This is a genomic window from Nitrospirillum amazonense, assembly GCF_029594735.1.
GTDB classification, from domain to species: Bacteria; Pseudomonadota; Alphaproteobacteria; order Azospirillales; family Azospirillaceae; genus Nitrospirillum; species Nitrospirillum amazonense.
This window is the reverse complement of sequence record NZ_JARPAF010000002.1, coordinates 1,128,119-1,185,789: the sequence shown is the minus strand read 5'-3', so window position 1 is coordinate 1,185,789 and position 57,671 is coordinate 1,128,119. Positions and strand designations below refer to the sequence as shown.

Genomic DNA, 57,671 nt, shown 5'->3' with positions numbered 1-57,671 from the left:
TGACCGACCTGCCCATCAGCACCGGCGGTCCCGCCCGCTATGCCCGGGTGGCGGAAACCGGCGGCCGCGTCGGCTTCATCACCCCCATGACCCATAATTTCTGCGAAAGCTGCAACCGGGTGCGGCTGACCTGCACCGGCATGCTGTACATGTGCCTGGGCCAGGACGACGCCGCCGACCTGCGCGCTGTGATGCGTGGCGCGCCCGGTGACGACGACGCCCTGCTGGCCGCCATCAAGGAGGCCATCGCCCGCAAGCCCAAGGGCCATGACTTCATTATCGACCGCCGCCAGAAGGCGCCGGCCGTCTCCCGGCACATGAGCGTCACGGGCGGCTGAGGCCGGCACCACCTTCGCGATCCATTCTCAAAGACACCGGTTTCCGGGGCAGCTGGGCATTTCCTTTGCCCGGAGCAATCCGTTAAGGTGTGCGTCCGTTTCGGTCAAAAGGCCCGCCCTTCCCTCCCTCCCCCGAGTCCTGGACCCAGGCGAAAGCGCCATGCTCGACGAACCCACACGCCCCGCCGCCTCCCCGCCGGGCCCAGCCGGCCAGGCGCCCGTCCCGGCAGCGGCGGAGGCAACCGCGCAATGCGCCCCGGTGCCCCTACCCGCCAAGCCGGGCTTCTGCATCGTGGCGGCGGAGACGCCGGAGGCGGAGGCCGCGCGCGCCACATTGTCGGAGCGCTATCGCACCGTGCGGGCGGAGGACGCGGACGTCATCATCGCACTGGGCGGCGACGGTTTCCTGCTGGAAACGCTGCACCGCCATCTGCCCTTGTGCAAACCCGTCTACGGCATGAACCGGGGCTCAGTCGGCTTCCTGCTCAACAACTTCAGCCCCCGGGGCCTGACCGACCGCGTGCGCCGGGCGCAGCGCGTGGCGCTGAACCCGCTGCGCATGGTCGCCGTCAACGCCCAGGGCCGGCATGAGGCGCTGGCCTTCAACGAGGTGTCGCTGCTGCGTGAGACGCGCCAAGCCGCCAAGCTGCGCATCAGCGTCGATGGGGTGGAGCGCCTGCCGGAACTGGCCTGCGACGGCGCCCTGGTGTCCACCCCCGCCGGCAGCACGGCCTACAACCTGTCGGCCCATGGCCCCATCGTGCCCCTGGGCGCCGGCATCCTGGCGCTGACCCCCATCAGCGCCTTCCGCCCCCGCCGCTGGCGCGGCGCTCTGCTGCCCCACACCGCCAAGCTGCAGTTCGACATCCTGGAAGGCGCCAAACGCCCCGTCAGCGCCGTGGCCGACTTCACCGAAATCCGCGACGTGGCCCGCGTGGAGGTCTGCGAGGACCGCAGCGTGGCGTCCATCCTGCTGTTCGATCCGGAGATGAACCTGGAGGAACGGATTTTGAAGGAGCAGTTCACACCTTAGCTGGACCTGGGCCCTCTCATGACATCCATGGCCGGCACCGTGATCCGGATGAGGCGCTCGCTTGATGGGCCATTGCCCGCCCCGGCTTGGCCGGAGGGTGTACGGCTTACTTCCTTCTCCCCCATGGATGCCCCGGAGGCACACGCCCTCTTCACCATCGGCTACGCCAACGGCGGAGGCGGCGTGGGCGGCTTCGACGATTGGTGGACCAACCTTTCCACGGACGGCGAGTACGATCCCACGCTGTTTTTCCTGGTGAGGGATTCAGAGGATCGGTTGGTCGGAGCCGCGCAATGCTGGACCAGCGCCTTTGTGAAGGATCTGGTGGTCCATCCCCTATGGCGCCGTCGCGGTATCGGCCTCGCGCTGCTGTTCCATGTCTTCGCCTCTTCCGCGAACGGGGAGCGACTGCGGTGGAGTTGAAGGTGCTGCGCGACAACCCACGCGCCCTCGGCCTTTATGGCCGCGCCGGAATGACCGTAAGGGACTGACAGTCCGGCTTTCCGCATGGCGGCCCTGCTACTCCGCCGCCATACGCCGGTCGCCCACGCGGGCCAGGGCGAAGGCGTGGATGGCGCGCATCAGGTCTTCCAGGTCGTGGGACAGGCGCCAGTAACCGTCGTGCCGCTCCAGCGTCTCCTCATCCATGTACAGGCGCCGATCGATCTCCAGCTGCAGGCTGTTGCGGCCGCGGGTGGGGATGCCGTAGCGGCGCACCAGCTCAACCCCCTTGTAGGGATCGTTGTGGCGCACCCGGTAACCCATGCCGCGCAGGGTGGCGGCCACGAAGCGGGTGAAGGATGGGTCGCAGCAGGCGCCGTCCCGGTCGCCCAGCACAAAATCGGCGCCGGCGTCGCCGGTACCCAGGGTCGGCATGGAGTGGCAGTTGATGTGCCAGACCTGGCCGAAGCGGGCGTGCAAGCCGTCCAGCGCCGCCTTCAATTGGGCGTGATAGGGCCGCCAGTAGCGCTCAATGCGGGCCTGCACCTCCCTCACCGTCAGCTTGGCGGCGTACAGCGCCTCCCCCGGGCGGCTGACGGTGCGTATCAGACCCATGCCGTGGCGGCTTTTCTCCGATGGGTTCAGCGGGCCCGGCCAGGAGTCCGCCAGGCAGGCCGGGTCGATGTCGTCCTCCGCCCGATTGACGTCGATGTAGCTGCGCGGGAACAGGGCCTGCAGCAACGTTGCGCCCAGGACCGGGGCACGGGCGAACAGCTCGTCCACATGCGCGTCTTCCGACTGGCGCAACAGCATGAGCGGGCAGCGGGGGCTGAAGCCCAGGGGATAGGCGGACCCGCTGTGGGGCGAGTCATAGACGACGGGAACGGGCGTGCCTTCCGGGTCATGGCGCACCAGCACATCATCTATGATGAATTTCATGCCAACCTCACAACCGCCGATGACGGCGGCAACAAAGCCAGCCGTCATAAGCTTTTACCATAGCGCAGGCTGGGGCATCCCGTCCCTTTCCTTGACGCGTCGGACCCGTCACTATTGCTCAACCAGCCCAATACGGAAAAGGCGGCCATGGTTCCAAGGGGTTCGGACCCGACAGTCAGGGATGGATGCTCGTGATGTGGGACCGGTTCAGCCAGCCCCCCGGCCCCGCCGCGCCCGAGCCGCCGCTGGCCATGCCGGACCTGCGCGCCCACCGTACGGGCAACACCGGCGTTCCCTATGTCTGGCGGTTCGAAGCCAAGGGCGAGGGCCCCCACGTCGCCGTCGTCGCCCTGATGCATGGCAACGAGCCTTGCGGCGCCGTGGCCCTGGATCGGCTGTTGCGCCGGGGGTTGCGGCCGGCGCGCGGCACCTGGACCCTGGCCTTCGCCAACACGGATGCCGCAGCGGGCGGCCGCCTGTTCGGGCCGGCGGGGACGCCGGCGCGCTATCTGGACCGCGACATGAACCGCCTGTGGGCCGGCGTCAGGGCGGAGGTGCCCGCCCGGGGCCCGCCGCCGGTCTACCCACAGGGCCGGGAACAGGCGCGGGTGGCGGCCATCGCCCCTTGGATCCTAACGGCGGACCTATTGCTGGACCTGCATTCCATGCAGGTGCCGTCGCCCGCGCTGACCCTATGCGGCCGCTCCCCCCGCGCCCGCGCCCTGGCGGTGGCGCTGGCCGATCCCGGCTGGGTGGTGGCGGACGATGGGCATGCCGACGGCATGCGCCTGATCGACCATCCCCGCTTCTCCGCCCCGGGCAGCAGCGCCGCCGCCATCCTGATGGAATGCGGCCAGCACTCGGCCCCGGCCGCCGGCGTCCAGGCCTGGCGCGGCCTGATCCGCTTCCTGGCGCAGTCGGAAACCCTGGACGCCGCCACCGCCCGCACCCTGCTGGCGGAGGCGAACGCCCCCGCCACGCCCGCCAAGCCCACCGTGGTGGACGTGACCCACGTCATCCAGGCGGAAACCGATGAGTTCGCCTTCGTGAAGCAATTCCAGGGGCTGGAGCGCATCGCCGTTGGCGGCACCCTGCTGGCCCTGGACGGCAAGCGCGCCCTGCACACGCCCTACGACGACTGCGTCCTGGTCATGCCCACGCGCACCCCGCGCCGGGGACAAACCACGGTGCGGCTGGGGCGGATTGTGTGACGCGGTCGCAGATCACATGAACTGGGCACGGTTCAGCAGGTCGTAGAAATTGCGCAGCACGGCGGCCTTCTCGGCCTCGGTGGTTAGCCCTTCGACGAATTTTGTGTCGAAGTTGGGCTGGCGCAAATGGCTGATGATCTGGTCGCGCACGATGCGCCGCGCCTTCGGGCTGGCCAGCACCTCCGCCCCAGCGAACTGCACCAGGCGTGTGGCACGCACCCGCAGGCTGGCGGACGGGTCGTCCAACCGCTCGATCACCCGCCCGTCGACGATATAGGTTGCTACCAGGTCATCCAGGCGCGCGCCCAGCTTTTCGCCCATGTCGCCCGGCAGGGCGTCGCCCTCCGTCACCAGGCGATAGAGCGCGGCGCTGGCCTCCATCTTCGGCTTCAGCGGCAGGGTGCGATCCACCAGGTCGTTCAGTCCGCCCACGCGGTTGGCGATCTCCAGCGCCTGGGCGGCGATGGCGGCACCGTCCTTGGCGCCCACGTCCGACCGCGCCAGACAGGCCAGGTAGACCAGCCGCTCCGCCCCCGTGGGCAGCAGCTGCAGCACCGATTCCAGTGCCAGCCGGCGCCCCTCGGCCCCGCCTTGCTCGATGAAACGGTGATAGCCCATCAGCACCGCCTCGGCCATCGCCGGGCCGCCCAGCAGACCGTCGGGCCGCATCAGCCGGTTGACCAGGTTGCGATACTTGGCGATCTGGTGCAGCGGCTCGCCATGCGACAGGCGCTGGGTGCCCCGCACCTGGCGGCGCAGGAAATCCAGCAGTACCGCGCGGGTCTCGTTGCCATGGGGCCCCGCCGCCCAGCGGCTGATGGCCGCCGTGCAGGGCGGCGACATCTCGACCCCCTGGGGCTCGAACGTGCCGCCGATCAGGTCGATCATGCGGTTCAGGGCCGTCATCAGGTCCGGCTGGCGGCCCAGCATGTCGCGCACCATGTCGGGCGCGACCAGCACATCGGCCAGCAGCTGGTCCAGCAGGGCCGCGTCGTCGGCCGGCAGGCTGTCGTCCGACGCCAGGTCGATCAGCAGTTCTGCCTTGCCCAGCAGGCCGCGGATGTTCACCAGGTCGCGGCAGACGATGACCTTGCCGAGATAGGCAGCCTCTTCCGCCGCCGCGTCGGGGCTGGCGGCCGTGGCCGTGCCCAGGATCTCGTCCACCTGGCGCATGGTGGCGGCGAAGCCGATTTCCTTCGGGTAGGGCAAGGCGCGGTTGGCCACCGCCTTCTCCGCCCGCTGTCGCAATTCCTCCAGCACGCCCAGGATGACGTCGCGGCGGGCGCGGCTATCCTCTCCCGTCTCCTTGCTTTGCAGGGTGGCGATGCGGCTGACGGCGTTGGGGACCAACGCCTCGAAGTTCAGGACGCGCTTGGCCTCACCGGCGTTGTGCAACAACTCGGACGCGGTGACGCCTTTCTCATCCAGATACTGGCGCAGCACGCGGGAGATCAGCACCCGGCTGTCGAAGGCCAGGTACTCCTGCGGCATCTTGCAATAGTGCGCCTCCTCCACCGGGACCGGAGCAATGGGACGCTTGGGTTCCTGCCGGTATTCCGTATGGATGATGGTATCGACGGTCTCCCCGCCACGGCCGGGGCGCACGAATTCGCGGATGATGCGCACGCCGGTGCGGTTGGGTAGGATACGCGCGGCCAGTGCCCGCGCATCCTCCTCCTTGCGGCAGATCTGCTCGGTGATCCAATGGTCGTCCTTCAGGTATTGCACCTCGAAGGAAACGCCACGCGGCTCGCTCAACGGCGGCGGTCTGTCCGCCTTGTCCTGCAGCAATCCCAAGACCATCGCCCGCCCCGATCGGCAATAGCGCCCATGGGACGGGAAGCCCCTCCCCGTCCTCGCCAGGCCATCTTCCGGCCCATTGGCAGCCCCGCCCCTAAGCCGAACGCACCACCGATGTATGGATGCTGCCTAAAGGGTGACGCCGCCCAAGTGGGTAGTCAACCGAATGATGTATGCCGGCCGGGGGAGAGGTGCGCTTTTTTACCTCGATTGAACAGGGCGTTAACGCTCCGGCTTGCCCTTCGTCCAAGTGGGGTTGGCGTTGAACAGCGGCACCGTTGAAATGGCCATCTTGGCCGACGCGTCCTTCACCTGGCGGCTGTAGACGACGTAGATCAGGGTGTCGTTGGCCCGGTCATAGATTCGCCGGACGGCGATGGACTTGAAGATCAGGCTCTTGCGCTCGGAAAACACCTCCTCGCCATGCTTGGAGGTGTCGATCTTGCCGATGACGATGGGGCCCGTCTGGCGGCAGGAGATGGAGGTGTTGGACGGGTCTTCGAACCAGTTGCCCTTGCGCAGCCGGTCGATGACACTGCGCGAGAAGCTGACGATGTGGCAGGTCACGCCCTGAATGTCCGGGTCGGGCACCGCCTCCACCGTCAGTTCATTGCCCGTCCAGTCGTTGCTGAACGACCCCACCTCGTCGGCGCGGGAGGCACCCGCCGCCAAGCCGGCAAGCGTCAGGGCGGCGGCAAGCAGCAGGCGCCTCAATTGGTCAACTCTTCCATGGTCTGGCGGACGATCTGCACGATCTGACCGCCGCGGCCGGCCACGTCGAAACCCGCGGCGCTGCTGATGACCGACAACTCGATCTCCGTCGTAGGAGCATAACGGGCAATCTCCGCCACCACGACGTTGGACAGGACCTCTTCCTTGTCCACGCCCAGCGACTTGGCAACCTCGGTCCGCCAGCTGTTGATGGCAGAGATGATGGCCGATTCGATCTGGGCGGTTTCCTCCTTGCGGCGCAGGTCCCGGTACTGGACCAGCACGCGCCAAGCCCCATCGGCATAGGCGGTGTCGATGCGCGAAACCTCCACCGTACGCAGGAACGAGGCCAGGCGGGTCTCGTCCTCGTCATGCGCGGCGTCACGGATGGAGAAGGTGCGGATTTCCAAGGTCATGCGCTGTCCCGGTCAGAGGGCCCGGAGGGGGTCCGCCCGGCACCGGGCCGGCGGGCCACATCCATGGATATCCGGCAATATAACCGAGGCAGGGGCGCTTGACAGGGGGCTGAGGCATCGCCACGAAGGTTTTTCGGGGTGGGCTTGCGGATTTTCGCCTCGCGTGCGCCTGCGGATTTCACTATCACCAGCCCGATCGTTCGCCGGCCGACGGGTCCCACAGGCCCCGGCATCCCGGCGGATGGTCCTGTTCCGCCGCCGCAGCCCAAGGAAAACGACCCATGCCTACGATCCACGTTATCGATGCCGATGGCGCGGAGCACGTCATCGAGGGGGATATGAAGGCCTCCGTGATGGAAAACCTGTGCGATCACGACTTGCCGCTGGACGCCGACTGCGGCGGTTCCTGCGCCTGCGCCACCTGCCATGTCCTGGTGGACGCCGGCTGGACCGCCCGCCTGCCCCCACCCAGCCTGGATGAACAGGCCTTGCTGGAGGAGGAGCCGACCTACCAGCCCGGCCGCTCTCGCCTGTCCTGCCAGATCGACTTCAAGCCCGAACTGGACGGCTTGCGCCTGACATTGCTGCCGCGCCGCTGAGGTCGGTGACCCGTGTAAAGTCGGTGACCCGTGTAAAGACGAAGGGCGCCGGTGATCCCTCACCGGCGCCCTTCGCGTTCATGGGGTCTATCGACCTCAGGCCTTCTTGGCCAGTATCCGCTCGGACGCCAGTTCCGCCAGGATGCTCCAGCGGGACAGCGAGATGAAGTGGGAATAGACCAGGCCCAGGTAGCCGCGCTTGCGCCAGTCCAGGAACACATCGTCCGGCAGCTCGTTGAACTTCTTCTCATCGATGATGGTGAAGCCCGTGAGGGTCATGCGGCTGTTGTCGTGCGACAGCGTGAGATCCAGGCGCTGTTCCACCAGCAGGCCGCGGTCGTGCAGTTCCTTGCAGAACGCGCTGGTGGCGACGGCGGACTGGTTGAAGGTGGCGCAGAAGTTCAGGGCGTCGTTGCCCGCGGCGCCGGCCTTGTCACCTTCGAACAGGGGGACGTCACCGTCCGGACCCACCAGGTTGGCATCCTCTTCCAGGCACAGCACCAGGCGCTCCCGGTCCGGGGTCTCCATCATCAGGAAGGGGTAGCGGCGGACATAGGCCGGGATCGGCGTGTTCTTGCGCCAGTTGCCCTCACCGTCGACGAACAGGTTCTCGTCCGGGCGCACGCCGGTCAGAACCACCGCGGCCGGGTTGTTGCCCAGGGTGAAGACGATGGGGTAGTGGCCGTTGAGGGAGATGAACTCCTCGCCCACGATCGGAATGGCGTTGGCGTTGGCAGCGTAAGAGAACGTCCGCTGCTGCTTCAGCTTCCAGTCCCCGTGACGGCTGATGTCGACGGGAACGGGCTCCCGATAGAACGGAGGCATCTGGCCGGCTTCGGAATTGGCGGCGGCGGCGTCGGTCATGGCAAAAGGTCCTGGTTTACCGGTTAAATTCAAACTGACCGGGAATTGGACCCTGATGTGCGCGCCCTCTCCCCGACAGGATGGGCTCTGGAGTGCCGGAATTGTATGCGTGAGTCAACAGTCCCGCGACCCAGCCATGACTTGAACGCGTGACGAACTGTGACATGTCCGGCTTTGCGCCGCGCATGTCAGCGGTTGCGCAGCGTGGCCTTCTTCCGCTGCGCGCCCACCTCCTGCTCGCCCAGCCAGATGACCAGCGTGGCCGCGCCGGAGATGATCTGCAGCACCTTTTCAGCCTTGGCCGGCATGCGGATCTTGCGCGTCATGCAGTAGTTCACCAGCGCCGCGGCCACCTCCATCTCGGCGAAGGTCGCCTCATGCATCTTGCCGTAGTCGTCCTCGATGGGAAGCTGCACAGTGATGGGCGGCCCCTCGACGATGACGGGATCCTTCACCATGCCCACGGGCAGCTTGCGATTGAGGCGCCCGGTGAATTCCACGATCGCCGTCATCAGCTCCCGTTCGGTGAAGCTGATCGCGCGCAGTTCCTGCATGCCCCGTCCCCTCGAATACCCCTGCCCCTGATTGGGGCAGGCGGCATCATATAGGCGGCCCGACACCCAAGTCACCCCCGCCGTAAGGATCATAATCACCCTGATTCACAACGAAAAAGGCCGGCCGCCCACCGGGGCGCCGACCTCTTCCGTCATGGTCTTCAAGACCTCAGGCGACCTTGGCCATGCCCTGGGCGCGGCCGGCGGCCAGGCGTTCGCGCGCCATCTGGTCCGCCACCTCGTTGGTGGGGCGGTCGTCGGCGTCGGCGCGGCGGAAGATGTCCGCCAGCGTGCCGTGGATGGCCTCCACCTTCGCCAAGATGGCGTCCTTGCTGTAGGTGCCGCCGACCTCGCCCGCGACGTTGATGATGCCGCCGCCGTTGATGACGTAATCGGGGGCGTAGAGCACGCCCAGGGTCCGCAGCTGCCGGCCGATGGCGTCCACCGACAGCTGGTTGTTGGCGCCGCCGGCAACCACCTTGGCCTTCAGCTGCGGCAGCGACTGCTCGTTCAGCACACCGCCCAGGGCGCAAGGGGCGAAGACATCAACGTCCTGGGCATGGATGACGGAGGGGTCCACGGCCGTGGCGCCGTGGCGATCGACCACCCGCTTCACCTGGTCGGCGAAGATATCGCTGACCACCAGGACGGCGCCGTCATCGGCCAGGCGCTGGCACAGGTGGCTGCCCACATTGCCCAGGCCCTGCACGGCGACGCGCACACCCTTCAGGCTGTCGGTACCCAGGCGGTGCTTCACGGCAGCCTTGATGCCCAGATACACGCCATAGGCGGTGAAGGGCGACGGATCGCCGCTGGCGGCGGCGCCGTGGTTCAGGCCGGCCACATGCTTGGTCTCGCGGCCCATGAGCTGCACGTCGGCCACGGTGATGCCCACGTCCTCCGCCGCGATGTAGCGGCCGCCCAGGCTTTCCACCATACGGCCGAAGGCGCGGAACAGGGCGTCGGACTTGGCGGTCTTGGGGTCGCCGATCAGCACCGACTTGCCGCCGCCCAGGGGCAGACCCGCCATGACGTTCTTGTAGCTCATGCCGCGCGACAGGCGCAGGACGTCCTTCACGGCGTCGGCCTCGGTCGCGTAAGGCCACATGCGGCAGCCGCCGCAGGCGGGCCCCATGGTGGTGTCGTGGACGGCGATGATGGCCTTGAGGCCACTCTCCGGGTCACGGCCGAACAGGACCAGCTCGTGATTGTCGAAATCCGGAGCGTCGAACAGCATGGGGGCACTCTCCTGCCTGGGGCCCGGAACCATGGCGCCGGGCCGGTGATCCGGCCCATTCGCATGCGGCGGGGGCGGAACTGTCTGCAGGACGAAGCTTAGGGGCGGGACCTGGGCCGGTCGATTTCGTTGTTTTATTGCGCGGCGCAGCTTTGGCGAACACTCGGGCCTCTGCCGTGCAATGTCCTGTCGCGCCGCTGGTGCCGCGACTGAATTCCCCGGAATCGAGGCGCGGTGGGCTGGAATTTGCCGGCTCAGCGGCCGACGCGCAGGCCAGGCGGGCCGCTGGGGCGGGCCGGTGTCTCGCCCAGGCGGGGCATGACACGGCCATCGGGCAGGCGGGTATTCTCCCCACCCAGCGAGGGCTCACGCCGGACGTCGCCCGGCCGGCCGCGCTTGGGCGCCTTGCGGCTGGGGCGGCGGCCGCTCCACCACCAGATGCCGGCCATCAGGGCCAGCAGGGCACCGACGAAGCCCAGCAGGGCGTTGCGCGCCCAGTCCGGCGCGGTGATCTCGGTCGGCGCCTGCTCCGGCGTGTCGCCGGTGGACTGTGTCTCCACCGCGATGCGGCCGGCGCCGGTGGTGCTGGTGGCGTCCTGGCCCGGGGCCGGCTGGGCAGTCGACGTCCCGCCCGGGCGCTGGGTGACGGACGGCGGGGGTAGATTGGCCGGCATCCCCGATGATGCCGAAGGGCCCGGGTTGCGCGAAACGCTCAGCACCGTGCTTTCCTGGGCCTGGCCGCCTTTCTCCACCCCCACGGCGGAGCGGGCGGCCTTGGGCTGCACGTCCTCCTCCTTCAGGCGAGGCTGCGAGGCCTTGGCACGGCTGGTGGGATCGGCCAGATTGCCCACCGTCTTGTCCACCGGACGGCCTTCCATCATGCGGGCGATGGTGTCCTGGTCCAGCTTGCCGGTGACCTTCAGTCCCTCGGCCTTCTGATATTGCCGCAGCGCAGCGACGGTCGGCGGGTCCATGCGCGAGGAAGCGCGGCCCTCGTACAGCTCCTTCTCTTTCAGGATGTTCTGGGCCCATTGGATGGTGGCGCTATTGGGCTCGCCACTATTGGTGTCGCTGGGGGCGGCCAGCGCCAGGCCGGCACCCGCCGTGGTCAGCATCACTGCCGCGATGGCAGAGGCGAACAAGGGCCGGCGGGCATTGAACATCGTGAAACTATCCTCTTCCAGGTCACGTCGCGGGAGGGAAACCCGGGATCAGCGTGTTACAATTCACGCCACTTTGCCATGCGCATTTTAGCCGCCGGCCCCCCTAAATGCTGCATTGCGTCCAGACCAAGTGGGTATCTCTGACGGCGACATCGGGTCCGCGCGGGCGACAACCCCGTCAAAATCTCGCGTCATTGTGTGAAAATAATGGCGCCGGGTGTTGTAACGTTCCCCGGTGGAAGGCCAAACAAGACAACAAACCAAGACTGCAACGGAAAACGCCGATGACCGCGCACACTGAGGCCGAAAGCTGGCCACTTGAAGACACGCCCACCCTGGACCGTGGCGTGCTGACCGCCCACATCAACGACTTGGGGGCGGACCTGGTGCGCCAGATCGCGGAGAAATACCTGGACGACGCGCCGGCCAGCGTGGCGGCGGTGCGCGCGGCCCTGGAGGCGCAGGACCTGCCCCTGCTGCAGAAGCTGATCCACCGCCTGGGCGGCGGCGCGCAGACCGTGGGGCTGGCCGCCCTGTCGGCCCAGGCGCGCAAGGCGGAGCATGCGCTGCGCCAGGGCCACAACGACGAAGGCATCCGAGAGGCCACCCGCCTGCTGGCCCGGGTGGGCAGCGACCTGGCCGTGCTGGACGAATTTCGTGCCAACCTGAAGGACTGACGCCCATCCGGCTCAGACGAAACGGGCCCGATCCAGCCGGATCGGGCCCGCAGCGTTTCGGACGTTACCCCGGGATTACGCTGGGCCGGTCACGTCGGCGCCCAGGCGGTAGCCCAGGCCCTTTTCCGTCAGGATCAGGCGCGGCTGGACCCCGCCATCGTTCATCTTTCGGCGCAGGCGGCTGACCAGCACGTCGATGGTGCGGTCGCTGGGGTTGCGGTCGGTACCGCTGACGGCGTCGATCAGTTGGTCGCGCGTCACCACCCGGCCGCCGGACCGGACCAGCAGGGCCAGCAGCTCGAACTCGCCGCGCGTCACCCGCACCTCGACACCCTGGGTATCGATCAGGCGGCGACGGGCCAGGTCGATGGTCCAGCCGCCGAAGCGGCGCACGGTGCCCTCGGCCCGGCGCATCTTGCTGGGATGGGTCCGGCGCAGCAGGTTGCGCGCCCGGGCCAGCAGCTCACGCGGGTTGGGCGGCTTGGTCACATAGTCATCGCCACCGGTTTCCAAACCGAAGACACGGTCGTCCTCGTTGGCGCGCCGGGTGACGATGATGATGCCGACGTTGGAAATCTCGCGTATGTCGCGGGCGATGGAAAAACCATCCTCGTCCGGCAGCTCGATGTCCAGCAGCACCAGATCCGGGGGTTGCCGGATGATGGCCTCCCGCGTCTGCTTGCCGTTGGCCGCCTCGGCGATCATGAAACCGGCCTGATGAAAGTATCCCGCCAGCAAGGCCCTGGTCGCCGGCTCGTCCTCAACGATCAGGACCAGCGGCGCTTCCACACTCTCCGTCATGACTCTTCCAACCCCCCTGCCGGCCATTGCCCCAAATGCACCGCCGGACGTTGGCGACAGAATGTCCCTCGCGGGCCGTCAACGCAAGTCCCTGGCGAACCAAGGCTGTGCGGCGTTCCTATAGGGAAAAAGGCCAGGGCTGAACCGCGAAAAGCTCCCCCAAAAGGAAGAGGCGGGCACCCATGGCCAATCGCCACAAGTGCCCGCCCCCATCCGGACCCTACTGCCCAGGGTGTTCCAAGCCCGAGTCTTTGCCCGAGTCTTGGGGTACGATGCGCCGTTGCTGGTCAGCCGCCGAGGCCAAGCAGGTCGGCGTTGCCGCCAAAGGCGGTGATGTTCACGGTCAGCGTCTTCTCGGTGGCGAAGCGCAGCAGATAATGCGGACCGCCAGCCTTGGGACCCGTGCCCGACAGGCCGTGGCCGCCGAAGGGCTGAACGCCGACGACGGCCCCCACCATATTGCGGTTGATGTAGGTGTTGCCGCAGTTCAGGCGCCGGAAAATCTCCTGCGCCCGGCCTTCCAGGCGGCTGTGCACGCCCAGGGTCAGGCCGTAGCCGGTGGCATCGATGTCGGCCAGCACCTGGTCCAGGCTGTCGGCCTTCCACCGCACCAGGTGGAGGATGGGGCCGAACACTTCGCGCGGCAGCCGCTTCAGGCTGTCGATCTCATAAAGGCGCGGCCCGAAGAACGTGCCGTTGGCGAGATCCGCGCCCGGGTCGCACGCATGGATCAGCTTGGCCTCGCGGTCCATGCGCGCGGCATGGGCCACCAGGATCTGCCTCGCATCCTCATCGATGATGGGGCCGACGTCGGTGGCCAGGTCCATCGGGTCGCCCAGGGTGACCAACTGCATGGCGCCCTTCAGCAGGTGCGCCATCTGGTCGGCCACATCGTCCTGCACGAACAGGACGCGCATGGCGGAGCAGCGCTGGCCCGCCGACTGGAAGGCGGAGGTGATGCAGTCGTCCACCACCTGCTCCAGCAGGGCGGTGCTGTCGACGATCATGGCGTTCTGGCCGCCGGTCTCGGCAATCAGGGGAACGATGGCGCCGTCGCGGGCGGCCAGCGCCCGGTTGATCAGGCGCGCGGTTTCGGTGGAGCCGGTGAAGGCCACGCCGCCGATGCGGGCGTCGGCCACCAGGGCCGCGCCCACCGTCTCGCCATCGCCCGGCAGCAGGTGCAGGATATCACCCGGCACGCCGGCCTTGTGGAACAGGCGCACGGCGCGGGCGCCGACCAGGGTGGTCTGCTCCGCCGGCTTGGCCACCACGGCGTTGCCGGCGGCCAAGGCGGCCGCCACCTGGCCGGTGAAGATGGCCAGCGGGAAGTTCCACGGGCTGATGCAGACGAAGGTGCCGCGGCCGTGCAGCGACAGCTCGTTGCTTTCGCCCGTCGGGCCCGGCAGGCGGGTGGGCGCGCCGAACTGCTTGCGGGCGAGGTCGGCGTAATACCGGCAGAAGTCCACCGCCTCGCGCACCTCGGCGACGGCGTCGCCCCAGGTCTTGCCCGCCTCGCGGATCAGAATGCCCAGCAGGGCCGGGGCGTCGGCCTCCAGCGCGTCGCCCATGGCGTCCAGGATTCGGGCGCGCCCCTCGCCGCCCAGCGCGTCCCAGCCGGGCTGGGCCTGGGCGGACAGCGCCAGGGCGCGGTCGATATGCTCCGCCGTGGCGTCGGCGGTGGTGCCCACGGTGCGGGTGCGGTCGGACGGATCCAGCACCGGGCGGCCCTTCTGACCGGCCAGGTCCTGACCGCCGACGATGGGGCCGGCCGTCCAGGCCTGGGCCAGCGCGGCGTCGATTCCGGCGCGCAAGCTGCGCACCGTGGCCTCATCCGCCAGGTCGACACCGCGGGAGTTGGCGCGGTCGTCACCATAGAGCTTGTCGGGGGTCGGGATACCGGCATGGCGCAGCACGGGCAAAGCCTCCAAAAGGGCGATGGGGTCGGCAACCACCTGGCTCACCGGGATGGCCGGGTCCATGTAGGCGTTGACGAAGTTGCTGTTGGCGCCGTTCTCCAGGAGACGGCGAACGAGATAGGGCAGCAGGTCCTCATGCGTGCCGACAGGCGCGTAGATGCGCACGCGCGGCACGTTCTTCAGACGGTCGCGCGCGGCGGCGTACAGCAGGTCGCCCATGCCGTGCAGGCGCTGAAACTCCAGGTCGCGGTTGTCGCCCGCCAGGTGCAGGATGGCGGCGATGGTGTAGGCGTTGTGGGTGGCGAACTGCGGATAGATCGCGTCCTTGGCCGCCAGCATCCGCCGCGCGCACACCAGGTAGCTGAGGTCCGTCGCCGCCTTCTTGGTATAGACGGGATAGTCGGCGTGGCCCTGGGTCTGGGAGAACTTGATCTCCGTATCCCAATAGGCGCCCTTGACCAGGCGCACCATCAGCCGGCGCCCGGCGGAGCGGGCCAGCGCCGCCAGCCAGTCCACCAGATGGGCGGTGCGCTTCTGATAGGCTTGGATGGCCAGGCCCAGGCCGTTCCAGCCGGCGAGGTCGCCATCGCGCGCCAGGGACTCCAGCAGGTCCAGCGAGATGTCCAGGCGGTCCGCCTCTTCCGCGTCGATGGTCAGGTTGATGTCCCAGCGCTTGGCCGCCAGGCACAGATCCTTCACGCGCGGCAGCAGCTGGGCCATGACATCGGCGCGCTTGGCGAAGACATAGCGCGGGTGCAGGGCCGACAGCTTGATGGAGACGCCGGGGGCGGCGTAAGGGCCGCGGCCGGCCGCCGCCTTGCCCACCGTGTCGATGGCGTTGAGGTAGGACGCCTGGTAGCGGTCCGCCTGCTCCCAAGTGCGCGCGCCCTCGCCCAGCATGTCATAGGAATGGACGGTGCCTTCGGGCTTCGCCTTCTTCGCTTCCGCCACCGCCTCGGCGATAGTGCGGCCCATGACGAAGTGTTCGCCCATGACCCGCATGGCCTTCATCATGGCGGCGCGGATGACCGGCTCGCCCGAGCGCTGGACCAGGCGGCGCAGCAGGCCGGGGGCGTCGCCCTGCTTTTTGGTGTCGACCTCCACCACCCGGCCGGTCAGCATCAGGCCCCAGGCGGCGGCGTTGACGAAGGCGCTGTCCGACTGCCCAAGATGCTGGTCCCACTGCCCCTTCGTGATCTTCTCGGCGATCAGCCGATCGGCCGTGGCCGGATCGGCGATACGCAGCAAGCATTCGGCGATGCACATGAGGGCGATGCCCTCCTGATTGGACAGGCCGAACTCCTGCATGAAGGCATCCAGGGGACCCAGTTCCGACCGGCGGGCGCGGGCGGCGTTCACCACGTCCACCGCCTGGGCGTCGATGGCCCGGCGCTCTTCCGCCGTCAGGCCGTGCGCCGCCAGCAGGGCGCGCACCGCCGTCTCCTCATTCACATGCTTGGCCCGGCGCAGGGCGGCGCGGGGGCCGTCAAGGTCGGGCGTGGAGGGGGAGGGAGGGCTGGACGGGGCGGTCGCCTGGTACATGACACTGCCTGGGGCTTGGGTGGGGCGATAATGTCGCGGATTATGGCGAGATCACCGGCATATTTCCCGCCAATTTGCGCAATTTTTCAGTATATCCTCCGGCGAAGACGCCCTTCGGACGATGAAAATATGACCCGCCAAACCGCTGACCAGCTGGACCGCATCGACCTGAACATCCTGCGCATCCTGCAGGAGGATGGGCGCCTGTCGAACGTGGAGCTGTCGCGCCGCGTGAACCTGTCCCCCACCCCATGCCTGGAGCGGGTGCGGCGCCTGGAACGCGACGGCTATATCCAGGGCTACGCGGCGCGGCTGGACCCGGAACGGCTGGGCCGCAGCCTGATGGCCTTCATCGAGGTGCGGCTGGACCGTACCAGCCCCGACGTCTTCAAAATCTTCGCCGACGCCATCTCCCCCATGGACGAGATCCAGGAATGCCACATGGTGGCCGGCGGCTTCGACTACCTGATCAAGGTGCGGGTGGCCGACATGGCGGCGTACCGCGCCTTCCTGGGCGACAAGCTGTCCAGCATCCCGGGCGTGGCCCAGACCCACACCTATATGGTGATGGAGGAGGTGAAGTCGACGGCGGCCATTCCGGTGCCGGTGCGGTGAACCAGCGGCTGGGCTCTTATTCAAGCAGCGGCGCCACAATGGCAGCGCATTCCAAGACAAAATTGCCAAGGTCGCAATTATTTAATCAACTTTAAATAATATCTATCGCGAGGGCTGTTATCAGGTCGCCCGCATCGGCCCCTCCTCGCCATAGGATAGACCTACCATGTTCCGGAGCATGTTGCTGCGCCGCACCGCCGTGCCGCTGATCCTTTGCCTCGCCCCGCTTGCTGCCCACGCCGACGAAGCGCCGCCGGCGGATCAGATTCAGGAGGTGGTCGTCACCGGGTATGGCCACAGCCTGCAGACGGCCAGCGACGTGAAGCGGCAGGCGGACCAGGTGGTCGACTCCGTCTCGGCCGAGGACATCGGCAAGTTTCCGAACCAGAACGTGGCGGAAGCGCTGCAGCTGGTCACCGGCATCACCATGACCCGCAGCCGCAGCGAAGGCCTGGACATCGCCGTCCGGGGCTTCGCGTCCAACTTCCAGACCACGCAGCTGAACGGCCGCAGCATCGCGGTGAATGAAAACGTGGAAAACGGCGGCGTGAACGGCCGCCAGTTCCGCTACGACGTGCTGCCGTCCGAACTAGTATCGCGCATCGATGTCCAGAAGTCACCCACCGCCGACATGAACGAGGGCGCCATCGGCGGCAACATCAACATCCTGACCTTCCATCCCTTCGACCTGGGCACCACCGCCAGCGTCAACGCCCAGGGCAGCTATTCCGATCTACGCGACCGGGTGGACCCGTCCGTGTCCGGCATCGCGTCCTGGGTGAACGCCAACCGGGACCTGGGCGTGCTGATTGCCGCCTCCTACATGGAACGCTCGGTGCGGCAGGACCGCGAATACAGCACGGGCTGGCAGATCACCAAGGCCTGGGACCCGTACTTCGGTGGCGACACCTGGACCCCCACCCGCATCCGTCCGACCATCGAGCAGGAGGATCGCCGCCGTTACACGGTGGACGGCGCCCTGCAGTGGCAGCCCAATGAGCATTGGGAAACCAATGTCGACGTGCTGTTCTCCCGCCTGAAGGACAATTACGACGAATACGGCATCGACTTCTATCCGGGCGACAGCGCGGTGAAGCCGGCGGCGGGCACCTTCACCGTCACGGACGGCACCATGGTGCGCGGCACTTTCAACAACGTCTTCACCATGGCGTCCCGCGAAACCTCCGGCCAGCGCCACGACCTGTTCGTCGCCGGCCTGAACCAGAAATGGACCGACGGTCCCTGGACCGTGGACGGCGATTTCTCCTATTCCTCGGCGCACAGCGTCACCGATGACCCCATTCACCGCAGCCGGCTGCAGGTCTACCTGCCGCTGACCATGGATTTCACCCGGGGGTATGAGGCCGCCTATGACCTGATCACGCCGGTCAACCTCAACAGCCCCGGCAGCTACGTCGGCCGCCGCCTGGAATACCGCGATGAGGACAGCAAGGATTACGATTGGGGTGGCCGCCTGGACGTCACCCGCGACCTGAACGTCGGCCCCCTGTCCAGCCTGGTGCTGGGCGGCGAGTACCGGGAGCGGGAGCGCGACTATTTCCGCCGCGACCTGGTGAGCGAGGCGGGGGTCAAGGGTGTTCCCGGCGGGGCCTTCCCCTCCTCCCTGTTCGAAGCCTTCCCCTATTCCGACTTCATGAGCGGGTTCAGCGGCAACTTCCCGCGCACCTGGCTGGTACCCAACGGCCGCGCCTTCTTCGCCAACTACTTCGACAATTCGCTGCTGAACACGCCGCTGACAGCCGCCGACCTGGCCAACGGCTTCAAGGTGACGGAAGAGACCGCGGCCGGCTATGGCCGGCTGAACATGAAGACAGCCCTGGCGGGCATTCCGCTGACCGGCAACGCCGGCCTGCGCGTGGTGGACACCAGGCAGGTCTCCAGCGGCTACGCCACCAACGGCGTCACCGCCACGCCGGTGCGCTATGAAAAGAACTACACCGACCTGCTGCCCGGCCTGAACGTGAAGGCCGACCTGACCGACTACCTGGTCTCGCGCTTCAGCGTGGCCCGGGTGCTGACCCGGCCGAACCTGGGTGACATCGCGCCGCGTCTCAGCATTTCCAACGACGCGCCGACCGGCAGCGGGGGCAACCCCAACCTGTCCCCCTACATGGCGACCCAGTATGACGCCACGCTGGAATGGTATTTCCGCAAGGACGCGTCGCTGACCGGCGGTGTGTTCTACAAGCAGCTGGACAGCTACATCACCGCCAAGAACACAGAGATCAATATTCCCGGCCGCGGCGACATCCGCGTCACCACCCTGGCCAACGGCGGCAACGCCGAGGTCCGGGGGTTCGAGCTGGCCTATCAACAGGTCATGACCTTCCTGCCCGCCCCCTTCGACGGCCTGGGGCTGCAGGCGAACTTCACCCACGCCGATGTCACGACCCTGTTCGTCACCGGCACCCGTACCGTCCGGGACCAGCTGCCCGGCCTGTCCAACAACAGCTACAACCTGGTGGGTTTCTACGACTACGGTCCCTTCGGCGCCCGCCTCAGCTATTCCTGGCGCAGCGCGTACATGAGCGGGTTCGGCAACGAGGTCAGCTCGGATACCAATGTCGATGCCTACGGCACCCTGGACGCCAGCCTCAGCTACGCCGTCACGGACAACATCACGCTGACCCTGGAAGGAACCAACCTGACAGGCGCCGCCCTGTACAACTACGGCAACACCACCACCCAGGCGCGGGAAATCTACTACTACGGTCGCCGCTACACCGCCGGGGTGCGGGCGAAGTTCTAATCACTGGCATCGGGCCGGCCCACGTGCCGTGACCGGCCCGAGTCCCGCTCCAGAAACGCGGCGATACCCTCCGCCGCCTCCAGCGCCCCGCTGAAACAAGCCTGCAGCAGATAGCCACCGGTGGGCGCCTCCCAGTCCAGCATCTCGCCCACAGCGAAGACGCCCGGCAAGCGGCGCAGCATCAGGCGCTCGTCCAACTCAGCCAGCGTGATGCCACCGGCGGTGGAGATTGCGCGGTCCATGGGGCGGATAGCCACCACGGTGATGGGCAGGGCCTTGAGACGCCGGGCCAGCGCCGTGGGCGTGGCGAGATCGGCAGGCGTGGCGCCCTCACGCAGCAGGGCGGGGATGATGCCCTCCAGCCCCAGGGCCTTGCGCAGGCGGTTCTTCAGGCTTTCCGACGGCGGCGCCTTGGCCAGGCGGGTTGTGATGGCGGCCAGGTCCAGGTCGGGCTTGAGATCGATGTGCAGCACCGCCTGGCCGTCGCGGGCGATGGCCTCCCGCAGCGGCGCGCCCAGGGCGTAGAGGGCGCCGCCCTCCAGGCCCGTCCGGGTCACCACCGCCTCTCCCCGGCTGGTCTCGCCGGCGAAGGACAGCGAGATGCGCTTCAGGGGCTGGCCCTCCGCCCGCTCGACGAAGGCGGGGGACCAGGCGACGTCGAAGCCGGCGTTGGCGGCACGGAAGGGGACGAGGTCAACGCCCCTCGCCGCCAGCAGGGCCGCCCAGCCGCCATCGGAGCCCAGGCGCGGCCAGCTGGCGCCCCCCAGGGCCAGCAGGATGGCGTCTGCCGCCACCGCCAGCGGGCCTTCCGGCGTGTCGAAGGTCAGGGCGCCGTGGGCGTCCCAACCCGTCCAGCGGTGACGGGCCTTCAGCGTCACGCCCAGCCCGTCCAATCGGCGCAGCCAGGCGCGCAGCAGGGGAGAGGCCTTGAGACCCACGGGAAAGACGCGGCCGCTGCTGCCGACGAAAGTTTCGACACCCAGGCCGTGCACCCAGGCGCGCAGGTCGTCCGGCGTGAAGCGCCTGATCCACGGCGCCACCACCGGCGCCGCCGCGCCATAGCGGGTGAGGAAACGGTCCAGCGGTTCGGAATGGGTGATGTTCAGGCCACCGCGCCCGGCCATCAGGAACTTGCGCGCCGGCGAGGGCATGGCATCGAACACCGTGGCGGCGATGCCCTTCCCGGCCAGCGCCTCCGCCGCCATGAGGCCGGCAGGCCCCGCCCCGATGATGGCGACCGGTGGGCGTCCCCGTCCCGCTTTTTCCGCCGTTTGCGGCACCGCTCAACCCTTTCTCAACACTCTCGGCCGCTTCTAGGCATGGCGACCCGTCGCCGTCAATGCGCGCCGGGGCGGCGTCCGCGCAAAAGCGCGGGGCGCCTGCGCCCGACGCATCACATAAAGACATCTTTATGTTTGCATCTGTATCCCCACATCACTAGGGTGACGAACATTGTTACCTGAGAACCGGCTGCTTCGATGCCCGAAGGTCCGCCGGCGGAGTACGCGATCATGGCCCTGACCCGTTCCGAACGCCTGGCCCGCCTGCCGGACCTGCTGAAGCAACGCATCCTGGTGCTGGACGGCGCCATGGGCACCATGATCCAGGGCTATAAGCTGGATGAGGCCGGCTATCGCGGGGAGCGGTTCAAGGACTGGCACCGCGACGTGCGCGGCAACAACGACCTGCTGAACCTGACGCAGCCGCAGATCGTGCGCGAAATCCACCAGCAGTATTTCGACGCCGGCGCCGACATCGTCGAGACCAACACCTTCAACTCCACCAGCATCAGCCTGGCCGACTACGGCATGGAGGATCTGGCGTACGAGTTCAACAGGGCCGGCGCTGCCCTGGCCCGCGCCGCCGGCGACGCGCTGGAGGATGCGGACACCCATGACGGTGTGGTGGACCGCCCGCGCTACGTCGCCGGTGCCATCGGCCCCACCAACCGCACCGCCTCCATCAGCCCGGTGGTGACCGACCCCGGCTTCCGCAACGTGGATTTCGACGAGCTACGCGCCGCCTACCGCACCCAGGTGGAGGGCCTGATCGACGGCGGCGTCGACATGCTGCTGGTCGAGACCATCTTCGACACCCTCAACGCCAAGGCCGCCCTGTTCGCGGTGGACGAGGTGCTGGAGGAAAAGGGCCTGGAACTGCCGGTCATGATCTCTGGCACCATCACCGACCGCTCCGGCCGCACCCTGTCCGGCCAGACGACGGAGGCCTTCTGGAACAGCCTGCGCCACGTGAAGCCGCTGAGCATCGGCCTGAACTGTGCCCTGGGCGCCGACCTGATGCGCCCCTACGTCCAGGAACTGAGCCGCGTCGCGGACACCTATGTCAGCGCCCATCCCAACGCCGGCCTGCCCAACGAGTTCGGCGGCTATGACGAGACGCCGGAACAGATGGCCGACGCCCTGCGCCACTGGGCCGGCGACGGGCTGGTGAACATCGTCGGCGGCTGCTGCGGCACCTCCCCCGTCCATATCCGCGCCATCGCCGAGGCCGTGAAGGGCATCATCCCGCGCCCGCCCGCCGACCGCCCGGCGCGCATGCGCCTGGCCGGGCTGGAGCCGTTCGAGATGCCGGCCTTCTAATCCACCCCGTCCAGACCCAGGCGCCCCGCCCCTCGTTTCGCTTCCGGAATCAGCCGCCATGACCCAGCCCCGCACCGCCATCTTCATCAATGTGGGTGAGCGCACCAACGTCACCGGATCGGCCAGGTTCAAGAAGCTGATCCTGAACGGCGACTATGAGGCGGCGCTCGCCGTCGCCCGCCAGCAGGTGGAGGGCGGCGCCCAGATCATCGACGTCAACATGGACGAGGCCATGCTGGACAGCGAGGCCGCCATGGTCCGCTTCCTGCGCCTGATCGCCTCGGAACCGGATATCGCCCGCGTGCCGGTCATGATCGACAGTTCCAAGTGGAGCGTGATCGAGGCGGGGCTGAAGAACGTCCAGGGCAAGGCCATCGTCAATTCCATCAGCCTGAAGGAGGGCGAGGACGCCTTCATCGCCCAGGCCAAGAAGGTGCGCCGCTATGGCGCCGCCGTGGTGGTCATGGCCTTCGACGAGAAGGGCCAGGCCGACACGGAAACGCGCAAGGTGGAGATCTGCCGCCGCAGCTATGACGTGCTGGTCAACAAGGTGGGCTTCCCGCCGGAAGACATCATCTTCGACCCCAACATCTTCGCGGTCGCCACGGGTATCGAGGAACACAACAACTACGCCGTCGACTTCATCAACGCCACGCGCCGCATCCGTAGCGAGCTGCCGGGGGCCCACGTCTCCGGCGGCCTGTCCAACGTCTCGTTCAGCTTCCGCGGCAACGAGACGGTGCGCCAGGCGATGCATGCCGTGTTCCTGTACCACGCCATCGCCGCCGGCATGGATATGGGCATCGTCAACGCCGGCGAGCTGCCGGTGTACGAGGACATCCCGGCCGAGCTGCGCGAGCGGGTGGAGGATGTGATCCTCAACCGCCGCGAGGACGCCACCGACCGCCTGCTGGAAGTGGCGGAGAAGTACAAGGGCGGCGGCGCCAAGAAGGAGGCGGACCTCAGCTGGCGCCAGGCGCCGGTGAATCAGCGCCTGACCCACGCCCTGGTCCACGGCCTGACCGACTGGATCGACGAGGATGTGGAGGAGGCGCGCCAGGCCGCCGATCGCCCGCTGTCGGTCATCGAGGGCCCGCTGATGGACGGCATGAACGTGGTGGGCGACCTGTTCGGCGCCGGCAAGATGTTCCTGCCCCAGGTGGTGAAGTCGGCCCGCGTCATGAAGAAGGCCGTGGCCTACCTGCTGCCCTTCATCGAGGCGGAGAAGGACGGGGCCGCCAGCCGCAGCAACGGCAAGGTGCTGCTGGCCACGGTCAAGGGCGACGTGCACGACATCGGCAAGAACATCGTCGGCGTCGTCCTGCAATGTAACAACTACGAGGTCGTGGACCTGGGCGTCATGGTGCCCTGCGCCCAGATCCTGGAGACGGCGCGCAAGGAAAAGGCCGACATCATCGGCCTGTCCGGCCTGATCACCCCGTCCTTGGACGAGATGGTGTTCGTGGCCAAGGAGATGCAGCGCGAGGGCTTCGACCTGCCGCTGCTGATCGGTGGCGCCACCACCAGCAAGGTGCACACGGCGGTGAAGATCGACCCGGCCTACCAGGGCCCCGTCGTCCATGTCATCGATGCCAGCCGCGCGGTGGGCGTGGCCGGCAACCTGATCAGCCTGGCGGCCAGGGGCGACTACACCCAGGGTGTGAAGGGCGACTACGCCCGCATGCGCGAGGCCCACGCCCGCGCTCAGGCCGGCCGCGCCCGGTTGCCCATCGCCGACGCCCGCGCCAACCGCGCCAAGCTGGACTGGGCCGCGTACGAGGCGCCGCAGCCACTGAAGCCCGGCCTGACGGTGTTCGAGGATTATGACTTGGCGGAACTGGTGTCGCGCATCGACTGGCGCCCCTTCTTCCAGGCCTGGGAACTGGCCGGCACCTTCCCCGCCATCCTGGAGGACGCCGTGGTGGGCGAGGCGGCGCGCAACCTCTACGCCGACGCCCAGGCCATGCTGCAGCGGATCGTCGGCGAGAAGTGGCTGACGGCCCGCGCCGTGGTCGGCCTGTGGCCCGCCAACACCGTGGGCGACGACATCGAGGTCTATGCCGACGCCAGCCGCACCACGGTGACGGCCACGCTGCACACCTTGCGCCAGCAGATGGCGCGCGAGCCCGGCCGCGACCGCCCGCACCTGGCCCTGGCCGACTTCGTGGCGCCCAAGGAGACGGGTGTGCCCGACTGGGTGGGCGGCTTCGCCGTCACCGCCGGCATCGGGCTGGAGGAGCGCGCCAAGGCCTTCGAGGCGGCGCACGACGACTACAGTGCCATCCTGCTGAAGGCCTTGGGCGACCGCCTGGCCGAAGCCCTGTCGGAACGCATGCATGAGCGCGTGCGCACCGAGCTGTGGGGCTACGCCGCCGGCGAAGCATTGAGCAATGAGGACCTGATCGCGGAGAAGTACCGCGGCATCCGCCCGGCCCCAGGCTACCCCGCCTGCCCCGACCATACGGAGAAGGGCATCCTATGGCAGCTGCTGGACGCGGAGAAGAACGCTGGCGTCACGCTGACCGAAAGCTACGCCATGACCCCCACCGCCGCCGTCAGCGGCCTGTACTTCGCCCACCCCGACGCCAAGTACTTCGGCCTGGGCAAGGTGGAGCGTGACCAAGTGGCGGACTATGCCGCGCGCAAGGGCATGGACATAGCCACCATGGAACGCTGGCTGGCCCCCAACCTGAACTATGAGCCCACCGCCGCCGGGGACGCGGCGGCGGCGTGAGGCTGCGGCGGGCGGTCGCAGTCACGTCGCGTTCATCATCCTGTGGCCTGGTGGCGCTATGGTTTCCTCTTGGTTGAGAAACCCGCCACAGGCCACCCATGCCGCTTCATCGCCTTGTCCTTTTCTTCTTGATGGTTGTGATCTGCCTGCCCGCAATCGCGGGGGTGCGCAGCGACTATCCCCCCAAACCCACCACCGTGCAGGGCTGGCGCAAGGCAGCGGCGGAAGATTTGGCCGCCATCCACACCCTGCTGAAAGAAAACCATCCCGCCATGGTTGTCGATAAGGGGGGCGAAAGCTTCAAGGCCTGGATCGACAAAGGCTATGAGCAAGCCAAGCGCCAAATCCCCGACATCCGGGGGGAGTGGGACTATTATTTCCTGATCACCCATTATGTCGGCGGGTTCCGCGACGCCCACATCGGCATCAACCGCCATAGTGACCTCCCGGAGCCTGAGATCCAGCGCTGGCCCGGCATCGTCCTCGCCTACGCCAACGGACGATATGTCGTGCACAGCACCGCCCCCTGGCTCGCTGACCGGGCTCCGCCTTTAGGGGCAGAGTTGGTCACCTGCGACGGGCATTCCGTGGATGCGTTGGCCCGGGCGCGGCTGGATCTTTATTGGGAGAACATGGATCTGGAACGGGGCGCCTATCAGGGCGCGTGGCAGCTTCTCATGGATGTCGGCAACGGCTTCGCGCCCCAACCACGGACCTGCCTGTTCCGGACGCCCGCTGGCATCAGGTCATATCCGTTGGAGTATCGCAAACCGGTGACCGAAGATGACTTGTCAAACCGCGTGAGCGCGACGGCACCGGCAACATCGTCCCCCCTGGGGGTGACCAACCCGCTACCAGGCGTTTGGTGGATCGCCCTGCCTTCCATGCGACCGGCCAAAGCGGACTGGGATGCATTGATCACGGATGTGGAAAGCCACTTAGCCGATATCCGCGCTGCCCATCAGGTGGTGATTGATCTGCGAGGGAATTTGGGTGGCAACGATATGATCCCGTTCCACTTGGCCTCCCTGCTGTGGGGAAGGGATTTCCTCCTCAGCCACGAACACAAAACCCCACGTGTAATCTATCGAGCCACGCCTTTAATCATTAGAAAATATAAAAAACTGGAAGAAAAAAGCTTGCTCCTTGATTCCACTATAGCACGCATCACGCCACCGCTTCAGCGGGCTCTGAATGAGGGAAAATCCAAACTTATTTTCAACTCATCGCAGAGTAACCTGGACGATGCGCGCCCGGACAACCGCATGAACGGTCAGGTCGTTCTGTTAACCGACCACAATTGCGTCTCTGCTTGCCTGGACGGCATGGACATGATGCTTCCGCTGCCCAATACTGTACAGGCCGGCTGGGAAACATGGGCTGACACCATATTCGGCGCGGTCATACACAAATCTTTGCCCTCACGACGATGGTCGCTCTATTTCTCCGTCAACGCCGCAGTCGACCGCTGCCGGGGAAACAACATCCCGTACCGGCCATTGCCAGGCTTCCGCTTTTCCGGGGACATCATGGATACCGCCGCCATCCAGGCGTGGGTCCAGCATCTGCCGGCGACACCGGCGGACTGGGGGGCGACCGGTCCTGGCTGCCCCCGCTCCCAACCACAGCCGGTCCATCCGCCGCCCATGGCCATCATGGATTGAGGACCATGGATTGAAGGACAATGTGGCCAAGCGACACGCCGAAATTACCCCCGCCTAATCCTCCGGCCAAATGTCGGTTTGGCGGTAGGCGCAGTTATAGCCCCACACCTTGCCGTCCCAGGTCAGTCGCCCCTCGCTTGGGCCACCGTCGAAATCGCCCTCACCCGAGGAGCCGAAGCGTTGGGCGAAGGCCGCCCGGATATCGGGTCGGCAGTCGCCCGCGCTGGTGAGGGACCATAGGGTCGCCGGCCTCCGGGTGTTCCACACGATGGGGGAACCGGTACCGGTGGTCGCCGCCGGTGCCGGCGCCGGCCGGTCGACCCGGCGTACGGACGAAATGGCCTGGTCCAGGCCGATGCGGGACAGGTCATTGATGACATCCCAGGCCCTGACCGTCTCGCAGTCACGATAGCCCGCATGGCGGCACACCTCCCACGTTCCCCCTGTGACCGTCAGGGATCGCGCCCGGTCGTTCCAACCGCTGTCGGCCAGGTTCTCGACATCATCCTCAACATCGAGGGTGCTTCCGCCCCGGTCCTGTCCCGAATACAGGGTGACCATGGCGTCGTACGCCCATGCGGTCCCGGGCAGGGCGGCAGCCAACATCAGGCCCGTGGACATCAGCAGCCGCGCGGTGACACCTGCCATTCCCATCCCCCATCACTGCCAGATGTTGATCTGCTCCGGCGTGCAGCGGTAGTGCCAGCGCTCACCGTTCCAATGGATGCGGCCTTCCCATTCCTCGCCCCGGAAATCGAAGTCGTGCGGCCGGCCGAAGCGCTGGACGAAGGCGTCGAAGATCCGGTGGCGGCAGTCGCCCATAGGCGGCGGGCCGTCGCGGCGATCGTCGTCCCAGGTGATGCCGCCCTGCGGCGGCGGCGGCGGCGGCTGGTCATAGGCGCCGGGCGCGTTGTTCCAGGTGATGCCCCCGCCATAGCTGGGCGGCGGGCCATAGACCGGCGGTGGCGGGGGCGGCGGTTCCGGCTGGTAGTAGCGGCCGTCGATCTGGCGGGCGGACGAGATGCTGGCGAACAGGCCGATCTCGCCCAAGTCGCCGATGCGGGTGCCACGACCCACGCGTTTGCAGTCGCGGAAGCCCGCGTTCTTGCACACCTCCCACTCGCCCGAGCGCACGATCATGGACTTGGCGCGGTCGTTCCAGCGGCCCATGTCGGCCAAATTCTCCACACCGTCGCGAACGGTCAGCGCGTCACCCCGGAAAAAGGGTTCGGAGAAAAGGGTGATTTCACCCGCCAGCGCGCCGCCAGCGGTCATCAGGGTGCCGGCCAGGACGGCCGCGCCCATCAATCGGTGCATCAATCGTGTCATGACGGTCCACCCTGTCATCGGCCGGCGCTGGGCTTTCCCCGCACCGGCCATTCCATTGGGGGCATTGCTTGCAAGAATGCCTTCCCGGCGGATGTAACCTAAACCGCCGAGAATGGCGAGCCCATGGCAGGGCGATGGCATCATTCGGATTTCGCGGCCGGCATGCCCTCAGCTTCCGGTCCGCATACGCTCCCCGAAAGCCTCCGGTGCCCGCCGTTGCCTATCAGGCGGCCTTGGGCGCCCGTACGCCCAGCATATGACAGATGGCGACCGTCAGGTCGGCGCGGTTGAGGGTATAGAAATGGAAATCCCGCACCCCTTCCCGCTCCAGCCGCAGGCATTGCTGCACGGCCACGGTGGCGGCCACCAGCTGCCGGGTCTCCGGTTCCGCGTCCAGGCCGCCGAACAGCTCATCCATCCAGGCGGGCACGGCGCAATTGCATTTGGCGCCCAGTTCCACCGCGCGGGCAAAGTTGGTGATGGGCAGGATGCCGGGCACGATGGGGATGGCGATGCCGGCGGCCGCGACCGTGTCGCGGAAGCGCAAGAACCGGTCGGTATCGAAAAAGAACTGGCTGATGGCGCGGGTGGCGCCGGCGTCCACCTTGCGCCGCAGATTGTCGATGTCGGCGGCGGCGCTGGCGGCCTCCGGATGGGTTTCCGGAAAGCAGGCCACGGAGATTTCGAAGTCCGCCACGCGCTTCAGCCCGGCCACCAGGTCGGTGGCGTAGGCATAGCCGCCGGGATGGGGCTGGTACCCGCTGCCGCCCAGGCCGCCGCTGCCATCCGCCGCCTGGGGCGGGTCACCACGCAGCGCCACGATGTGGCGGATGCCGGCGTCCCAATAGGCGCGTGCGATGGTGTCGATCTCTTCCTTGGTGGCCGCGACGCAGGTCAAATGGGCAGCGGCCGGAATGCCCGTCTGCTGCTGGATGGCGGTGACGGTGGCGTGCGTGCGTTCACGCGTGGAGCCGCCGGCACCGTAGGTGACCGAGACGAAGGCCGGCGACAGCGGTGCCAGGCGACGGATGGCCTGCCACAGCGTCTGTTCCATCTTTTCCGTCTTGGGCGGGAAGAATTCGAAGCTGACGCGCAGGTCGCGCGGCACGGTCACCAGCGGCTCCCCCCCACCCAGGGCACGGTCGGTGGCGGCGGTCTCGTTCACGGCGATCTCGTTCACGGCGGTTTCATTCGCGGTGGTCATGGCTTTTCTCAGCGTCTTCGGGACAATCAGGCGGGCCGCTGGCCGGACCACAGGGTCACGGTCAAGGGAGTGCCGGGCAGGTGCACGGGTTGGGCCGGCGTCAGGCCGGCATGGCCGAACCACTGCGCCATTTCGGCATCCGTGAAGCCCAGACGGCGGTGGGCATGGTCTGTCCGCAGGTTTTCCAGGTCATGGCTGGCGAAGTCGACCACCACCACACGGCCGCCGGCGCGCAGCACGCGCGCGGCCTCCACCAGCACCTCCTGCGGGTCCTCGGCATAGTGCAGCACCTGGTGGATGATCACCATGTCTTGGCTGCCGCTGGGGACAGGCACCTGGTACATGTCGGCCAAGCGCACCTGCACGTGGCGCAGGCCCGCCTTTTCCAGGTTGGCCCGCGCCACCGCCAGCATCTCGCGCGAGGCGTCGATGCCCAGGGCACGGGTGACGTGGGGGGCGAACAGCTCCAGCATGCGGCCGGTGCCGGTGCCGATGTCCAGCAGATCGCCGATGCCACCGCCCGGCACGAGGGCCAGCAGCGCCTGTTCCACCTCGCGCTCGGGCACGTGCAGGCTGCGCACCTCATGCCAGCGGGCGGCGTTGTCGCGGAAATACTGGGCCGCCGTCTCCTGCCGCGCGCGCTTGATCTGATCCAGCCGCTCCAGGTCCAGCGCCAGGCCGGGGTCGTCCGCCGGGATGGCATCCACCAGGGTCCGCGCCAATTCCGCCACCGCCCCCCGCTCCGCCAGGCGATAGTAGGCCCAGATACCTTCGCGGAAACGGTCCAGCAGCCCCGCGTCGCACAGCAGCTTCAGGTGCCGCGACACGCGCGGCTGGCTCTGCCCCAGGATCTGCGTCAGCTCGCTGACCGTCAGTTCGCCATGGGCGCACAGGGCCAGCAGGCGCAGGCGCGTCGGCTCAGCCGCCGCCTTCAGGGCCCCCAGCAGAAAATCCATGGTCCAACGATCCCCATGCCACCGCAGTCTATGGGATCATTTGTACATATAAAGATGTCTTTATGCGAGAGAATAATGACAACAATACGAGACGACAAAGGCGCCATACGGACGATGGGCAAGGCGATATAATGGCCTAGGTCCCGGCGCCGGCCCGGAAGCGCGGTTGCACCCGCCCCACTCGTTCGATGGCCGACCCCTATATCGAAGGTCAGATAGAAAATGGCCCCACCTTGGCCCACCTCTTAGTGGTGCCTGGATTTGGCCACAAAGTATGCCAATCATTCACTAATAACCAATTTAACCGTGGGTTGACGCATGCGCCTGATGTCGCCGATCCCGCAGGGCGGGCCCTTGGTTCCTTTGAAGCCGGCATGGCTCCTGGCGCACCGGCGCCGGCGACTGGCCCCGGCTTTACTTGCGGTGGGGATGCTGCTGGGCGTCTCGGCCTGTGCCCACAATCCGGATGGCACGCCCCAGCACCCGGCCCTCGCGGGCCCCGAGGCCAACGACCCGCTGGAAGGCATGAACCGGGGCATCTTCTGGTTCAACGACCAAGTGGACCAGGCCGTGCTGCGTCCGGTGGCCCAGGCTTACCGCTGGGCCATCCCAGCGGCGCTGCGCGACGCCGTGTCCAACGTGCTGAACAACGTGCGCTCCCCCCTCACCCTGGCCAACAACATTCTGCAAGGCGACTGGGATGGCGCCGGCGTAACCGTGGAACGCTTCGTCATCAACTCCACGGTGGGCATCGGGGGTCTGGTGGACGTGGCCGCGGCCAACGGCATCCCCTACCATTACGAGAGCTTGAGCCAGACCTTCGCCGTCTGGGGCATAGACGAAGGGCCCTATCTGGTGTTGCCCTTCCTGGGCGCCTCATCCGTGCGCGACGCCGTGGGCTTCGGCCTTGAAGCATGGGGTGACCCGGTCACTCGCGTATCCAGCAACACCGACAATGACTGGGCCAACTATACCCGCGTGGGCCTGACGGTGCTGGATGCTCGCTCAACCTATTTCGAAGCGCTGGACGATTTGCGCAAGAACAGCGTCGACTACTACGCCGCCATGCGTGCCGCCTACCGGCAGCAGCGTGATGGCTATGTCTTGAACGGCAAGGCAGATCCGCGCCAATACCCCAGCATTCCAGACTACTCCCAGAACCCTGACCCGTAATAGAAAGGCGCCGGGCCCCGGGGATCACCGGTACCGGTCGGGTGTTGAAACTGTACTGCCCCGCCGTGACACCCATCACTGCATCCACCCCCATCCCCGACAGACTGTCCTGACACACGAAGAGATCAACAAGGCCATGACCAACATGCTGACGCGCCGCACCCTTTTGCTCGGCACCGCCACGATGGGCCTTGCCCTGTCCCTGGGCTTGCCGTTCGCCACCCCCGCCCAGGCCGCCGCGGATGCCGGTGCCGCCGTGAAGTTCGTCCAAGGCCTGGGCGACAAGGCCATCGGCGTCCTGTCCAAGCCTGGCGCCTCGAAGGCGGAGATCCAGTCCACCTTCAACCAGCTGCTGCAGCAGAACTTCGACCTGCAGACCATCGGCCGCTTCGTCCTGGGCCGCTACTGGAACGTCGCCAACGACGCCCAGCGCCAGGAATACATGAAGCTGTTCCAGACCATGATCGTCTCGGTCTATTCCGAGCGCTTCAGCCAGTACGCGGGCGAGACCTTCAAGGTCGGCGCCGCGCAACCGGATGGCGAGAAGGATGCCATCGTCAATAGCCAGGTGGTCCGTTCCAACGGACCGGCGGTGAACGTCGACTGGCGCCTGCGGTCCAAGGACGGCAGCTTCCGCATCATCGACGTGGTGGTGGAAAACGTCAGCATGAGCCTGACCCAGCGGTCGGAGTTCGCGTCGGTGATCGAAAGCCATGGCGGCGACTTCAACGCCCTGCTGGAAGCCCTGCGCGACCGGATTCAGAAGGCCAACGCCGGCGTGGCCCAGTAAAGGCCGGCACCCGAGAGAATTGGCAGTTGGAATGGCGTCCCGGGGGAACGACCCCGGGACGCCATTTTCTTTTGACGCCGGGCGCCGTAGCCTCCCGTCATGCTGAGGGAATGGATCGCCAGCCGGCTGACGCTCTGCCCGCCCGCCGCCCGGCGGCTGGGCTACCATCACGAGTCCGCCGCCATCACGGCGCGGGCCCGGCGCCAGCGCGCCGCGTGGGCATTCCATCTGGCCAACAGCCACCGCACGGTGGCGCAGGCGGCACAGCGCTTCGGCCGGGGCGGCACCCTGCTGGTGCTGGGGTCCGGGCCCTTGCTGGACCTGCCGCTGGACATCCTGACGCCCCGCTTCGGCCACATCGTCCTGGCCGACATCGCCCACGGGCCGGAAGCCCGCTGGCGTGCCTGGCGCGACACCAAAATCACGCTGGACCTGGTGGACCTGACGGGGACGGCGGCCGACATCGTCGCCGGCCGGCCGCTGAAGCCCCATTGCGACGCGTACGTCGATACCGCGCCGGACCTGGTTCTTTCCCTGAACTTGGCCTCGCAGCTGCCGCTGGCGGCGCGCGGCCTGGTGGCGGCGCAGGAAGGGGAAACGGCGGCCGATGCCCTGGCGGCGGACATCGTGCGGGCACACCTGGACCATGTCGCGCGCCTGGCCGCGCCCTGCCTGATCCTGGCGGATATCGAGCGGCGTTGGCTGAACGGCCAAGGCCGCATCCAAAGGGTCGAGGACCCCTTGTTCGGCCTGACACTGCCGGGGGAGCCCCTGGCCACTTGGCCATGGACCGTGGCACCCGCCGGTGAAATCACCCGCGACAAAGGCTTCGAGACCACCGTGGCGGCCCACCTGCTGCCGGCCCCCCCTCCGCCTTAAGGCCGGGTCATGAGAATGTCACGCGCCGGAGGTCGCAAATGGTGGCGGTTGGTGATAGAGGCCGCGCCATCGAGGGCCAAAGGCGCACGCCATGACCGAGGATTCGCTTCCAGAACGCACCAGCCTTTACCGGTTCATCATGCGCCGCGTGGGTGATCCCTGGGTCAGCGAAGACCTGGTGCAGGAAACCTTCATCCGCCTGTTCACCTACCGGCTGAAAAGCACGGTGGGCGACAGCGCCGCCCTATGCTTCCGCATCGCCCAGAATCTGGTGCGCGATCATTTCCGCGCCAGCCGCCGGGCCTCCACCGAGGAGTTGGGCGACGACCTGGCCTGCGACGCGCCCCGGGCGGAAGAGGTGATCATGCATCGTCAGCGCGTCGCCGCCTTTCAACGGGCGCTGGATGCCATGCCGCCCCTGCGCCGCGAGGTCTTCATCCGGCGCCGCCTAAAAGGGGAAAGCCTGCGCGATATCGCCCAGACGCTGGACATCAGCGAGGCGGCGGCTGAAAAACATGTGGTGCGCGCCTTGGAATGGCTGCATCAGGAGATGTCCCGCAGTGAGCGCGCGCGCCCCCGCGCCACGCGGCAGGAGGAATTGCCGTGATGGCCGAGCGTCGCGATGTCTGGAGCCCCAGCCCGGTGGAAGAGGCGGCCCGCTGGGCCCTGCGCCGTGCCGACGCGCCCCTGACGCCGGAGGAGGAAGCCGCCTTCCAGGCCTGGCTGGCGGCCGACCCAGGCCATCGCGACAGCTATCAAGTGCTGCACGCTACCCTGGAGGACCCAGCCCTGACCGAGGCGATGGCCGGCCTGGACGCCGCACGACGCGCGGCCCGCCAACCCAAGTCCAGTGACGACCGTCGGGTGCGGCGCCTGCTGCCCGGCCTGGCTCTGGCGGCCTGCGCCGCGCTGGCGCTGGTTGTTGTCTGGCCCAACATCGACCGCTACATGGCGACACCGCTGCGCTATGAGACGGCCGGTGGCCAAGGCCGCACTGTCACCCTGTCCGATGGCACGGCCCTGAACCTCAACGGGGATACGGTGGTTGAGGCGCGCCTGGGCCACGGCCATCGCTGGCTGACCCTGAGCCGGGGCGAAGCCTATTTCGACGTGGCGCACGACAGCGACCGGCCCTTTGAAATCGAGGCCGGCGGCCGCGCCGCCATCACCGTGCTGGGTACCGCCTTCGACGTCGATCTGACGCGCGACGTGGTTGAATTGTCGGTCTATCGCGGCCGGGTGCGCTTCACCGCCGCCGGCGCCGGCACGGGCCGGGAACTGACGGCCGGCCAGCGCGCCGCCGTGCACAACGGCCAGCTCCAGGCTCTGGCGGACTTCAACCCCGCCGCCGAAGACTGGCGCCAAGGCTGGCTGGAGACGGAAGGCATCACCCTGGGCCGGCTGGCGGAGCGGCTGAGCCGCCGCAGCCCGTTGCCCATCGTGCTGACCGACAGCCGCCTGGCGACGCGTCAGGTTTCCGGCCGCTTCCGCCTGGATGATCCGGCGCGGCTGCTGGGCACGCTGGGCCGGGTGCATGGCTTCACCGTGGATCGGCAGGCCGACCGACTGCTGTTGGTTCCCGCGGCCTGAGTCTCCGAGCCCCGCGTCTTATAAGCTTCATAAAATTCGATGTCCGGTTTCGAGGCCTCCGGTCGTCTTCCGGCCCGAGGTCGCGCCCACGGGGGGACGCGGCCACGGGATTTGGGGACAAGAATGAAGAACCTGGACACGCCGCTCACCGGCACCCTGCGCCGCTTGCGCGCCTCGGCCTCCGCCCTGGCGCTGGCCACGGCCGCCCTGACCGCCACGGCGCCGGCCGCCCCGGCGGCACAAAGCTTGACGCAATTCATCATCGCCGCGGGCGACCTGCGTGGCGCCCTCAACGCCTTTTCCCGCGCCACCGGCATGCAGGTGCTGGCCGACCCGGCGCTGCTGGACGGCAAGCGCACCGGCGGCCTCAACGGCGCCTTCAGCACCTCGGATGCGCTGGGCCGCCTGCTGGCCGGCACTGGGCTGGACTACACGCTGGATGGCGACAGCGTCGTGCTGAAGATGGGGGCCACCAAAGCCGCGACCGCCGCCCCGGCGGCCACCGCGCCCGCCGGCAGCCTGGCGGCCGCCGACGCCAGCCCGTTGGAGGAGATCGTCGTCACCGGCTTCGCCGGCAGCGTCACCCGCGCCTTGGATACCAAGCGCCAGGCGGACAACGTGGTGGACGCCATTTCGGCTGAGGATATCGGCAAGTTCCCCAGCCAGAACGTGGCCGAGGCCATGCAGCACATCCCGGGCGTCACCATCTCCCGCGACCGGGGCGAGGGCCTGTTCGTTCGCATTCGCGGCCTGGGGCCCGATTTCGAGGTCACCACCCTGAACGGCCGCAGCATGGCGGTGAACGAGAACGTGCGCGACAGCGGCCAGTCGGGACGCAACTTCCGCTTCGACACCCTGCCGTCGGAGCTGGTGTCGGGCATCGAGGTGGTGAAAAGCCCCCTTGCCAGCCAGGATGAGGGCGCCATCGGCGGCCTGGTGAACATCCGCACCTTTCGCCCGCTGGAGCTGGGCGACCTGACCTTCACCGGCTCCGCCAGCGGCAGCTACGCCCAGCTGGCCGACGCCGCCGACCCTCACGTCTCCGGCCTGACCAGCTGGAACAACGACGCCAGGACCTTCGGCGTCCTGCTGGCTGCGGTGTATGACGAACGCACGGTGCGCCAGGATCGCGTGCTGGGCAGCAACTGGACCCTTTACCCCAACGGCATCGACACCAACGGCGACGGCAAGGCCGACAGCGGCGCGGTCATCGACGCCAGCGGCGTGCGCCCGACCCTGGAAATGCAGCACAGCCGCCGCGTGGGCATGAACGCGGCGGCGCAGTGGGCGCCGAATGACAATCTGGAAGTCGGGCTGGACGTGCTGTTCACCCGGTTGAACATGCACTACGACGAGAAGACCTACTCCGCCGACTGGACCATATCCAAGGCGGTGCCGGGCAGCGTGTCCATCCGGGATGGCGCTATTGTGGCGGCGACCGCGCCGGTCAGCGTGCAGATCGGGCGCGAGGAGTCCGACCTGCTGCACACCAACTACCAGGTAGGCCTGAACGGCAAATACCGCATCGACGGCTGGACCCTGTCGGCCGACGGCGCCTACAACCGCGCCGACAGCGGCACGCCCACGCCCATCCGCCGGTCCCGCATCCTGGGGTCCGCCGGCCAAGTCAGCTTCAGCATGCCGTCGTCGGACGATGGCGTGCCCAGCCTGAACTATCTGACCGCCGACCTGAACTCCATCACCCTGCTGCCGGGCCGCCGCCTGGAATGGCGCACCGAGAATGCCAAGGACACCGAAGGCGCCATCCAATTCGATGCGGAGCATGACCTGGACTGGGGGCCCTTCTCCAAAATCCAGATGGGCGCCAAGTACCGCGACCGGGGCCGCGACTATGACCGCCGCGACCTGACCATCACCCAGAACATCGCCGGCCAGTACTTCCCCGCCAGCTATTACGACAGCTTCCCGGTCAGCGGCTTCCTGGCCGACGCCTCCGGCACCCTACCCCGCACCTGGCTGGTGCCGGACACCAGCGCCTTCTACAGCCGCATGGATCCCAACCTGGTGAACCAGCCGCTGACCGCCGCCGACCAGCGCAATTCCTACAAGGTGACGGAAACCATCGGCGCCGGCTACGTCATGACCAGCCTGTCCACCACCCTGTTCGGTTTGCCCCTGCGCGGCGACGCCGGCGTGCGCGTCACCAACACCGACCAGACGTCCAGCGGCAGCGCCACCAGCGGCACCAAGGCCATCCCGGTGCGGTACGAGCGCATCTACACCAACGCCCTGCCCTCGGCCAACCTGGTGCTGGAGCTGCAGCCCGACGTGCAGCTGCACCTGGCGGCGTCCAAGGTCATCACCCGGCCGTCGCTGTCCAGCCTGGGCCCGCAGATCACGCTGAACTCCTCCAACACCATCTTCACCGCCACCGGCGGCAACCCGCAGCTGCGCCCGTACGAGGCCTGGCAGTACGACGCCTCGGCCGAGTGGTACTTCACCCGCAGCAGCGCGCTGATCGCCGACTTCTTCTACAAGGACATCAGCACCTTCACCTTCAACCAGGTGACCCCGCTGGTGGTGGACGGGCAGAGCTATCTGCTGACCGCCCCCGTCAACGGCGGCGGCGCCCATGTCATCGGCGGCGAGCTGGCCTATCAGCAGCTGTTCACCTTTCTGCCCGCCCCCTTCGACGGCCTGGGCTTCCTGGCCAACCTCACCATCACCAACTCCGGGGCGACCTACCACGACATCACCACCGGCCGCTTCTTCGAGGCCGACCTGCCCGGTGTGGCCCGTCACAGCTACAACCTGACCGCCTTCTATGAGAAAGGCCCCATCGGCGTGCGCGCCGCCTACAGCTGGACGGGCAACATCCTGAACCAGGTGGGCACCAACGGCCTGTCCTCGGTCAACGATCGGGCCTTCGGCACCCTGGACCTGAACGCCACCTACGCGGTGGACGACCACCTGACCCTGACGGCGGAGGCCATCAACGTCACCGGTGCGGCGCAGAGCCAGTATGTGAACAACGGCATCTTCGCGACATACACCGACTTCGGCCGCACCTTCCGGTTCGGCGTGCGGGCGAAGTATTGATGCGCGGCAAGGCCCTGCTGCGGGGGCTGGCGGCGGCGATGCTGCTGCTGGCCCTGCCCGCCCGGCCGGAGGCGGCCGGGGCGGCAGAAGACCAGTTGGAACGGGTGGTCATCCTGACCCGGCACGGCATTCGCGCCGCCATGTCGACACCAGAGGAACTGGGCCGCTGGACGGCGGAGGCCTGGCCGGCCTTCGCCGTGCCGCCCGGCCACCTGACGGCCCACGGCTTCCAGGCAGCCAGCCTGTTCGGCGCCTATTATCGGGAGCACTACCGGGCGCTAGGCCTGCTGCCGACCGGGGACTGCGCCGCCGCCCAGGTGCACGCCAACCTGCCCCAGCGCACGGTGGAGACGGGGCGGGCGCTGGCCGAACAGCTGTTGCCCGGTTGCCCCGCCCGCGTCGACACCGTGTCGACCAAGGCCGACCCGCTGTTCGATCCCGTGCCGGCGGGGGCCACGCATCTTGATCCCGACCTGGCCCTGGCCGCGGTGCGCGGGCGCATCGGCGACGCCACGGCCTGGACGGCGGCGCATGCCGACACGGTGGAGGCCCTGCAGCGCCTGCTGCTGAACTGCGCCCCGGCGGAATGCCACGCGCAGGCCCAGCCCGGTGGCAGGCTGGCCAGCCACCGGTTGTTGACCGACGTGCCGTCGTCGCTGGATCGGGGCCAGGGCGAGGACTGGCTAAGGTTGCAAAGCCCGCTGGCCACGGCGTCAGGCCTGACGGAAAGCCTGATCATGGCCTATGCCGATGGGGCGCCGCTGACCAGCCTGCTGGGCGGGCGGGTGAACGCCGACGCGCTGAACCGCGCCGGCGCCGCGCATGCCGCCGACCTGGATGCCCGGCTGCGCACGCCCTACATCGCCCGCGTGGGCGCCGGGCCGCTCGCCCGGCATCTGGTGGACCTGCTGGCCGGCGACGGCCCCGCCGTCACCGTGCTGGTGGGCCACGACGGCACCCTCCTGCTGCTGGCCGGCCTGCTGCGCCTGGACTGGGTGCTGCCGGGCTATCAGCCCGACCAGGTGCCCCCGGGAGCAGCGCTGGTGTTGGAACGCTGGCGCCGGGCGGACGGCCAAACCGTCATCCGCACCCGCTTCACGGCGCAAAGCCTGGACCAGCTGCGCGCCCTGGCGCCCCTGACGGAGGCCCAGCCACCCCTGTCGACACCCGTCTTCATCCCCGGGTGCAGCGAGGCCGGCCTAGCGATGGACTGCCCGCTGGAGCAATTACGCCGCCTAGTGGCGGATGCCACGCGAGGCGAATGAGCCACCAACGAAAACGGGGAGCGGCGTGACCGCTCCCCGTTCCCCATTCCACTGACCCTAGCCGCTCAGTTGCGCACCAGCGGGCGGTACTTGATGCGGTGCGGCTGGTCGGCCGCGGCGCCCAGGCGGCGCTTGCGGTCGGCTTCGTAGTCCTGGTAGTTGCCCTCGAACCAGACCACTTGGCTTTCGCCCTCGAAGGCCAGGATGTGGGTGGCGATACGGTCCAGGAACCAGCGATCGTGGCTGATGACCACGGCGCAGCCGGCGAAACTGACCAGCGCCTCTTCCAGGGCGCGCAGGGTTTCCACGTCCAGGTCGTTGGTCGGTTCGTCGAGCAGCAGGACGTTGGCGCCGGACTTCAGCATCATGGCCAAGTGCACGCGGTTGCGCTCACCGCCCGACAGCTGCCCCACCTTCTTCTGCTGGTCGGACCCACGGAAGTTGAAGGCGGAGACATAGGCGCGGCTGGGCATGGACTTCTTGCCCAGCTCGATGATGTCCAGGCCGCCGGAGATTTCTTCCCACACCGTCTTGTTGGGGTTGAGGGCGTCACGGCTCTGGTCGACATAGCCCAGCTTCACCGTCTCACCCACCTTGAAGGTGCCGGCATCCGGCGTGTCCTGGTTGGTGATCATGCGGAACAGGGTGGTCTTGCCGGCGCCGTTGGGGCCGATGATGCCCACGATGCCGCCCGGCGGCAGGCGGAAGGACAGGTCGTCGATCAGCAGGCGGTCGCCGAAGCCCTTCTTCAGGTGATCGGCCTCGATGACCACGTTGCCCAGGCGGGGCGGCACGGGAATGACGATCTGCGTATCGGTGATCGCCTCCTTCGTGCTCTGGGCCAACAATTCCTCGTAGGCCTGGATACGGGCCTTGGACTTGGCCTGGCGGGCGCGCGGGCTCTGCCGCACCCATTCCAGTTCCTGGGCCAGTTGCTTCTGGCGGGCGTCCTCGGTGCGGCCTTCCTGGGCCAGGCGCTTTTCCTTCTGCTCCAGCCAGCTGGAGTAGTTGCCCTCGTAGGGGATGCCCGAGCCGCGGTCCAGTTCCAGGATCCAGCCGGTGACGTTGTCCAGGAAGTAACGGTCGTGGGTGACCATCACCACCGTGCCCTTGTAGTCGGCCAGGAAGCGCTGCAGCCAGGCGACGCTTTCGGCGTCCAGATGGTTGGTCGGTTCGTCCAGCAGCAGCATGTCGGGCTTGGACAGCAGCAGCTTGCACAGCGCCACGCGGCGCTTCTCACCACCCGACAGCTTGGTCACGTCGGCGTCACCCGGGGGGCAGCGCAGCGCGTCCATGGCGATGTCCACGGTGCGCTCGATGTCCCAGGCGTCGGCGGCGTCAATCTTCTCCTGCAGCTCCGCCTGCTCGGCGATCAGCGCGTCGAAGTCGGCGTCCGGGTCCGCCATGGCGTTGCTGACCTCATTGAACCGGTCCAGCAGGCCCTTAGTGGCGCCCAGGGCGTCCATGACGTTTTCCTGGACGTTCTTGTTGGGATCCAGCTGCGGCTCCTGCGGCAGGTAGCCGACAGACACGCCGTCGGCGGCCCAGGCCTCGCCGTTGTAGTCCTTGTCCAGGCCGGCCATGATCTTCAGCAGGGTGGACTTACCCGAGCCGTTCACGCCCAGCACGCCGATCTTGGCGCCGGGGTAGAAGCTCAGCCAGATGTTCTCAAACACCTTGCGGCCGCCGGGGTAGACCTTGGTCACACCCTTCATCACGTATACATATTGGTACGACGCCATGGGCTGTCTCTTCACAAAGGGTGGCAACAAGGGCAGGGTCTGAGCCCAGCCGGCGACGCCTTTTACCCCACCATCCCACCCGCGCGCAACGCAGGCGGCACGCATTCGAAAGCCTTAAACCCTATGCTGGATATCTATGTCGATGCCGACGCCTGCCCCGTGAAGGAAGAGGTGTTCAAGGTGGCGGAGCGGTACCAGCTGAAGACCTATTTGGTCTCCAACGGCCCGCTGCGGGTGCCGCCGGGGGGCCTGGTGCAGCTGGTGGTGGTCAGCGACGGTTTCGACGCCGCCGACGATTGGATCGCCACCCATTGCGGCGTGGGCGACATCGTCATCACCGCCGACATCCCGCTGGCGGATCGCTGCCTGAAGGCCGGCAGCCGGGTGATCGGGCCCACCGGCCGCCCCTTCACCCCGCAATCCATCGGCACCGCCATCGCCACCCGCGCCCTGATGAGCGACCTGCGCGCCATGGGCGTGGTCCAGGGCGGCAACGCCCCCATGGCCAAGCGCGACAAGTCGCAGTTCCTACAGGCCCTGGACCAGGCGGTGAACGCCGTGAAGAAGATGGGCAAATAAGCGCCGCACCTTTCTGACTGCAATAGGATCAGCCGTGATAAGTGAGGGCTAGATAGGTGAGACCACCGGCGCCTGACGTCCCCACCGTTTGGGTGACATGGTTCTGGATGTCAGCCAGGCTGAGCCCCGCCAGGGTGACATAGGTATTGGCGCTCCCACCTGCGCCGCCCAGCGCTGCCTGCAGCGTAGCCCCCTTGAAGCCGTCCGCGCCCTCGTCAGCGCCCCAAGTGGAAGTCGATGTGCTGGAATAACCCCAGATGGTGATGGTGTCGCCCGCATGAAAATTGACGACCGTGCTCCAGCTCGCCAGACCATCCTGGGCATCGATGAAGAACACATCACTCCCTCCATCCTGGCCGGTGGCACCCACCAAGAAATTTGAACCGCCGCCGCCGTCCAGCACATTGCTGCCGGCAGACACCGCCAGGGCGTCCTGGCCAGCCCCACCCCGCAGGTAAACGTTGGGCCCCAAGGCTTTTATCGCCACGTTGTCATTGCTTGACCACAGGAACTGGCTGCGCAGGTAATCCACCGGCCCCTCATAAGGGGAGAAAGCGGCGGAGGTGGAAGATTGGCTCGCCGTGGTGTCGGTCCATAGCACCGCCGGCCGGTTGACCGACAGGACGTCCGCCGTATAGGTCGTGCCATAGCCATGGGAATAAGTGCCAACGATGGGATCATAAAGGTCGGTGTCCGTAAGGTTGGCCGCCCCCGCGTCGATGCCCAGTTGCAAGCTCCCCAAACCGGAAACGGCGCCCACCGTCACAACATAGGACTTGCCTGAACCGTTCACGTTCGTGACCGTCCCGTCCGCCGTCCCTGTCTTCACCAGCATGAAGTCACCAGCGTCCACACCGGTAACATTGTCGTTGAACGTCACTTGATACTGAGCGCCGCCATCAGGGGTGCCGCCCATGGATGTGATGCTGGATACGAAAGCCTCATGCCTGGCCGTAGACAGCACTGCAGTGGCACTCACATCCTGGACCCCATCGGAGACAACTATTTGAACAGTAGCCGTATTATGGCCCGCCGCATCTCCTTGTATGTATAGTTTCAACCAGTCAGCATATGAGACGGTTACGCCATTTGCATTATTGGAGAGGATGGAAACAGAGTTGCCTCCATCCCACCACCGGATCGTGGATTTGAAAGTGACGGTCGTCGGCGTCGCACCAGGTAAGGGCACGATTGAAAAAAGTGACGCCAAGGGTATGTCCGACTCGCCGCTGTTCGGCATGGACCGGGCTATCGGGGTCACTACCGTGCTCAGTTGGACGATGCCGTCGCTGAACTGCGCGTACTGCACACCGGACAGTGTGTCGGTGCCGCCATCCGGCGTGGTGATGGTGACCGTGGCACCCGCCCGGGTGACGGCCGCCTGGCTTTGCTTAACGTCATATAGCGCGGTTGTTACCGACCCGGTACCGGTGATCGTGTCGTCCCCAGCCCCGCCTACCAGCAAACCGGCACCCGTGATGGAATCATCGCCGGCGCCACCGACCAGGATATCCACGCCCCCGCCGCCGGTCAGCGTGTCGTTGCCACCGGCGCCGCTGATATAGTCGGCCATGGCCGTGCCAACCAAGGCGTCATCACCCGACGTGCCGATAATGCGTTTGCCTCCATCCGGCAGCGACACGGTGGTGATCGTCTCAGTCATCCTTTTCTCCTGCCATCGCCGTGAACGATCTGCGCCACCATGGGCTGGACCGGTCTGCTTATCTTTACGTGCAAAACTTACCAGCAATATTGCACAGGGCGACACGATGCGGAACCTCCACCGTCGCTATAGGCAGACGGCCCGCTGCCAAAGACCAGCGGCGCCAGGACGGAAAGAAGCATGTCACGTCGAAATCACAGACTCCGTGCCAGCCGCGCCCCCTTCCCGCCCCAATACGCCGGCAGGCTGAATTGGGCGGCCGCGGTGCCGCGTCACCGCCGTTATGGAGGGTTTGGGCATGCAACATGGTTCCTGGCGCAAATCCGCCGTGCTGGCGGCCACCCTGGTGCCCCTGTGCGCCGCCCTGGCTGACGGGGTGGCCCTGGCCAACACGCAGAAAGGCGTCGGCGCGTTCGAGCGCAAGGATTACCCCACCGCCCTGGCCGAACTCGCGCCCCCCGCCGACAAAGGCGATGCCGAGGCCCAAACTTATCTCGGCTGGATGTATGAGAAGGGGCTGGGCGTACCGGTGGATTACGCCCGCGCCCAGGCCTGGTACCGGAAGGCGGCCGACAAGGGCCACGCCCACGCCCTGAACAACCTGGGCTCTCTCTACTATCTGGGCAACGGTGTCCCGAAGGACGCGGCCAAGGGCATCAGCCTGTTCCGCAAGGCCGCCAAGAAGGGTGACGCCCAGGCCCAGATGAACCTGGCAATGATCTATTATCTCGGTCAGGACGCGCCCAAGGATGACGCGGAAGCCGCCCACTGGGCCCGCGCCGCCGCACGCCAGGGCGACCCGCACGCCCAGACCCTGCTGGCCCGCCTGTACGACACCGGCGCCGGACTGCCGCGCAACCCGGTGCTGGCCTACACCCTGATCGTGCTGTCCGGCGACAACCCCGACGCCCAGGCCCTGCGCACCCGCCTGGACGGCGAACTGACGACCGCCCAGAAAGCGGAGGCGCAAACCCTGGCCAAGACATGGCGCCCCGGCCAGCCGCTGCCGACGGCGACGCGGACGTAATTGCCTGTCACTATCTCGCCTTAGTTGTTGAGCACTCTCCGCCAACACGCTCGGTAACGGGCCGACGCATGGAGGGTGTCAGATGGGGAACAGCAGATTGGAATGGCCGCGCATGTCGCGTGCCTTGATCTTGGCGGCGTGGGCCACCGCCGGATTGACCGTCGCGGTGGCACCAGCCGGTGCTGCGACGATGCAGGCTGACACGCCACCGACATCCACCATTCCAGCCGTACAAACCGCCGCGACATCCACCCTGGACCAGGGTATCGCAGCCTTCGAGGCGGGGAAGGAAACCGAGGCAGTGGCCTTGCTGATGCCGCTGGCGGAAAAGGGCGACGCCGAGGCGCAAACCTATCTCGGATGGATCTATGAAGAACCAACGGTGACGATCGAGCCGGCCTCGGGCCGGGGCGCCTCGCCTCGGTTCGTCCATGACAACGTCAAGGCCCGCGCCTGGTACGAAAAGGCCGCCGCGCAGGGCCACGCCCATGCCATGAACAACCTGGGCTCGCTCTATTTCCTGGGGCGGGGCGTGCCTCAGGACCCCGCTAAGGGCCTCGCTCTGTTCAAACGGGCGGCGATCAACGGCGACCTCCAGGCGCAAAAGAACCTGGCCGGCATCTACAGCCTGGGTATCGGCACGCTGAAGGACCCCGAAGAGGCGGCGAGATGGGGCACGGAGGCCGCGCAACAGGACGACAAGGACGCGCTGTATTGCCTCGGCACCCGATATGAGGTGGGTGACGGGGTGCCCAAGGATGCCGTCGCCGCTTACATTCTGCTGAACCTCAGCCACAGCACAAGCCCGGAAGCCGCCGCCTTGCGCACGCGGTTGGAGCAGCGGCTGTCCGCCGACGAGCGGCAATCGGCTCATGCCATGGCGGCGGATTGGCATGTGGGTACGCCGCTGCCGTTGCCCATGCAGGCCCATGGGCTGTTGCAGCCGGTGGCGCACTGACACTTGCGCGCCACGTTCGTGGCAGCGCGCCGCGCCGGAATGAGAAAAGGGCCGCACCCCGGCAGGGATGCGGCCCTTCGCTTTACTTAGACAGTCGGTCGCCTTAGGCGGCCGGCTGTTCCGTCGAGACGTCCGCCGGCAGGGCCGGATCCTCGCCCGCCTGCAAGGCGGAGAGTTCGCGGTCGCGCTCGGCGGCGATCTGCTTCAGGCGGTTCACGACACTGCCGGTACCCGCCGGGATCAGGCGGCCGACGATGACGTTTTCCTTCAGGCCTTCCAGGTTGTCCGACTTGCCCTGGACGGCGGCTTCCGTCAGGACGCGGGTCGTTTCCTGGAACGAGGCGGCCGAGATGAAGGAACGCGTCTGCAGGCTGGCCTTGGTGATGCCCTGCAGCACCGGACGACCGCGGGCGAACCGCAGACCACCCTCGCCTTCGTCCATGCGGGCCTGGACCTTGCGGTTCTCGGCCTCGAACTCGGCGCGGTCGACCTGTTCGGCGATCAGCAGCGTGGTGTCACCCGGCTCGTCGATCTCGACCTTCTGCAGCATCTGGCGAACGATCACCTCGATGTGCTTGTCGTTGATCTTCACGCCCTGCAGGCGATAGACGTCCTGGATTTCGTTGGTGAGGTAGGAAGCCAGAGCCTCCACGCCCATGACGGCCAGGATGTCGTGCGGGACGGGATTGCCGTCCATCAGCAGGTCGCCCTTCTGGACATAGTCACCCTCCTGCACGGAGATGTGCTTGCCCTTCGGGATCAGGTACTCACGCGGCGTCTCGTTCTCGTCGTTGGGAATGACGACGATGCGGCGCTTCGTCTTGTAGTCCTTGCCGAACTCAACCCGGCCGTCGATGTCCGAGATGATGGCGAAGTCCTTGGGACGACGGGCCTCGAACAGCTCGGCCACGCGCGGCAGACCGCCGGTGATGTCGCGCGTCTTGGAGCTTTCACGCGGGATACGGGCCAGCACGTCGCCGGCCTTCACATGCGCGCCGTTCTCCACCGACAGGATGGCGTCCACGCTCAGGTAGTAGCGGGCCTCCACGCCGTTCGGCAACTTGATGACATCGCCGTTGGCGTCGCGCAGGGTCACGCGGGGGCGGAGATCCGCACCGCGCGGCTGCTGGCGCCAGTCGACCACCACCTTGGACGAGATGCCGGTGGCCTCGTCGACCACCTCGCGCATGGACACGCCCTCGACCAGGTCGACGTAGTTGGCGACACCCTCCCGCTCGGTGATGATCGGCAGGGTGTAGGGGTCCCACTCCGCCAGGCGATCGCCCTTCTTCACCATCACCCCGTCCTCGACCAGCAGCTTGTTCAGCTTGGCGCCATAGGGGACGCGGTGACGGGCGCGCTCGCGGCCCTGGCTGTCGAACAGCGCCAGTTCCACGTTGCGGCCCATGATGACGGGAACGCCCTCGCCGTTCAGAACCATGTTGCGGTTCTTCACGACGACCTTGGCATCAAGGCTGCTGTCCACGGACGACTGCTCGGCACCACGCTGGGCCGCACCGCCGATGTGGAAGGTACGCATCGTCAGCTGCGTGCCGGGTTCACCGATCGACTGGGCGGCGATGACGCCGACGGCCTCACCGATGTTCACGGTGGTGCCGCGAGCCAGGTCGCGGCCGTAGCAGCAACCGCACACGCCTTCGCGGGTCTCGCAGGTCAGCACCGAGCGGATCAGCACGGTGTCGATGCCGGCGCGCTCGATGAGCTCCACGGCCTGCTCGTCGATCAGGCCAGCGGCCGGAACGAGAACCTTGCCGCTCAGCGGATCGACCACGTCAACCGAGGCGCAACGGCCCAGGATGCGCTCCGACAGGGGCGAGATAACCTCGCCGCCGTCGATGACGGCGCGCATGGTCAGGCCCTTGGTGGTGCCGCAATCGTTTTCCACGACGATGGCGTCCTGGGCGACGTCGACCAGACGACGCGTCAGGTAACCGGAGTTCGCCGTCTTCAAGGCGGTGTCGGCCAGACCCTTACGGGCGCCGTGGGTGGAGTTGAAGTACTCCAGCACGGTCAGGCCTTCCTTGAAGTTGGAAATGATGGGCGTCTCGATGATCTCGCCCGAGGGCTTGGCCATCAGGCCGCGCATGCCGGCCAGCTGCTTGATCTGGGCGGCGGAGCCACGGGCACCGGAGTGCGCCATCATGTACACCGAGTTGACGCCCACGCCGGGGCGCGGCTGCTCGATGACCTTCATCATGGCGCCGGCGACCTTTTCGGTCGTTTCCGACCAGACGTCGACCACCTTGTTGTACTTCTCGCCCTGGGTGATCAGGCCGTCCAGGTACTGCTGCTCGTACTCCTTGACGCGCTCCTGCGCCTCATGGATCAGCGTCTCCTTCTCGGCCGGGATGACCATGTCATCCTTGCCGAAGGAGATGCCGGCGCGGCAGGCGTGGCTGAAGCCCAGCTTCATCAGGCGGTCGGCGAAAATCACCGTCTCCTTCTGACCGCAATGGCGGTAGACGGCGTCGATGATGTTGCCCACGTCCTTCTTGGTCAGCAGCCGGTTGATCATCGAGAAGCCGATGGCCGGGTGACGGGGAAGAATTTCCGACAGCAGCATGCGGCCGGGGGTGCTCTCCACGCGGGTCACGATGGGGTTACCATCCTGGTCCACGGTGTGGTAGCGGGCCTTCACCTTGGAGTGCAGGGTGACGACCTTGGCCGCGAGCGCCTGCTCGATCTCGCCGATGTCGGTGAAGGCCATGCCCTCGCCCACGGAGCCCGGCAGTTCCATCGTGATGTAGTACAGGCCCAGGACGATGTCCTGGCTGGGGACGATGATGGGCTTGCCGTTGGCGGGCGACAGGATGTTGTTGGTCGACATCATCAGGACGCGCGCTTCCAGCTGGGCCTCGAGGCTCAGCGGGACGTGCACGGCCATCTGGTCGCCGTCGAAGTCCGCGTTGAAGGCGGTGCAGACCAGCGGGTGCAGCTGGATGGCCTTGCCTTCGATCAGGGTCGGCTCGAAGGCCTGGATGCCCAGACGGTGCAGCGTCGGCGCCCGGTTCAGCATGACCGGATGCTCACGGATGACCTCTTCCAGGATGTCCCAGACCTCGGGCCGCTCCTTCTCCACCATGCGCTTGGCCGCCTTGATGGTGGAGGCCATGCCGTACAGTTCCAGCTTGGCGTAGATGAAGGGCTTGAACAGCTCCAGCGCCATCTTCTTGGGCAGGCCGCACTGGTGCAGCTTCAGCTCCGGGCCGACCACGATGACCGAACGGCCGGAGTAGTCGACGCGCTTGCCCAGCAGGTTCTGACGGAAGCGGCCCTGCTTGCCCTTCAGCATGTCGCTGATGGACTTCAGCGGCCGCTTGTTGGCGCCGGTGATGACGCGGCCGCGGCGGCCGTTGTCGAACAGGGCGTCGACGGCCTCCTGCAGCATGCGCTTCTCGTTGCGCACGATGATGTCCGGTGCGCGCAGCTCGATCAGCCGCTTCAGGCGGTTGTTACGGTTGATGACGCGGCGGTACAGGTCGTTCAGGTCGGACGTGGCGAAGCGGCCGCCGTCCAGGGGGACCAGCGGGCGCAGTTCCGGCGGAATGACCGGGACGACGTCCAGGATCATCCATTCCGGACGCGAGCCGGATTCCAGGAAGGCCTCGATGAGCTTCAGACGCTTGACCAGCTTCTTGCGCTTGGCCTCGCTGGAAGTCTCCTTCAGCTCCTCGCGGACGGTCTTCATCTCCTCTTCCATGTCGATGGCGGAGAGAAGGACCTTGATGGCCTCGGCGCCGATGGACGCGGTGAAGGCGTCCTCGCCGTACTCGTCCTGGGCCTGGATGTACTCCTCCTCCGACAGAAGCTGGTGCAGCTTCAGCGGAGTCAGGCCGGGCTCGGTGACGACGTAGTTTTCAAAGTACAGGACCCGTTCCAGATCCTTCAGCGTCATGTCCATGAGCAGGCCGATGCGGCTCGGCAGGCTCTTCAGGAACCAGATGTGGGCGACGGGCGAGGCCAACTCGATATGGCCCATGCGCTCACGCCGGACCTTGGCCAGCGTCACCTCGACGCCGCACTTCTCGCAGATGATGCCGCGGTACTTCATGCGCTTGTACTTGCCGCACAAGCACTCGTAGTCCTTGATCGGGCCGAAGATGCGGGCGCAGAACAGGCCGTCGCGCTCCGGCTTGAAGGTCCGGTAGTTGATGGTCTCGGGCTTCTTGATCTCGCCGAACGACCACGACCGGATGCGCTCCGGGCTGGCGATCGAGATGCGGATCTGATCGAAGCTCTGCGGCCCCTGCACCTGGCCGATAATGTTCATCAACTCATTCATAAGCCGTCTCCCCTGGGAAGGGCTGGGAATTCAATTGGCTGCGAACCGGGACGGACGAGCGCCCCCGGGGGAATCCCCCGAGGGCGCCGCCCAAGCTCGACCGGTGATCAGTAGGACCGCTCGTTCAGCTCGACGTTCAGGCCCAGGGACCGCAGTTCCTTGACCAGCACGTTGAAGCTTTCCGGAATGCCGGCCTCGAAGTTGTCGTCGCCACGGACGATGGCCTCGTAGACCTTGGTGCGGCCGGACACGTCGTCCGACTTCACCGTCAGCATTTCCTGCAGCGTGTAGGCGGCGCCGTAAGCTTCCAGCGCCCAGACCTCCATTTCACCGAAGCGCTGGCCACCGAACTGGGCCTTGCCGCCCAGCGGCTGCTGGGTGACCAGGCTGTACGGGCCGATGGAGCGCGCGTGGATCTTGTCGTCCACCAGGTGGTGCAGCTTCAGCATGTAGATGTAGCCGACGGTGACCTTGCGATCGAACGCCTCGCCGGTACGGCCGTCGGTCAGCACCATCTGGCCCGAGCTGTCGATGCCGGCTTCCGTCAGCATGCGGACGATGTCGTCCTCCCGCGCGCCGTCGAAGACGGGGGTCGCGAACGGGATGCCGCGGCGCAGGTTGCCCGCCAGTTCCAGAACCTCACCATCGGTCAGGTCGCTCACCTCCTCGGTGTAGGCGGCCTCGCCGTAGATGTGCTTCATGCGGCCCTTGATGTTCTCAAGGACGGGGGCCTTGGCCTCCGGCTCGGCATGGCGCATCTGGTCCAGCATCTGGCCGATCTGCTTGCCGAGGTTGGCCGACGCCCAGCCCAGGTGGGTCTCCAGGATCTGACCGACGTTCATGCGCGAGGGCACGCCCAGCGGGTTCAGAACGATGTCGACCGCCTGGCCGTCGGCCAGGTAGGGCATGTCCTCGATAGGCAGGATGCGGCTGATCACACCCTTGTTGCCGTGACGGCCGGCCATCTTGTCGCCGGGCTGCAGCTTGCGCTTCACCGCCACGAAGACCTTGACCATCTTCATGACGCCGGGCGGCAGCTCATCGCCGCGCTGCAGCTTCTCGACCTTGTTCTCGAACCGCTCCTGCAGCTTCTGGATGCTCTCGTCGAACACCCGGCCGTAGGCCTCCACGTTCTCCATGATCTGGTCGTTGGCGACCGCGATCTGGCGCCACTGGCCGCGCGACAGGCCGGACAGCAGCTCTTCGGTGATGACCTCGCCCGACTTGATGCCGCGCGGGGCGGACAGGACGGACTGGCCGACCAGCGTTTCCTTCAGGCGGGTGTAGAAGCTGCGCTCCAGGATCGCCTTCTCGTCGTCGCGGTCCTTGGCCAGCTTCTCGATCTCGGCCCGCTCGATCGCCAGCGCGCGCTCGTCCTTGTCGACGCCGCGGCGGGAGAAGACGCGGACCTCGACCACCGTGCCGGTGACGCCCGGCGGCAGGCGCATGGACGTGTCGCGCACGTCGCTGGCCTTTTCACCGAAGATGGCGCGCAGCAGCTTCTCTTCCGGGGTCATCGGGCTTTCGCCCTTCGGCGTCACCTTGCCGACCAGGATGTCGCCCGGCTTCACCTCGGCACCGATGTAGACGATGCCCGCCTCGTCGAGGTTCTTCAGAGCCTCTTCGCCGACGTTGGGGATGTCGCGGGTGATTTCTTCCTGGCCCAGCTTGGTGTCGCGGGCCATGACCTCGAACTCCTCGATGTGGATCGAGGTGAAGACGTCATCGCGCACGATGCGCTCGGAGATCAGGATCGAGTCTTCGAAGTTGTAGCCGTTCCAGGGCATGAACGCGACCAGCACGTTGCGGCCCAGGGCCAACTCGCCCAAGTCGGTCGAGGGACCGTCGGCGATGATGTCGCCCTTCTCCACCCGGTCGCCCACCTTCACCAGCGGACGCTGGTTGATGCAGGTGTTCTGGTTGGAGCGCTGGAACTTCAGCAGGTTGTAGATGTCGACGCCGGGGGCCGCCGCGTCGGTGTCGCCGGTGGCGCGCACGACGATGCGGGTGGCGTCGATCTGGTCGATCACGCCGGCGCGGCGCGCGGCGATGGCCACGCCCGAGTCACGGGCGACCGTCGCTTCCATGCCGGTGCCGACCAGGGGCGAGTCCGCCTTGATCAGCGGCACGGCCTGACGCTGCATGTTCGAGCCCATCAGCGCGCGGTTGGCGTCGTCGTTCTCCAGGAACGGGATCAGCGCCGCGGCGACGGACACCAGCTGCTTCGGCGACACGTCGATCAGGTCGATCATGTCCGAGCGGGTCATCATGTACTCGCCGCCCTTGCGGCAGCTGATGAGCTCGTCCACGAACCGGTTGTCGGCGTCCAGCGTGGCGTTGGCCTGCGCCACCATGTAGCGGCCTTCCTCCATGGCGGAGAGGTAGACCACCTCGTTGGTGACGCGCTTGTCCACCACCTTGCGGTAGGGGCTCTCGATGAAGCCGTACTGGTTCACGCGGGCATAGGTCGCCAGCGAGTTGATCAGGCCGATGTTCGGACCTTCGGGGGTCTCAATCGGGCAGATGCGGCCGTAGTGGGTCGGGTGCACGTCGCGGACTTCGAAGCCCGCGCGCTCACGGGTCAGACCGCCCGGCCCCAGGGCCGAGAGACGACGCTTGTGGGTGATTTCCGACAGCGGGTTGGTCTGGTCCATGAACTGCGACAGCTGCGAGGAGCCGAAGAATTCACGCACCGCGGCCGCGGCCGGCTTGGCATTGATCAGGTCGTGCGGCATGACCGTGTCGATCTCGACCGAGCTCATGCGCTCGCGGATCGCACGCTCCATGCGCAGCAGGCCGACGCGGTACTGGTTCTCCATCAGCTCGCCGACCGAGCGGACGCGACGGTTGCCCAGGTGGTCGATGTCGTCGATCTCGCCGCGGCCGTCCTTCAGCTCGACCAGGAGCTTCAGGATGGCCAGGATGTCGTCCTTGCGCAGGACGCGCATCTGGTCGTCGGTCTGGAAGCCCAGGCGCGCGTTCATCTTCACGCGACCCACGGCCGACAGGTCGTAGCGCTCGCTGTCGAAGAACAGGCCGCTGAACAGGGCCTCAGCACTTTCCAGCGTGGGCGGCTCGCCCGGGCGCATGACGCGGTAGATGTCGATCAGCGCGTCCTCACGGCTGGCGTTACGGTCCGCCGCCATGGTGTTGCGGATGTAGGCGCCGACGTTCAGGTGGTCGATGGCCAGGACCGGCACCTCGTCCACGCCGAACTTCTCCAGCTTCTCCATGGCGGCGGTGGTGATCTCGTCACCCGCCTCGAAGATCACTTCGCCGGTCAGCTCGTTGATGATGTCGATGGCGAGGTAGCGGCCGGCCAGCTCCTCGGTCGGCACCTTCACCTCTTCCAGGCCACCCTCCTGCAGCTTCTTCAGCACGCGGGGGGTCATCTTGGTCTCGCGCTGCAGCAGGACCTCGCCCGTGCGGGCGTCGATCAGGTCGGAGGCCAGCTTCACGCCCTTCATGCGCTCGGCGACGAAGGGGGTCTTCCAGCCGTCGCCGGCGCGGGTATAGGTGATGGTGTCGTAGAAGGCGGAGAGCATCTCCTCCTTCGACATGCCCTGGGCCTCATACGGGGCCAAGCCCTGGCCGGCCTTGGCGCGCTGGGCCCGCAGCTGCTGCGTCTCGGCGCCGTCCAGCGCGAACAGCAGGGTGGTGGCGGGCAGCTTGCGGCGGCGGTCGATGCGGACGTACACGAGGTCCTTGGCGTCGAACTCGAAGTCCAGCCAGGAGCCGCGGTAGGGGATCACGCGGGCGGCGAACAGGTACTTGCCCGACGAATGGGTCTTGCCCTTGTCGTGGTCGAAGAACACACCCGGCGACCGGTGCATCTGGCTGACGATGACGCGCTCGGTGCCGTTGATGACGAAGGTGCCGTTGGCCGTCATCAGGGGCATGTCGCCCATGTAGACGTCCTGTTCCTTGATGTCGCGGATGGACTTCAGGCCGGTGTCTTCGTCCATGTCGAAGACGGTCAGGCGCAGGGTCACCTTCAGGGGCGCGGCGAAGGTCATGCCGCGCTGCTGGCATTCCTCCACATCGTACTTGGGCTGTTCAAGCTCGTACTTAACGAAGTCGAGCACGGCACGGTCGGAAAAGTCCTTGATCGGGAAAACCGACTTGAACACTTCCTGAAGGCCCAGATTGGCGCGCTTCTCGGGCGCCGTGTCCATCTGAAGGAAGTGGTCGTAGGAACTCCGTTGAACCTCGATGAGGTTCGGCATGCGGGTCACTTCGGGGATGCGTCCGAAGCTCTTACGAATACGCTTACGTCCCGTGAACGACTTGGCCATGAAATGCGCCTCTCGTGAACTAGGCCCGGGTCAACTGCGCCGGCCGATTTGGATGCGACGGCAAGCGAAACAAACACAAATAGGCGCGTCCGGCCCCGCCCCCTTCGGAAGCGGCCGCCGTCCGGCGCCAAACACTCAAACTGCCCTTCCCGCCCCAAATTCCATCGCGGAACCTTCTTCGGGAAGAAACTGGAGGATCACCATACGACATCCTCCAGAAAAAGGCGACAGCGCCGGGCGGCGGTCCCCCATATGGGGAGTGCCACCGTCCAGCGCCATCTTTTTTTCAGAAACGCCCACAGGGGATCGTTTCTTACTTCACCTCGACCTTCGCGCCGGCGTCTTCCAGCTGCTTCTTAATCTTAGCAGCTTCGTCCTTCGTGGCGCCTTCCTTCACGGTCTTCGGCGCACCCTCGACCAGGTCCTTGGCTTCCTTCAGGCCCAGGTTGGTGATGGCGCGGATTTCCTTAATCACGTTGATCTTCTTGTCGCCGGCGTCGGCGAGGATCACGGTGAATTCGGTCTGCTCTTCGGCGGGAGCGGCGGCTTCAGCGGCCGGGCCGGCGACGGCGGCAACGGCAACGGGAGCAGCGGCGGAAACGCCCCACTTCTCTTCCAGCAGCTTCGACAGCTCGGCGGCCTCGATGACGGTCAGAGCGGACAGCTCTTCAACCAGCTTTTCCAGCTTGGACATGGATGTTCTCCTAAATCAGGTCTTGTCTTGAGATTTACGAAAAGTACGCGAGGCTCAGGCCGCCTCGCCCTTCTTGGCATAAGCCGACAGCACGCGCGCCACCTGGCCGCCCGGAGCCTGCAGCACACCGGCGATGCGGGTGGCGGGCGTCTGGAGCATGCCAAGCAGGCGACCACGCAGTTCTTCGATGGACGGGAGCTTCGAGAGAGCCTCGATGCCCTTGTCGTCCAGGACGGTACCGCCCATGCCGCCGCCAATGATCTTGAACTTGTCATTGGCCTTGGCATAAGCGATCGCAACCTTGGCCGCCGCGACCGGATCGCTTGAGTAAGCGATGGCGGTCACGCCGACGAACAGGTCGTCCAGCTTTTCGAACTGGGTGCCCTTCAGGGCGATACGGGCGAGCCGGTTCTTGGTCACCTTGAAGCTCGCGCCAGCGGCCCGCATCTTGCGGCGCAGGTCCGTCACCTCGGCGACCGTCATGCCCGACTGGCGGGTCACGACGACCAGGGAGGTGGCGGAGAGCGCCTGATGCAGAGCCGCGATAGTCGCTTGCTTTTCTGTGCGATCCACGGTTCGCCTCCTAACAACTGGGACAGACGGGCGGGTCACGCCCTTCTTCCCGGTCCAAATGTAGCCTCGGCCTCCACCCACGAATGGGTTTCACCCGAAACCGGTGAACCTGCCCCAGAAGCGACAAGCCATCCAATCCAAGCGGGCGGGGGAACCGTCCACCTGTAAAACGCTTGTTACTCCTGTCTATGCCGGCGTTCATTAAGCCGCCCCGGTCGTCACGCCCCCGAAGGGATGATCGGTTCCGGCTTGGCGCCCGCAGTCTTGGACAGGGTTGGAAGGACGGATCGCTCCGGCCCTCCGCCGGCCTCGCCGTCCGTCCCAATATGGGCCAACCCATATGGAAACGAACGGCTTGGACGGAAACTCCTTGCAGCCTTAGGCCGAGATCGAGGCGACCAGGGCGGCGACGTCGAGCTTCAGGCCCGGGCCCATGGAGGAGCTCAGGCTGACCTTCTCGATGTAGGTGCCCTTGGCACCCGTCGGCTTGGCGCGGTTGATGGCGCCAACGAAGGCCTTGATGTTCTCGGCCAGGGCTTCCTGGCTGAAGCTGGCCTTGCCCACGCCGGCATGCACGATACCGGTCTTCTCGGCGCGGAACTCGACCGAGCCGCCCTTGGCGGACTTCACGGCTTCGCCGACGTTCATCGTCACGGTGCCCAGCTTCGGGTTCGGCATCAGGCCGCGCGGGCCCAGCACCTTACCCAGACGGCCGACCAGGGCCATCAGGTCCGGGGTGGCGATGCAGCGGTCGAAATTCATCTCGCCCGCCTGGATCTTCTCGGCCAAGTCTTCCGCACCCACCAGCTCGGCGCCGGCGGCCAGGGCTTCGTCAGCCTTGGCGCCGCGGGCGAACACGGCGACGCGAACGGTCTTGCCGGTGCCGTTGGGCAGCTGGACCATGCCGCGGACCATCTGGTCGGCATGACGCGGGTCAATGCCCAGGTTCATGGCGATCTCGACGGTCTCGTCGAACTTGGCGGTGGCGTTGCCCTTCACCGACTGGACGGCCTCGTCCAGGGCGTAGAACTTGTTCCGGTCGACGGTGGCGCTAGCCTTCTTGAGACGCTTGCCGGCCATGATCAATCCTCCACCACTTCCAGGCCCATGGAACGGGCCGAGCCGACCAACATGCTGGCAGCCGCCTCGATATCGTTCGCGTTCAGGTCCGGCATCTTCGTCTTGGCGATTTCGCGGATCTGCGACATCTTCACCTTGCCCACCGCGGCGCCCTTGCCCACCTGGACGGCGCCCTTGGTGATGCCGGCGGCCTTCTTCAGGAAGTAGGTGTTCGGCGGGGTCTTGGTGACGAACGTGAAGGTACGGTCACCGTAGGCGGTGATCACGACCGGGATGGGCATGCCCTGCTCCAGGTCGGCCGTCTTCGCATTGAAGGCCTTCACGAATTCCATGATGTTCAGGCCGCGCTGACCCAGGGCCGGACCGATGGGCGGCGACGGGTTGGCCTTGCCGGCCGGCACCTGCAACTTGATATAACCGACGATCTTCTTCGCCATGATATGTCCTCAACAACAATCCGGACGGAACCCCGGTCAAGGGGCGCCACCCGGATCTGCGGGATGCGTGGTTCGGCTTGCCCCATGGACTTCGGCCCCGTTGCCGGGACCTTCGGGCTTGCCTCCCACGCGGGGAATGGGAAGACGCCCCGGTTCCGAAGAACAGGGGCGCCGTCCCGCTTAAATCTTTTCGACCTGCGCGTACTCGAGCTCGACGGGGGTCGCACGGCCGAAGATGGACACCGCCACCTTGACCCGCGCCTTGTCCTCGTCGACCTCTTCGATGAGGCCGGTGAACGAGGTGAAGGGGCCGTCGGTGACACGCACGTTCTCGCCCACTTCGAAGTGGATGGAGGGCTTGGGCCGCTCGATCCCTTCCTGCACCTGGTTCATGATGCGCAAGGCTTCCGCCTCGCTGATCGGCTGCGGCTTGCCGCCGCCACCCAGGAAACCCGTCACCTTCGGCGCGTTCTTCACCAGGTGCCAGCTCTCGTCCGTCAGCTCCATCTTCACCAGCACGTAGCCGGGAAAGAACTTCCGTTCAGAGTTCACCTTGGCGCCACGGCGCACCTCCACGACCTCTTCGGTCGGGACCAGGATTTCCTCGAACTGATCTTCCAGACCCTTCTGGGCGGCCTTCTCACGAATCGACTGAGAGACCTTCTTTTCGAATCCGGAATAAACGTGAACAACGTACCAACGCGCGGCCATGACCTTAGCCTCCGATACCGAAAACGAGGCGGACAGCGAACGCGATGATCTGATCGACCGCCAGGAAGAACAGAGACGCGACGATGACCATGAGGAACACCATCCAGGTGGAGATGACCGTTTCCTTGCGGGTCGGCCACGTCACCTTGGCGATCTCACGGCGCACTTCGCGCGCGAACTGGGCAGGACTGGTCTTCGCCATAAGGGCTACGCCACCACGTTCAGAGCTACTCGTCGTACTGCTTCGGCATCGCTGCCGCTACCGGCCCGCTTGGCCGTCCGGGCGCGCTGTTCAGCGGGGCGACGTGGCAGGAGTGGAGGGGATCGAACCCCCAACCCCCGGTTTTGGAGACCGGTGCTCTACCAATTGAGCTACACTCCTACGTCGCCGGCCGCAGTTTCCCGCGTCTCGGAGGGCCGGTTTATTCACCATTCGGAACCGCTTGTCCAGATAAAACAGCATACCCCTCGTATGCGGGGCAGATCTGCGTCTGTGCAGGCGGCCGGTGGGCCGGCAACACCTTTCCCCAACAGGCCCAGGGGCCCGAAAAGAACGGTGTTTTCAGGGGTTTGACCGTCGGTGCCCGGGAAATCCCGACCAGCCGCCGGAAGGCCTCCGACGGCCCTCCCCTACTTAAAGGCAAAGGGCGCCACCGGCGGACCGGGGCACCCTTCACCAAATCGCGTAGGCGCGGGCGGCCTTCAGGGAAGGCCAGCCGCGCGACCCAAACGTTCCTT

At 66.8% G+C, this 57,671-nt stretch carries 46 protein-coding genes, 1 tRNA gene and 1 pseudogene (1 of these 48 cut by a window edge); 21 read left to right on the top strand and 27 right to left on the bottom strand.

Annotated features, from left to right (window positions below; translation table 11 throughout):
* The 3 genes from moaA to P5F91_RS11570 all read left to right on the top strand — a co-directional run.
* A protein-coding gene (gene moaA / locus P5F91_RS11580) for a GTP 3',8-cyclase MoaA (protein WP_145613981.1) crosses the window boundary here: on the top strand, positions 1-338 show its 3' portion. The gene continues 712 nt to the left of window position 1, outside the view; only the last 338 of its 1,050 coding nucleotides appear in the window; its start codon lies off the left edge, out of view; it ends in the stop codon at positions 336-338.
* Between the two features lie 160 nt (positions 339-498).
* Positions 499-1,371: an NAD kinase gene (locus P5F91_RS11575; RefSeq protein WP_145613945.1), complete on the top strand. Its 873-nt coding sequence runs from the start codon at positions 499-501 to the stop codon at positions 1,369-1,371.
* An 18-nt stretch (positions 1,372-1,389) separates the two neighbouring features.
* The gene (locus tag P5F91_RS11570; RefSeq protein WP_277907227.1) at positions 1,390-1,794 is read left to right on the top strand and encodes a GNAT family N-acetyltransferase; all 405 of its coding nucleotides are present in this window, start codon (positions 1,390-1,392) and stop codon (positions 1,792-1,794) included.
* A 96-nt stretch (positions 1,795-1,890) separates the two neighbouring features.
* On the opposite strand, the gene P5F91_RS11565 is transcribed toward P5F91_RS11570, so the two are convergent.
* A complete protein-coding gene (locus P5F91_RS11565; RefSeq protein WP_145613946.1) occupies positions 1,891-2,751 on the bottom strand; it encodes an N-formylglutamate amidohydrolase in 861 nt (286 codons plus the stop codon).
* A gap of 194 nt (positions 2,752-2,945) precedes the next feature.
* On the opposite strand from P5F91_RS11565, the gene P5F91_RS11560 reads away from it, so the two are divergent.
* The gene (locus P5F91_RS11560) at positions 2,946-3,962 is read left to right on the top strand and encodes a M14 family metallopeptidase (protein ID WP_186455039.1); all 1,017 of its coding nucleotides are present in this window, start codon (positions 2,946-2,948) and stop codon (positions 3,960-3,962) included.
* A 12-nt stretch (positions 3,963-3,974) separates the two neighbouring features.
* On the opposite strand, the gene P5F91_RS11555 is transcribed toward P5F91_RS11560, so the two are convergent.
* The 3 genes from P5F91_RS11555 to P5F91_RS11545 form a co-directional block, all read right to left on the bottom strand.
* Positions 3,975-5,765: a hypothetical protein gene (locus P5F91_RS11555; RefSeq protein WP_246134655.1), complete on the bottom strand. Its 1,791-nt coding sequence runs from the start codon at positions 5,763-5,765 to the stop codon at positions 3,975-3,977.
* Between the two features lie 219 nt (positions 5,766-5,984).
* Complete coding sequence (locus P5F91_RS11550; protein ID WP_145613948.1) at positions 5,985-6,476, bottom strand: CreA family protein; 492 nt, start codon at positions 6,474-6,476, stop codon at positions 5,985-5,987.
* Positions 6,473-6,889: an HRDC domain-containing protein gene (locus P5F91_RS11545; RefSeq protein ID WP_145613949.1), complete on the bottom strand. Its 417-nt coding sequence runs from the start codon at positions 6,887-6,889 to the stop codon at positions 6,473-6,475. The genes P5F91_RS11550 and P5F91_RS11545 overlap by 4 nt, the downstream gene beginning before the upstream one ends.
* A 281-nt stretch (positions 6,890-7,170) precedes the next feature.
* On the opposite strand from P5F91_RS11545, the gene P5F91_RS11540 reads away from it, so the two are divergent.
* Complete coding sequence (locus tag P5F91_RS11540) at positions 7,171-7,488, top strand: 2Fe-2S iron-sulfur cluster-binding protein (RefSeq protein ID WP_145613950.1); 318 nt, start codon at positions 7,171-7,173, stop codon at positions 7,486-7,488.
* A gap of 96 nt (positions 7,489-7,584) precedes the next feature.
* Here the strand turns inward: P5F91_RS11540 and P5F91_RS11535 are convergent, their stop codons facing one another.
* From P5F91_RS11535 to P5F91_RS11520, 4 genes are all read right to left on the bottom strand, one after another.
* Entirely contained in the window at positions 7,585-8,352 is a 768-nt protein-coding gene (locus tag P5F91_RS11535) for a SapC family protein (protein WP_145613951.1), read from the bottom strand.
* 188 nt (positions 8,353-8,540) lie between these two features.
* The gene (locus P5F91_RS11530) at positions 8,541-8,906 is read right to left on the bottom strand and encodes a hypothetical protein (protein ID WP_145613952.1); all 366 of its coding nucleotides are present in this window, start codon (positions 8,904-8,906) and stop codon (positions 8,541-8,543) included.
* 169 nt (positions 8,907-9,075) lie between these two features.
* Complete coding sequence (locus P5F91_RS11525; protein WP_145613953.1) at positions 9,076-10,143, bottom strand: Glu/Leu/Phe/Val family dehydrogenase; 1,068 nt, start codon at positions 10,141-10,143, stop codon at positions 9,076-9,078.
* A gap of 254 nt (positions 10,144-10,397) precedes the next feature.
* On the bottom strand, positions 10,398-11,306 hold the full coding sequence (locus tag P5F91_RS11520) for a peptidoglycan-binding protein (RefSeq protein ID WP_277907226.1): 909 nt from the start codon (positions 11,304-11,306) through the stop codon (positions 10,398-10,400).
* A gap of 284 nt (positions 11,307-11,590) precedes the next feature.
* Here P5F91_RS11520 and P5F91_RS11515 point away from each other — a divergent pair, with 284 nt between their 5' ends.
* Positions 11,591-11,983 (top strand): Hpt domain-containing protein, encoded by a 393-nt coding sequence (locus tag P5F91_RS11515; protein WP_186455040.1) that lies wholly within the window; start codon positions 11,591-11,593, stop codon positions 11,981-11,983.
* Positions 11,984-12,058: 75 nt separating this feature from the next.
* Here P5F91_RS11515 and P5F91_RS11510 read toward each other — a convergent pair whose 3' ends face one another.
* Both P5F91_RS11510 and putA read right to left on the bottom strand, forming a co-directional pair.
* Positions 12,059-12,784, bottom strand: a complete 726-nt coding sequence (locus P5F91_RS11510; protein WP_145613956.1) for a response regulator transcription factor — start codon at positions 12,782-12,784, stop codon at positions 12,059-12,061.
* 287 nt (positions 12,785-13,071) lie between these two features.
* Positions 13,072-16,242, bottom strand: coding sequence for a bifunctional proline dehydrogenase/L-glutamate gamma-semialdehyde dehydrogenase PutA (gene putA, locus P5F91_RS11505; RefSeq protein ID WP_145613957.1), 3,171 nt, complete (start codon positions 16,240-16,242; stop codon positions 13,072-13,074).
* A gap of 129 nt (positions 16,243-16,371) precedes the next feature.
* Here putA and P5F91_RS11500 point away from each other — a divergent pair, with 129 nt between their 5' ends.
* On the top strand, positions 16,372-16,857 hold the full coding sequence (locus P5F91_RS11500; protein ID WP_145613958.1) for an Lrp/AsnC ligand binding domain-containing protein: 486 nt from the start codon (positions 16,372-16,374) through the stop codon (positions 16,855-16,857).
* Positions 16,858-17,023: 166 nt separating this feature from the next.
* On the top strand, positions 17,024-19,627 hold the full coding sequence (locus P5F91_RS11495) for a TonB-dependent receptor (RefSeq protein ID WP_277907225.1): 2,604 nt from the start codon (positions 17,024-17,026) through the stop codon (positions 19,625-19,627).
* On the opposite strand, the gene P5F91_RS11490 is transcribed toward P5F91_RS11495, so the two are convergent.
* The gene (locus tag P5F91_RS11490) at positions 19,624-20,907 is read right to left on the bottom strand and encodes a TIGR03862 family flavoprotein (protein ID WP_277907224.1); all 1,284 of its coding nucleotides are present in this window, start codon (positions 20,905-20,907) and stop codon (positions 19,624-19,626) included. The two genes, P5F91_RS11495 and P5F91_RS11490, sit on opposite strands and share 4 nt — an antisense overlap.
* Before the next feature lie 231 nt (positions 20,908-21,138).
* Between P5F91_RS11490 and P5F91_RS11485 the strand changes: the two genes are divergently transcribed.
* The 3 genes and pseudogenes from P5F91_RS11485 to P5F91_RS11475 all read left to right on the top strand — a co-directional run bounded on the left by P5F91_RS11485 (position 21,139) and on the right by P5F91_RS11475 (position 26,625).
* Complete coding sequence (locus tag P5F91_RS11485; protein WP_277907223.1) at positions 21,139-22,227, top strand: homocysteine S-methyltransferase family protein; 1,089 nt, start codon at positions 21,139-21,141, stop codon at positions 22,225-22,227.
* Positions 22,228-22,240: 13 nt separating this feature from the next.
* Positions 22,241-24,961 (top strand): annotated as a pseudogene (gene metH, locus P5F91_RS11480) (methionine synthase); the annotation flags it as partial.
* 98 nt (positions 24,962-25,059) lie between these two features.
* Entirely contained in the window at positions 25,060-26,625 is a 1,566-nt protein-coding gene (locus P5F91_RS11475) for a S41 family peptidase (protein WP_277907221.1), read from the top strand.
* 54 nt (positions 26,626-26,679) lie between these two features.
* Here the strand turns inward: P5F91_RS11475 and P5F91_RS11470 are convergent, their stop codons facing one another.
* From P5F91_RS11470 to P5F91_RS11455, 4 genes are all read right to left on the bottom strand, one after another.
* Positions 26,680-27,273, bottom strand: coding sequence for a beta/gamma crystallin-related protein (locus tag P5F91_RS11470; protein WP_186455042.1), 594 nt, complete (start codon positions 27,271-27,273; stop codon positions 26,680-26,682).
* 12 nt (positions 27,274-27,285) lie between these two features.
* The gene (locus P5F91_RS11465; RefSeq protein WP_277907220.1) at positions 27,286-27,930 is read right to left on the bottom strand and encodes a beta/gamma crystallin-related protein; all 645 of its coding nucleotides are present in this window, start codon (positions 27,928-27,930) and stop codon (positions 27,286-27,288) included.
* A 247-nt stretch (positions 27,931-28,177) separates the two neighbouring features.
* Positions 28,178-29,158 carry a methylenetetrahydrofolate reductase gene (gene metF / locus P5F91_RS11460; RefSeq protein WP_145613965.1) on the bottom strand — a complete coding sequence of 327 codons (981 nt, stop codon included), beginning with the start codon at positions 29,156-29,158 and terminating at the stop codon, positions 28,178-28,180.
* Positions 29,159-29,184: 26 nt separating this feature from the next.
* The gene (locus P5F91_RS11455; protein ID WP_277907219.1) at positions 29,185-30,114 is read right to left on the bottom strand and encodes an ArsR/SmtB family transcription factor; all 930 of its coding nucleotides are present in this window, start codon (positions 30,112-30,114) and stop codon (positions 29,185-29,187) included.
* A 429-nt stretch (positions 30,115-30,543) separates the two neighbouring features.
* Here P5F91_RS11455 and P5F91_RS11450 point away from each other — a divergent pair, with 429 nt between their 5' ends.
* From P5F91_RS11450 to P5F91_RS11420, 7 genes are all read left to right on the top strand, one after another.
* Positions 30,544-31,287, top strand: coding sequence for an MlaA family lipoprotein (locus tag P5F91_RS11450; protein ID WP_145613967.1), 744 nt, complete (start codon positions 30,544-30,546; stop codon positions 31,285-31,287).
* A gap of 136 nt (positions 31,288-31,423) precedes the next feature.
* Complete coding sequence (locus tag P5F91_RS11445) at positions 31,424-32,077, top strand: MlaC/ttg2D family ABC transporter substrate-binding protein (protein ID WP_145613968.1); 654 nt, start codon at positions 31,424-31,426, stop codon at positions 32,075-32,077.
* Between the two features lie 99 nt (positions 32,078-32,176).
* Positions 32,177-32,956 (top strand): hypothetical protein, encoded by a 780-nt coding sequence (locus P5F91_RS11440; protein ID WP_145613969.1) that lies wholly within the window; start codon positions 32,177-32,179, stop codon positions 32,954-32,956.
* Positions 32,957-33,047: 91 nt separating this feature from the next.
* Positions 33,048-33,563, top strand: coding sequence for an RNA polymerase sigma factor (locus P5F91_RS11435; RefSeq protein ID WP_145613970.1), 516 nt, complete (start codon positions 33,048-33,050; stop codon positions 33,561-33,563).
* Positions 33,563-34,546, top strand: a complete 984-nt coding sequence (locus tag P5F91_RS11430; RefSeq protein ID WP_277907218.1) for a FecR family protein — start codon at positions 33,563-33,565, stop codon at positions 34,544-34,546. The genes P5F91_RS11435 and P5F91_RS11430 overlap by 1 nt, the downstream gene beginning before the upstream one ends.
* Positions 34,547-34,669: 123 nt before the next feature.
* Positions 34,670-37,606: a TonB-dependent receptor gene (locus P5F91_RS11425; RefSeq protein ID WP_277907217.1), complete on the top strand. Its 2,937-nt coding sequence runs from the start codon at positions 34,670-34,672 to the stop codon at positions 37,604-37,606.
* Positions 37,606-38,871: a histidine-type phosphatase gene (locus tag P5F91_RS11420; RefSeq protein ID WP_145613973.1), complete on the top strand. Its 1,266-nt coding sequence runs from the start codon at positions 37,606-37,608 to the stop codon at positions 38,869-38,871. Before P5F91_RS11425 ends, P5F91_RS11420 begins: the two co-directional genes overlap by 1 nt.
* Before the next feature lie 65 nt (positions 38,872-38,936).
* On the opposite strand, the gene ettA is transcribed toward P5F91_RS11420, so the two are convergent.
* Positions 38,937-40,613, bottom strand: coding sequence for an energy-dependent translational throttle protein EttA (gene ettA / locus P5F91_RS11415; protein ID WP_088871006.1), 1,677 nt, complete (start codon positions 40,611-40,613; stop codon positions 38,937-38,939).
* A gap of 126 nt (positions 40,614-40,739) precedes the next feature.
* Here ettA and P5F91_RS11410 point away from each other — a divergent pair, with 126 nt between their 5' ends.
* A complete protein-coding gene (locus tag P5F91_RS11410) occupies positions 40,740-41,192 on the top strand; it encodes a YaiI/YqxD family protein (protein ID WP_211102832.1) in 453 nt (150 codons plus the stop codon).
* A 28-nt stretch (positions 41,193-41,220) separates the two neighbouring features.
* Here P5F91_RS11410 and P5F91_RS11405 read toward each other — a convergent pair whose 3' ends face one another.
* The gene (locus tag P5F91_RS11405) at positions 41,221-42,855 is read right to left on the bottom strand and encodes a calcium-binding protein (RefSeq protein ID WP_145613975.1); all 1,635 of its coding nucleotides are present in this window, start codon (positions 42,853-42,855) and stop codon (positions 41,221-41,223) included.
* A 298-nt stretch (positions 42,856-43,153) separates the two neighbouring features.
* Between P5F91_RS11405 and P5F91_RS11400 the strand changes: the two genes are divergently transcribed.
* Positions 43,154-43,882, top strand: coding sequence for a tetratricopeptide repeat protein (locus P5F91_RS11400; RefSeq protein WP_186455044.1), 729 nt, complete (start codon positions 43,154-43,156; stop codon positions 43,880-43,882).
* Between the two features lie 78 nt (positions 43,883-43,960).
* Here P5F91_RS11400 and P5F91_RS11395 read toward each other — a convergent pair whose 3' ends face one another.
* Complete coding sequence (locus P5F91_RS11395) at positions 43,961-44,086, bottom strand: hypothetical protein (protein WP_277907216.1); 126 nt, start codon at positions 44,084-44,086, stop codon at positions 43,961-43,963.
* Here P5F91_RS11395 and P5F91_RS11390 point away from each other — a divergent pair.
* Positions 44,073-44,840: a tetratricopeptide repeat protein gene (locus P5F91_RS11390; protein WP_186455045.1), complete on the top strand. Its 768-nt coding sequence runs from the start codon at positions 44,073-44,075 to the stop codon at positions 44,838-44,840. The two genes, P5F91_RS11395 and P5F91_RS11390, sit on opposite strands and share 14 nt — an antisense overlap.
* A gap of 103 nt (positions 44,841-44,943) precedes the next feature.
* Here P5F91_RS11390 and rpoC read toward each other — a convergent pair whose 3' ends face one another.
* The 9 genes from rpoC to P5F91_RS11345 all read right to left on the bottom strand — a co-directional run bounded on the left by rpoC (position 44,944) and on the right by P5F91_RS11345 (position 57,315).
* Positions 44,944-49,143, bottom strand: coding sequence for a DNA-directed RNA polymerase subunit beta' (gene rpoC, locus P5F91_RS11385; RefSeq protein WP_277907215.1), 4,200 nt, complete (start codon positions 49,141-49,143; stop codon positions 44,944-44,946).
* Between the two features lie 107 nt (positions 49,144-49,250).
* Positions 49,251-53,438, bottom strand: a complete 4,188-nt coding sequence (rpoB, locus tag P5F91_RS11380) for a DNA-directed RNA polymerase subunit beta (protein WP_145613979.1) — start codon at positions 53,436-53,438, stop codon at positions 49,251-49,253.
* A gap of 313 nt (positions 53,439-53,751) precedes the next feature.
* The gene (rplL, locus tag P5F91_RS11375; RefSeq protein WP_145613980.1) at positions 53,752-54,132 is read right to left on the bottom strand and encodes a 50S ribosomal protein L7/L12; all 381 of its coding nucleotides are present in this window, start codon (positions 54,130-54,132) and stop codon (positions 53,752-53,754) included.
* 54 nt (positions 54,133-54,186) lie between these two features.
* Positions 54,187-54,705: a 50S ribosomal protein L10 gene (gene rplJ, locus P5F91_RS11370; RefSeq protein WP_040842376.1), complete on the bottom strand. Its 519-nt coding sequence runs from the start codon at positions 54,703-54,705 to the stop codon at positions 54,187-54,189.
* 378 nt (positions 54,706-55,083) lie between these two features.
* On the bottom strand, positions 55,084-55,791 hold the full coding sequence (gene rplA, locus P5F91_RS11365) for a 50S ribosomal protein L1 (protein ID WP_422394463.1): 708 nt from the start codon (positions 55,789-55,791) through the stop codon (positions 55,084-55,086).
* Positions 55,788-56,222: a 50S ribosomal protein L11 gene (gene rplK, locus P5F91_RS11360; protein WP_040842373.1), complete on the bottom strand. Its 435-nt coding sequence runs from the start codon at positions 56,220-56,222 to the stop codon at positions 55,788-55,790. The genes rplA and rplK overlap by 4 nt, the downstream gene beginning before the upstream one ends.
* A gap of 180 nt (positions 56,223-56,402) precedes the next feature.
* On the bottom strand, positions 56,403-56,933 hold the full coding sequence (nusG, locus tag P5F91_RS11355; RefSeq protein ID WP_004271317.1) for a transcription termination/antitermination protein NusG: 531 nt from the start codon (positions 56,931-56,933) through the stop codon (positions 56,403-56,405).
* A 4-nt stretch (positions 56,934-56,937) separates the two neighbouring features.
* The gene (gene secE / locus P5F91_RS11350; RefSeq protein WP_040842369.1) at positions 56,938-57,135 is read right to left on the bottom strand and encodes a preprotein translocase subunit SecE; all 198 of its coding nucleotides are present in this window, start codon (positions 57,133-57,135) and stop codon (positions 56,938-56,940) included.
* 104 nt (positions 57,136-57,239) lie between these two features.
* Positions 57,240-57,315 (bottom strand) — tRNA-Trp (locus P5F91_RS11345).
* Between the last annotated feature and the right edge of the window lie 356 nt (positions 57,316-57,671).

Bases quoted from the DNA above. Each gene is read 5' to 3' on its own strand.
- P5F91_RS11515 (WP_186455040.1), top strand. From the start codon at position 11,591: ATGACCGCGCACACTGAGGCCGAAAGCTGGCCACTTGAAGACACGCCC.
- metF (WP_145613965.1), bottom strand. From the start codon at position 29,158: ATGACCACCGCGAATGAAACCGCCGTGAACGAGATCGCCGTGAACGAG.
- P5F91_RS11390 (WP_186455045.1), top strand. From the start codon at position 44,073: ATGCAGGCTGACACGCCACCGACATCCACCATTCCAGCCGTACAAACC.
- P5F91_RS11500 (WP_145613958.1), top strand. From the start codon at position 16,372: ATGACCCGCCAAACCGCTGACCAGCTGGACCGCATCGACCTGAACATC.
- P5F91_RS11510 (WP_145613956.1), bottom strand. From the start codon at position 12,784: ATGACGGAGAGTGTGGAAGCGCCGCTGGTCCTGATCGTTGAGGACGAG.
- P5F91_RS11570 (WP_277907227.1), top strand. From the start codon at position 1,390: ATGACATCCATGGCCGGCACCGTGATCCGGATGAGGCGCTCGCTTGAT.
- rpoB (WP_145613979.1), bottom strand. From the start codon at position 53,438: ATGGCCAAGTCGTTCACGGGACGTAAGCGTATTCGTAAGAGCTTCGGA.
- P5F91_RS11495 (WP_277907225.1), top strand. From the start codon at position 17,024: ATGTTCCGGAGCATGTTGCTGCGCCGCACCGCCGTGCCGCTGATCCTT.
- P5F91_RS11420 (WP_145613973.1), top strand. From the start codon at position 37,606: ATGCGCGGCAAGGCCCTGCTGCGGGGGCTGGCGGCGGCGATGCTGCTG.
- secE (WP_040842369.1), bottom strand. From the start codon at position 57,135: ATGGCGAAGACCAGTCCTGCCCAGTTCGCGCGCGAAGTGCGCCGTGAG.
- rpoC (WP_277907215.1), bottom strand. From the start codon at position 49,143: ATGAATGAGTTGATGAACATTATCGGCCAGGTGCAGGGGCCGCAGAGC.
- rplK (WP_040842373.1), bottom strand. From the start codon at position 56,222: ATGGCGAAGAAGATCGTCGGTTATATCAAGTTGCAGGTGCCGGCCGGC.
- P5F91_RS11535 (WP_145613951.1), bottom strand. From the start codon at position 8,352: ATGACCGACGCCGCCGCCGCCAATTCCGAAGCCGGCCAGATGCCTCCG.
- P5F91_RS11575 (WP_145613945.1), top strand. From the start codon at position 499: ATGCTCGACGAACCCACACGCCCCGCCGCCTCCCCGCCGGGCCCAGCC.
- P5F91_RS11530 (WP_145613952.1), bottom strand. From the start codon at position 8,906: ATGCAGGAACTGCGCGCGATCAGCTTCACCGAACGGGAGCTGATGACG.
- P5F91_RS11525 (WP_145613953.1), bottom strand. From the start codon at position 10,143: ATGCTGTTCGACGCTCCGGATTTCGACAATCACGAGCTGGTCCTGTTC.
- P5F91_RS11405 (WP_145613975.1), bottom strand. From the start codon at position 42,855: ATGACTGAGACGATCACCACCGTGTCGCTGCCGGATGGAGGCAAACGC.
- P5F91_RS11475 (WP_277907221.1), top strand. From the start codon at position 25,060: ATGCCGCTTCATCGCCTTGTCCTTTTCTTCTTGATGGTTGTGATCTGC.
- P5F91_RS11545 (WP_145613949.1), bottom strand. From the start codon at position 6,889: ATGACCTTGGAAATCCGCACCTTCTCCATCCGTGACGCCGCGCATGAC.
- ettA (WP_088871006.1), bottom strand. From the start codon at position 40,613: ATGGCGTCGTACCAATATGTATACGTGATGAAGGGTGTGACCAAGGTC.
- P5F91_RS11435 (WP_145613970.1), top strand. From the start codon at position 33,048: ATGACCGAGGATTCGCTTCCAGAACGCACCAGCCTTTACCGGTTCATC.
- P5F91_RS11540 (WP_145613950.1), top strand. From the start codon at position 7,171: ATGCCTACGATCCACGTTATCGATGCCGATGGCGCGGAGCACGTCATC.
- P5F91_RS11450 (WP_145613967.1), top strand. From the start codon at position 30,544: ATGCTGCTGGGCGTCTCGGCCTGTGCCCACAATCCGGATGGCACGCCC.
- P5F91_RS11555 (WP_246134655.1), bottom strand. From the start codon at position 5,765: ATGGTCTTGGGATTGCTGCAGGACAAGGCGGACAGACCGCCGCCGTTG.
- P5F91_RS11565 (WP_145613946.1), bottom strand. From the start codon at position 2,751: ATGAAATTCATCATAGATGATGTGCTGGTGCGCCATGACCCGGAAGGC.
- P5F91_RS11560 (WP_186455039.1), top strand. From the start codon at position 2,946: ATGTGGGACCGGTTCAGCCAGCCCCCCGGCCCCGCCGCGCCCGAGCCG.
- rplL (WP_145613980.1), bottom strand. From the start codon at position 54,132: ATGTCCAAGCTGGAAAAGCTGGTTGAAGAGCTGTCCGCTCTGACCGTC.
- P5F91_RS11425 (WP_277907217.1), top strand. From the start codon at position 34,670: ATGAAGAACCTGGACACGCCGCTCACCGGCACCCTGCGCCGCTTGCGC.
- P5F91_RS11455 (WP_277907219.1), bottom strand. From the start codon at position 30,114: ATGGATTTTCTGCTGGGGGCCCTGAAGGCGGCGGCTGAGCCGACGCGC.
- P5F91_RS11440 (WP_145613969.1), top strand. From the start codon at position 32,177: ATGCTGAGGGAATGGATCGCCAGCCGGCTGACGCTCTGCCCGCCCGCC.
- P5F91_RS11445 (WP_145613968.1), top strand. From the start codon at position 31,424: ATGACCAACATGCTGACGCGCCGCACCCTTTTGCTCGGCACCGCCACG.
- nusG (WP_004271317.1), bottom strand. From the start codon at position 56,933: ATGGCCGCGCGTTGGTACGTTGTTCACGTTTATTCCGGATTCGAAAAG.
- P5F91_RS11470 (WP_186455042.1), bottom strand. From the start codon at position 27,273: ATGGCAGGTGTCACCGCGCGGCTGCTGATGTCCACGGGCCTGATGTTG.
- P5F91_RS11520 (WP_277907226.1), bottom strand. From the start codon at position 11,306: ATGTTCAATGCCCGCCGGCCCTTGTTCGCCTCTGCCATCGCGGCAGTG.
- P5F91_RS11485 (WP_277907223.1), top strand. From the start codon at position 21,139: ATGGCCCTGACCCGTTCCGAACGCCTGGCCCGCCTGCCGGACCTGCTG.
- P5F91_RS11400 (WP_186455044.1), top strand. From the start codon at position 43,154: ATGCAACATGGTTCCTGGCGCAAATCCGCCGTGCTGGCGGCCACCCTG.
- putA (WP_145613957.1), bottom strand. From the start codon at position 16,242: ATGTACCAGGCGACCGCCCCGTCCAGCCCTCCCTCCCCCTCCACGCCC.
- P5F91_RS11430 (WP_277907218.1), top strand. From the start codon at position 33,563: ATGGCCGAGCGTCGCGATGTCTGGAGCCCCAGCCCGGTGGAAGAGGCG.
- P5F91_RS11465 (WP_277907220.1), bottom strand. From the start codon at position 27,930: ATGGGCGCGGCCGTCCTGGCCGGCACCCTGATGACCGCTGGCGGCGCG.